Origin of the sequence: Roseburia hominis (genome assembly GCA_040702975.1) — a bacterium.
Lineage (GTDB): Bacteria > Bacillota > Clostridia > Lachnospirales > Lachnospiraceae > Allocoprococcus > Allocoprococcus hominis_A.
In genome coordinates, this window is sequence record CP159990.1 from 1,038,090 (window position 1) to 1,095,760 (window position 57,671).

Below are 57,671 nucleotides of genomic sequence, written 5' to 3' on the forward strand. Positions count from 1 at the left end.
TCCAGAAAACTGCTTCAGATCGCAAGACGTAAAAATCCCGACAGGGACTATGGGGAATTAGCCCAAATACTGGAAAGGAGTGGAAAATAAGATGAAGAACACAGTTGCAACTTTCAAAAAAGCAAAGCAGGAGGGAAAGAAGCTGTCCATGCTGACCGCTTATGATTATTCCACCGCATCTCTGATGGACGAAGCCGGAGTCAATGGAATCCTGGTAGGCGATTCATTGGGAAATGTTATTCTCGGCTATGAGGACACGATTTCTGTGACCATGGAGGATATGATCCATCACGGTGCCGCCGTGGCAAGAGGCGCGAAGAATGCGCTGGTGGTTGTGGATATGCCGTTCATGTCTTATCAGACTTCGGTTTACGATGCAGTGGTAAATGCAGGGCGCCTGATGAAGGAGGGCCGTGCAAATGCAGTAAAATTAGAAGGCGGCAGGGAAGTAGCCGCGCAGATAGGGGCCATCGTCGACGCCGGAATCCCGGTCATGGGACACCTGGGTCTTACTCCGCAGTCTATCAATGCGTTCGGCGGATTCAAGGTACAAGGAAAAGACGAGGCGGCAGCGCAGAAGATTCTGGACGACGCAAGAGCGATCGCTGAGGCAGGCGCATTTGCCATTGTACTGGAATGTGTTCCAGCATCTCTGGCGCAGAAGGTCACGGAGGCGGTAGATGTTCCTACCATCGGAATCGGTGCAGGCGCAGGCTGCGACGGACAGATTCTGGTATATCAGGATATGCTGGGAATGTTCTCTGATTTTACGCCGAAATTTGTGAAGAGATATGCGGATATCGGAGCAGCGATGAAAGAAGCGTTTAAGGCTTACATAGAGGAGGTCGGGGAAGGTACGTTCCCGACGGAGAAACAGAGTTATAGTATTGCAAATGAAGTGATCGAGAAATTGTATTAATTCCAGAAAAGAGACGGAAAACGGGGCATGTATGTCTGGCACCGGGAAAGGGCGGGCATACATGCCTCGTTAGCATTGTCAGGCGTACCTGAACGAAGGCCCGTTGGACATTCATCTCGGCTGCCAGGCAAACTTGAGAGAAGGTCCATTGGGTATTCATCTCGGTTCTGTGCCCCTTATTTGAATTTTATTATGGATCTGAAACATTTGGAAAATACTAAATATCGGGTAATGCGGTTATGGAATAAATTGACATTAAAGAAATAATATATTAAAATTGATTGGAATGATACAAGTCGGGAAACTTTCCGTAATCAGGCGGGCAGGGAGAACGGCAGAAGGAGAAAATATGCCTAAAAAAACTTTTTTTAATCTTTCCGAGTCTAAAAGGAATCACATTATTGATGTTGCCATGGACGAGTTTGCAAAGGCTCCGTACCAGAATATCAGTATTAATCATCTGATTAAATGTATAGGGATTCCGACGGGAAGCTTTTATCAGTATTTTGAAGACAAAAAAGATCTGTATTTTTATATTGTTTCTTTCTATATGGACAATGAGCTGAGAGAGAGGACAGAAAAGAATCAGAAATTCGATCCTATGGAACCGGAGGAAATTGAGAAGGCTGAGAAGGCCGACGCCATAGATTTGGAAAGTACGCAAAGAATGAAATATTATAAGGAAATTATGGTTGACAGTTTTAACATGGCACCAAAAGATATCAAGCGAGATTGGACCTTTGATAGGCTGATAGGCGGAAAATACATGGGGCTTTATGATTCCAGTTTTTTTGAGAACGAGCAATTAGATGAGCGCATCAAAGAAAATAAAGAGCTGATGATCGCGATTACGCTGGCTATGACCAATGTGATACACTGTTTTGGTGATAACGATGTGAATAAAGAATGGGAACTCTATAAACTTTGTATCGGTATTTTCAAACAGGGGTTATTGGACTATAAGAGATAGTACGATTAAAAAGACAGGCAATTCACTGAATTGTCTGTTTTTTTGTTTCATAGGAATGTGCGTGGCATTTTCCTATGAAGTAAAACGCACTTCGTGCGATCGTGCACATTCTATTTTATTTCCATTAGCAACGAGCCAGGCAGCCATGCCTGCAGGGAGGTTTGGCGACTGCCGCGAGGGTATAAGTACTTTGGAGTCGAAATCTGTCGTGTAAAAATCTGGTGTATTTATAATAAAACACCAAAATATTGACGAATATATTCATAACTGTGTCTAAATATATTGACAATTATAGTCTGTCATGATATTTTATAAAGAAGATTATGAACTTATTCATATTTATGCGTGATCCATAGGTTGAAGGGTAAATTTGAATAGAGGAGGAGAAAAATGGCTAAATACATAGTCAAACGTTTGTTGGTTGTCATACCGACATTGTTATTTATTGTTTTTGTTGTCTTTTTTATTTTGAACGTGACGCCTGGCGATCCCGGAAGAATTATGCTTGGACCGACAGCGACGCAGGAGCAGGTCGATATGTTAAATAAGTCTTTGGGCGTTGACCGGCCGCTTTTGGTTCGCTATGTAGATTATGTTTGGGATGCGCTTCACGGCGACTTCGGCACTTCTTATACGTTCAATGTACCGGTCACACAGGTACTGATGCCTAAGTTCCCTACCACATTGAAACTGGCGATCCTGTCTGTTATATTTTCGGCCCTGTTAGGGATACCCTTGGGAATTCTGTCTGCAGTGAAGAAGCATTCGATCGTCGATAATGGCCTGACGGTCCTGGCACTGTTCCTGGCTTCTGTTCCGGGATTCTGGCTTGGACTTATGCTGATGCTGTTCTTATCCTTGCAACTAAAACTGCTTCCGAGCAGTGGAGTCGGCACATGGCAGCATTATATTATGCCGGTTATGACTTTGGCGCTGCCAAGTGCGGCATTTATCAGCCGGCTCACCCGGACGACTATGCTTGACACGATGAATCAGGACTATATCCGGACTGCAAAGGGAAAAGGAGCCAGAGACAGACGCGTTATTTTCCTGCATGCTCTGCGTAACGCATTAATCCCGGTCATCACCCAGCTTGGTATGAACTTTGCCGGACTTCTGGGAGGTGCCATGATAACGGAAATCGTATTTGGACTTCCGGGCTTTGGAAATGCTATCGTAGCTGCGATCAAAGCGAAAGATGTTCCACTTACCATGTTTTCAGTGGTATTCCTGTCTACAACATTTATGGTGATTATGTTGGCTGTGGATTTGATCTATGCTTTCATAGATCCGAGAATAAAATCGCAATTTGAATAGTTGTGGGGTGATAGAATGTTGGGTAAAAAGAAGAAAACAATCACAAATGTAGAGCCGAGTCAGTGGAAGGAAATGTGGAGGCTCTTCTGTAAAAATAAAGTATCCGTAGTAGCGCTTATCTTTTTGATTATTATTATTTTCTTTGCATTATTTGCGGACGTAATTATAGATTATCAATCTGTCATTACAACAAATCCGCAGGAACGGCTTTTAGGACCAAGTATGCAGCACTGGTTTGGAACGGACCACATGGGACGTGATCTGTTCGGCAGGGTCATTCATGGGGCACGCTATTCCCTGATGTTTGGCGTTGTATGTACCTCCCTTAGTCTGTTCGGAGGATGTATTCTGGGAGCAACGGCAGCATATTTTGGCGGAAAGGTCGATACTTGGATCATGAGAGTGATCGACGCGTTGATGTGCATTCCCTACATGCTTCTGGCTCTGAGTCTGGTGGCTGCGATGGGAAGTGGATTAAAGAGTATGACAATCGCGATCGTTGTGGCGAGTGTGCCGAGTTTTACACGAATGATCCGGTCCGTTGTGCTTACGGTTGTAAGACAGGATTATATTGAAGCGGCCAGATCCTGTGGAGTGAAGGACAGAGATATCATTCTTCATCATGTTCTGCCGAATGCAATAGGTCCGATCATTGTAAATGCCATGATGAATGTTGCAGGTCTGATCATGTCTGCAGCGGGCCTGAGTTTTATAGGTATGGGTATTCAGCCGCCCACGCCGGAGTGGGGCAATATGCTTAGTGAGGCCACGAGCTGGATGCGGCAAAGTCCGCACATGATCATATTCCCGGGTCTGGCCATCGTTTTGACAGCGCTTTGCTTCAACCTTCTGGGCGATGGACTGACGGAGGCGTTAGATCCGCGTCAGGCGGAAAGATAAGTTTCTATACAGAATAGTCTGTTTAGAATAAATTTTTATGAAAGGGAAGGAATGTACAATGAAAATGAAAAAACTTGTCTCATTACTTTGTGTAACAGCTATGGTCTTAGGTTTAGCTGCCTGTGGAAGTAAGAGCGAAACCCCCTCGTCTGATGATCAGACAAAAACCGAAAAGAAAGAGAGCACAGGAGACAAAGACACACTGGTATTTATTTCACATATGACCAGTGAGACACTGGACCCGCTTACCACAGCTTCTGCTACCGGCGTGGATAAGAACGTAATGCATCAGATATTTAATTGTCTGCTGCAGTTTGACGACGAAGGAAAACCGATACCTTGTCTGGCTGAGAGCTGGGAAGATACCGACGACGGACACGCTGTTCTGTTCCATTTACGTGATGATGTTAAGTTCCATGATGGAACTCCATTTAACGCAGATGCAGTAGTGTATACATTTGACAAACAGTTTGCCAATCCGTTGACTTCATATGTTACTACTTATTACACGGCTTGTGAGAAGGTAGATGACTATACAGTTAAGATCACGAAAGCTACGCCTCATGTTGCGCTGCTTCCGATGATGGCAGAGAGTCCGTGGATTGTTTCTCCGACTGCTTATGAAAAGGGTGCCGATGAATTTGCTAAGAATCCAGTAGGTACCGGAGCATATAAATTTGAGTCTCAGGGTGCAGATCAGTATGTGCATTTGGTAGCGAATGAAGATTACTTTGAAGGAGCACCATACTTCAAGAAGGTAACAATCCGTACACCGATGGACAGTTCGACCGCTGTTGTGGCACTGCAGAACAATGAGGCAGATATTGCGATTAACGTTACACCGAACCAGCTTGCTCTGGTAGAAGAGGATCCGAATCTTGTAGCAGAAGTAAATACCGGCTGGTCAATCAAATACCTTAACTTCTATGCAGAACCGTTTACCAGCGATGAGAATTTAAGAAAAGCGGTATATTACGCAATCAACCGTGAAAATGCAGCGATGTTCAACAACGAACCGGAGACTATTCCGGCAACCACACTATATCCGCAGCGAGTTATGGGAGATTATGCTGATCTTCAGACCATCGACGGATATGATGTAGACAAAGCAAAAGAGTATTTGGCGCAGTCCAATTACAACGGTGAGACCTTGAAACTGTATATCAGTGCAAATGAGGCTTCCATCGCACAGTCTGTACAGGGCGATCTGCAGGCAATAGGAATTAATGTAGAGATCGTTCAGCTCGACACGAATGCATATTATGCAAAATTTACAGATGGAACCTGCCAGATGAGTATTCTGGACTTTGGTACCGATCAGGTTAGTACAGAAGATATGCTGAACTTCTATGTTTCCAATGGATATTATGGAGAATTCGTAACAAAGACTCCGGAATACGATGAGCTTATGGCAAAGATTGATAGTGAGTACGATGCAGAAGCGCGTAAAGAACTGGTAAAACAAGCTTTGGAGATGCAGTATAGCTTCTACAATATGGTTCCGATGTATGAGAGTTACTTTAACTTTGTTCATAGAGCGGAACTTACAGGCTTTAATCCGGTGAGTGGTGCGAACTACGTATACTACTTAGGAAAAGTGAAACCTGCAGAATAATGATAAAATGAGAAAAACTCTCAAGAGCTAAAGGAGTGTAGTGAATATGTTGTTGATAAAGAATGGGAATCTTCATCTTCCGGGACAGATTGTCCGCAAAGGTGATATTTTGGTGGAAGATGGATTCATTTCAAAAATAGGGAATGAGCTGGCGGTAGAGGGTATTCCTGTTTTGGATGCAGACGGAAAGGAAATTTTTCCAGGATTTATTCTTCCGGTGACCTCAGTGGGTCTGACGGATTATGCCAACCTGCGGCAGGGAGATTCCAATGAAATATCTTCCCCGTGCAATCCGAAGCTGCATGTTCGCTATGCCCTTGACGGCAGAGAGGTACAGCTTCAGCGCTATTGGCTTAGCGGCATCACGAGTATTGGTGCCGCTCCGGCCGATGGGCCCCTGCTGGCAGGGCAAATGGGAGTTTACCATGTGACCGGAATGACATCAGCACAGATGTGCGTATGTGATACGGTCGCTTTAAAGGGCAATTTTACTTCAAATGTGAAGACAACATTTGGTCCGAAGAACATAGCCCCCATGACACGTATGGGAATGGCTTCCTGCTTAAGAGAGACGTTCAGAGCAGCAAAGGAATGGATGGAGAAAGAGGATGCGCCGCTTAACAGTGACTATGAAGTTCTGGCAAAAGTGTTAAAGAGAGAGATACCGCTTCTGATGAACGTGACAACCGTTGCGGATATCAGTGACGTATTGGCTCTGGCGAAAGAATTTCAGATCCGCGTCATACTTAATGGAGCTTACGAGGCTGACCGGGTGACTGAAATGATCGCAAATTCAGGCGCATCAGTGATCATGGGCGACCTGTTTGACGCCGGAGCGAGATTCTGGTATGGTACGGACGTAGATAAGATCCTTTCCTTGCGTGAACAGCTTCCGCTATGTATCGGCTGCTCTTCCGGAGGGGTAGGCCGGGAGAATCTTCTCTGGAATGCCTGCCGTCTGGTGCAGATGGGATATGAGCCGGCAGACGTTTTGGATCTGATGACGGTAAGAACCGCGGAAGTTCTGGGCGTGGATCATTTGATCGGCTCGATTAAAGAAGGACTTTTAGGTGATCTGGTAATTTATAATGGAAATCCGTTAGAGAGCTGGGAGGCCGATGTGGCTGCAACCGTTGTTGCAGGAAATATCGTATACAATAAGAAAGGTGAAGCGGTATGTTAATTCGAAATGCGATGATATTGGATATGACGGGAACCGATCCTTATGTTGGTGACATATTGATAAAAGATGGAAAGATTGCTCAGATAGGGGCGCAGATTCAGGCTCCTGAGGAAAAAGAGGTTATTGAGGCCGATGGTCTGTGGGCCCTGCCGGGGTTCGTGGACGCTCATACACATCAGGGTGGTTTTGATATGATCGATCAAAACGGAATGGATCTGAACGAAATGACAGATCCTGTTACTCCGCAAGTGAGAGCGATAGACGGCTGTAATCCACTTGACAAGAATTTTCAGAGTGTTCCGGCAGCAGGGGTGACAACCTTGTGTATCACTCCGGGCAGCGGAAATGTGGTTTGTGGCCAGGCTTTTGTAGCAAAGAGCTATGGAAACGATATTCATGATATGGCTATAAAAAATCCCTGTGCGGTGAAAGTTGCTTTGGGAATGAACCCGAAGGGAGTCTATGGGCCGAAAGGAAAATCACCCATGACCCGAATGGGAATTGCCGCAGAGTTAGATGGAGCTTTAAAGGCTGCGAGTGATTACCGCAGTAAAAAAGAAAAGGCGGTCAGTGAAGGAAAAGAACCGCCGGCATACAATGAGAAATGGGAAGCGATTCTTCCGGCTCTGGAAGGGAAGATTCCGTTAAAGATTCATTGTGAACAATTTGATATGTTGACAGCTATTGAAATGGCGAAGAAATATGGCTGTCGGCTGACCATTGAACATGCATGGTTAGCAAAAGATTTCTTAGATGAATTAGCTGAAAGTGGTGCTTGCATTAATTACGGACCTGTTGGGGTTCCGACGGGATATGGAGAATTAACAGGCGCCGATTTAAGCGATGTAGCATTATTAGACCGTTTAGGGGTCAATGTTTCGATTATTTCAGATTCTCCGATCCTGTCAGAAGATATTCTGTTAGTGCAGGCGGGGGAAGCAGTGCGATGTGGTGTGACACCAGAACGTGCACTTAGAATGATTACGATTAATCCGGCAAAAGCCTTGGGCGTTGAAGACCGTGTGGGAAGCCTGGAAGTGGGAAAAGATGGAGACGTTGTTCTTTTTAACGCTTTCCCTGCGCGGGATGTTAAAGCCCAGTTAAGATATACGATTATTGAGGGACGGATCGTTTTTTCCTCCCTTGAAAGGAGTTAAGCTGATGGTAGAGCAGGAAAAGAATACTCCGGTATTGTTACATATTGAAAACTTAAAGACGGTTATCAGGAGCAGGAAGGATAAATTAGTTCCGGTAGATGGCGTCGATATCGAGATTCGGCAGAAAGAGACCGTGGGAATCGTTGGCGAATCCGGGTGCGGAAAAAGTATGACGGCAATGTCCGTGATGGGGCTGCTTCCGAGTTCGGCTTACATTGAAGAAGGAAGAATCATGCTTAGGGATATGGACCTTACAAAGTTAAGTCCAAAAGAACTGAGAAAGATTACCGGAGATAAAATTTCCATCATCTTTCAGGAGCCGATGACCAGTTTAAATCCTGTTGTGAAAGTGGGAAAACAGGTGCGTGAAGCCATTTTGCTGCATGAGAAGATCAGTAAAGAGGAAGCTACTAAGCGTGTGATCAATATTTTCCGCCAGGTCGGTATTCCGGAGCCGGAACGCCGCTATCACGCCTATCCGCATCAGCTTTCCGGCGGTCTGAGACAGCGGGTCATGATCGGTATGGCGATGGTATGTAATCCGGACCTGCTGATCGCTGACGAGCCGACTACGGCGCTTGACGTAACAATTGAAGCGCAGATTCTGCATCTGATGCGGCAATTGCAGAAAGACAAAGGGACTTCGATTTTGATGATCACGCATAACCTGGGAGTGGTAGCGGAGTTGTGCGATAAAGTATATGTAATGTATGCAGGGAAAGTGGTCGAGCATGCGGAGGTTTCCGAATTGTTCCGTAATCCTATGCACCCATATAGCCGGGGACTTTTAGGTGCTCTGCCGAAGATGGACAGCAATGAGCGTCTGGATAGTATTGAAGGTATGGTTCCGAGCTTAAAGGATATGCCGACCGGTTGTAGATTTGCTCCCAGATGTCCTATGGCAACTGAGCGCTGCCGAAATGAGGAGCCGCCTCTTAAAGATATGGGAAATGGCCATGAGGTGCGTTGCTTTACGCCCTGCCATAAGGAGGGAAAATAAGCTATGGATAAAGAAATCTTAATGCAGGCGAGAGGGATCGTCAAGGAATTCAAGACAAACGGAGGAATCGTTCATGCAGTCAGCGGTGTCGACCTGGATATCTATAATGGTGAGACCCTTGCCCTGGTAGGTGAATCCGGCTGTGGAAAATCGACTTTGGGAAAGGTGCTGATGCGTCTGCTTCCGGCTACATCGGGAAGCATCACGTTCGACCATGAGGATCTCTCAGGCATGAATTCCAAGCAGCTCCGTGAGGCCCGCAAGAAGATGCAGCTGATTTTCCAGGATCCGTATGCCTCTTTGGACCCGCGAATGAATGTAGGGCAAATTATTTCCGAGCCGCTCCGTGCATACAAAGTATATAAAAATAAGAATGAAGAAGAGGAAAGAGTCAGGGCCTTAATGGATAAGGTAGGAATTCGGTCTGAATTTTACAACCGTTATCCGCATCAGTTCTCCGGCGGCCAGCGTCAGAGAGTGGGCATTGCAAGGGCACTTGCACTGAATCCGAAGTTGATTGTCTGCGATGAGCCTGTTTCTGCTTTGGATGTTTCGATTCAGGCACAGATTTTGAACCTTCTTCACGATCTGCAGAAAGAATTTGGCCTGACGTATTTGTTTATCAGCCATGACCTGAGTGTTGTACGTTACATTTCCAGCAGGGTCTGCGTGATGTTCCTGGGAAAGGTCTGCGAGATCAGGGATACCGATGCGATTTATAGCAAACCGCTTCACCCCTATACCAAATTCCTGTTGGATTCAACACCGCAGCCGAATCCGGAACGGCGCAAGGAAGATAAAGAGCTGCTGACCGGGGAAATCCCAAGCCCGATCAATCCGCCCAGCGGCTGCAGGTTCCACCCGCGTTGTCCATATGCGCAGGATATTTGCAAACAGAAGGAGCCGGAACTGAAACCGTGTGACGGCGGTATGTGTGCCTGCCATTTTCCGCTTAAGTAAATATGGAATTGATGAGAATAAGATCAGGGAAAAAGTTGATTTGAGACGGCTTTTTCCCTGATTTTTTGTTGCCGTGCATAACCGGAATAAGGTCAGGCGGAGTCTCATCCCGGCTGCCGTGCATAACCAGGTGAAGGTCAGGCAGAGCTTCATCCCGGGTGCCATGCATATCTGGAATAAGGTTCAGTGGGGCCTAACGGTGAAAAATATTTCAGCGAACAGGAATTTACTATACCTAAGGGCCATGGTATATTATAGTTAATAAACTGCGAAAAAGGAATTGGATGAAAGATGTATTTGTTTTGTGAAGAAGTCGGAAAGCTGGCACGAATGACCGGCGAAGAAATTGTAGGTATCTTAAAGGAGAGGATTTCCAGTGATGAGAATTTACAGGAAATTTATTACAAGAACAACTGTTACAATGAAAGTGAAGTAAATTCGTGGAAAAATTCAATCCCGGCGTTGCTGAACGTACTGAACCGGAATGGGTTTGGAGCTTTGCGGGCGGTGCTTGAGTATTCGCTTCCGTACATAGATGAACGGATGGATGTTGTGCTTCTTGGGAAAGGGCCGGATGGAAATATGGCGGTTGTCATTGTGGAGCTGAAGCAATGGAAGGAGATACTGACGGAAGGAGTTTGTGAAAAGACCTTTGTCCGTATTCCGGAAGACCCGGAGAACGAAAGGAAACATCCATGTATGCAGCTGAATACCTATGAGACATTGCTGAAGCTATATCATAAAAAGGTCAGAGATAATGGAATTAAAGTGTATAGTCTGGCATATCTTCACAATTTTGTGAATAAAGAACAGTTATTTTGTAATCAGTATGAACTCTTCAAAAAGACGTATGACAGACAGGTATTTGTAAAAGGTGCAGAAGCAGAGCTTATCGCTTATATAGAAAGATTTCTGACGAGGGATGGCATCGGTAATAAGTATCAGGAATTTTTAGAGGGTGAGTTTGAAAATCCAAAGGAGGTTTTTGATAAAATAGGGAAACTTCTGAAGGGAGAAAGATGTATCACTTTATTAAAGGAGCAGCCGGAGATTAGTGCACAGATTACGAAAGAAATAAAACAGGCAGAAATAACCGGTAATAAAGTGATCGCGTTGATTTCAGGCGCTCCGGGAACCGGGAAAAGTGTTCTGGGCTTATTCTTAATGAGCTTTTATTACAGAAATAACGGGAATAACGGAAGTGGAATTCTCTATTCGACTCCGAACAGGACGCTGAAGGAGGTACTGAATTTTAATATTTGGAATAAGGATACGGGAATATCAGGGCCGGGCGGCAATTCGATTCTGAATACTTACAATTTGAAAAATGGGAAAAAGCGGATTAATTTTCTGGTGATAGACGAAGCGCAGCGGCTGCAGAAGTTAGACAGTGAGTTGGAAAAATTGATTGACAAGACTAATATACTGATTATTTTACAGGATGACGACCAGATTGTCCGGATGAGTGAAGAGGGGACCCGGAACCATATTACCTGTTGTATTAACAACTACAAAAAACGTGTGAACTCCCATATTGTTTTCAGGGATGACTTTTATTTGAAAACGAATTTAAGAAATGGAAGCGGTGCGGAATTTGAAAAGATCGTGAATCAGTATCTGTCGAATGAAAAAAGCACATTGGGTCTGTCTGCCGGCGTAAAAGGCTTTGAAGTCAGCGTAAAAGAAAATCTATCCGAAATTGAGGCAGAGCTGTCTGGCAAAAGCCAGAATTTTAGGTGCAAGTGGCTGGCACCGTTTTGCTGGAGCTGGAACAGAAATAATGAAGAAAGTCTGGATATCCATATTCCCGACCAGAATTTTCACCATCCATGGAATCCGCTCAGGAATCAGGCGGAATGGTATGCATACAGGGAGGAAAAGAACTTGAGACAAGTCGGCTGTGTGTATACATGCCAGGGACTGGAATTTGACTATGTAGGGCTGATCGTCTGGGACGATCTGTACTGGGATCATGACAGATGGAGGGTTGATCTCAATAAGATCAAAGACTATACTTTTATAAAAGAAATCGTTGAAAAGTATGGTGGAAAGCTGCAGAATGATTTTTCCGTGGCTTATGGAAACGTCAGGTATCGGGATATTAATGCTTTTTTGGAAGAACGTAATGCAGATTTTGATGAGATCATTACCCTCGTCAAAAATACATACAGGATTCTTTTCACAAGGGCGACAAAGGGGATTTATATCTGGTTCAGGCGGCCGGAAGAAAAAGAGAAATTTTTGGAGCTTTTCCAATCAATATAGTTTTTTGATTGCGAATGAACGGAGGAAATCATGAAAAGTATTGAAGAATTGCAGGAAAAGATAACAGCATTTAGGGATGAGCGCAACTGGAAACAGTTTCACAATCCAAAGGATCTTGCTATCTCTATCTCATTAGAGGCAGCGGAATTGTTGGAAATCTTTCAATGGTCCGGTGCAGATTTAGAAGCAGCGGACAAGAAAGAAAAGATAGAAGAAGAGCTTGCCGATGTCATGATATACTGCGGCCTTATGGCAGATGCAGTCGGCCTTGACATAGACGAAATGATATTGAAAAAACTAAAAAGAAATAATGAAAAATATCCTGTAGATAAGGCATACGGAAGCAATGCCAAATATACAGAACTGGAGATGAAAAAATGATCTTATATCGAAGCAGCGCGGCAGAGTTCTGTGATGAAGTCGAAAGAAATCTTATAGTAGATCAGATCGAGGCAGCCTACGTAAAGGGTATGGGAAGACGTGCCGGAGATGGCGAAAGGCGTGCGTGGAATAACTCTATGAGATTTATGGAAACAATCGTGAGAAAATCAGCTATTCCGGATGACTGTGGAATTCTGATCGAGTACAACATACCATCGACCAGTAAGCGAATAGACTTCGTGATCACAGGACACGACAAAAATAATGCTTCAAATTTTCTGATCATAGAGTTGAAGCAATGGGAAACAGCTGAGGCTACAGAGAAAGAGGCTTTGGTCAGGACTTTTTTGCATAACGGCATAAGGGAAACAACGCATCCGGCATATCAGGCTTATTCATATAAAAAATATCTTTCGGATATGAACTCAGCCGTTTATGAAGGAGATATCAAAGTGATATCGTGTGCATATTTGCATAATTATCAGAAGAAGGAACCGGAACCACTGCTGCAGGCGCAGTACAGGGAAATAGTAGAAGATACGCCGGTATTTTTCTCTTCAGATGTAGAAAAGTTAGAGGAGTTTATAGGCAGATATGTCAATAAAGGCCGGGGAATGGAGATCCTCTATGCAATCGAAAACGGAAAAACAGCACCATCTAAAAAATTTGTAGAATATGTGGCCGAAATCTTTGAGGGGAATCCTGTATATACGCTTCTGGATGAGCAGAAAATAGCATATTCCAATATCGTGGATATCGCGCTCAAAGCACGCACGAAAACGGCCATTATCATTAATGGCGGACCTGGAACAGGAAAATCGGTCGTTGCAATGAATGCTTTTGTAACACTGTTGGAGAAAAGAGTAAATGTGAGATTTGTGGCGCCCAACGCCTCGTTTAGAGAAGGCATGGTAGATACTCTCGGTAAGAAATCTTCAGCAACAAAAAAGAGGCTCAAAGCCCTGTTTTCGGGTTCGGCCGGTTTTGTACACTCATATACAGATGAGTTTGACGTCCTTATCTGTGATGAAGCCCATAGGCTAAAGAAAAAAGGTGCATTTATGTATTCCGGTGAAAGCCAGGTGGAGGATCTTGTAAAGGCCGCAAAGGTGAGTGTTTTCTTTGTTGACGATAATCAGATGATCCGGCCGGATGATGAAGGTTCTGTGGAAAGAATAAAAGAAGTTTGTGAAAAATATCATGCAGATATACAGATGGTGAAACTGAAAGCTCAGTTCAGATGTTCAGGGGCCGAAGGATATCTTAATTGGGTGGACCATACTCTGCAGATTGAGGACACCGCTAATTACGACGGGTGGGATGACGGAGCCTTCGATTTCAGGATTTTTGATGACCCGAATCAGCTTTTACGTGAAATTAACCGGAAAAATGAGGAAGGTTTTAAGGCAAGAATGCTCGCGGGTTTTGCCTGGCCATGGACAGATGCAAAGAGCGGAAACGACAATGCACAGAAGGAGGATGTGACCATCCCGGAGTGTAATTTCAGTATGCCATGGAACAGCCGAAAAGACCAGTATTCCTGGGCAACAGATGAGTCGAAAAGAAATCAGATCGGTTGTATTCATACATCTCAGGGTCTGGAGTTTGACTATGTCGGTGTCATTATAGGAAATGATCTTAAGTTTGACCCTGACCGAAGAGAGCTTTACGCCAGTTTTGAGGATTATCGTGATTCGGCGGGCAAAAAGGGGCTAAAGAACCAGCCGGACAAACTTACTGCATATGTCAAAAACATATACAGAGTACTTATGTCACGGGGGATGAAAGGGTGTTACATATATTGCAGGGATAAAAACCTTGAAGCGTATTTTAGGGAACGTAGGAATGAGGGAGAATAACGGGACTTTGAATATCTGCTGAAATCAATGGCATCCGAGCAAAAAAATGTAAAAATCGTAGCATGCCGACAGAGAAAAAATCTCAGTTTCACAGTGATACAAGGTGTCTATTATTTCGTTTGGATTTGGGTTAAGTAGATACTCCAAAACGGCAAAAATATATTCATAGTAAATGCATAAGATTGAGTTTATTGCCGACAATGTGATATACTATATAATAGATTAGAGTAAATTCTGATATTGAAGGGGAACAAGAAGAAGTTGTTATGAATTGGGGAGGAAATCAGATGCAATACTTTTCAGTTACTGAAATAGCAAAGAAATGGAATATTTCGGAACGCAGTGTGAGGAATTATTGTGCTCAGGGTCGTGTTCCAGGGGCTTCCCTTATCGGCAAGACCTGGAGTATTCCTGAAAATGCAGAAAAACCGGAGCGTTCTAATAAAAAGAAAGGGCGACCAGTCACATTATTGGACATTTTGCGGGAAGAAAAAGCCAGTAAGTATTCTGGCGGTATCTACCATAAGACGCAGATTGAGCTGACCTATAATTCCAATCATATCGAAGGTAGCCGACTAACTCACGATCAGACCAGATATATTTTTGAAACAAATACAATCGGTGTGGAAAATGGAGTCCTCAACGTGGACGATGTGATTGAAACAGCAAATCATTTTCGTTGTATTGACATGATTATTGATAACGCGAAAGCAGCGTTGACCGAAAAATTTATCAAAGAGCTTCATCTGATACTTAAGAATGGAACAAGTGATTCTAGAAAAGAGTGGTTTGCTGTAGGCGATTACAAGAAGATGCCGAATGAAGTCAGCGGTATGGAAACTGCACTTCCGGAAGAAGTTGCCGGCAAGATAAAAGCATTGCTGACAGCGTACAATTCCAAAGAAGAAAAAAACCTGGAGGATCTTATGGAATTCCATGTGAAATTTGAGAAAATTCACCCGTTTCAGGACGGAAATGGCCGTGTCGGTAGATTGATTATGTTTAAGGAGTGTCTGAAATATAACATTGTTCCATTTATCATCGAAGATAACTTAAAGATGTTTTACTATCGTGGATTGAAAGAATGGAATAATGAAAAGGGGTACCTGACGGATACTTGTTTGACAGCACAGGATAGATATAAGGCGTATTTGGATTATTTTAGAATTGCATATTAAGAGGATTCTTATTAGTTCTTAGGAAATTGGAAGGGATAAAGTGAATTTAACAAGTATAAGCAGATTCATGAGCTTAATCCTACGTCATAAGCCGGAAACAATCGATATCTGCATTGATGAACATGGCTGGGCCAAGGTTGATGAGCTTATTGCAGGAATTGCCAAGACTCATGAATTCAATATGGATATCTTGGAAGAAATTGTCCGAACGGATAACAAGCAGAGATATTCTTTTAATGAAGATAAGACTTTGATCCGAGCGAATCAGGGGCATTCTATTCCTGTTGATGTGGAATTGGACGAGGTTGAGCCACCGGCGGAATTGTGGCATGGAACCGGAGAAAAATATGTTGTATCGATTGACAGGCAGGGACTTATTCCTAAGAGTAGGTTGTATGTGCATCTATCAAAGGATGAGGATACGGCGGTTCATGTTGGAAAGCGTCACGGTAAGCCTGTGATTTATATAGTCAAAGCCGGTGAAATGTATAAGGATGGTTACAAATTTTTCTTATCTAAGAATGGAGTATGGCTTACAAAAAAAGTTCCGGTTCAGTATTTGGTAAAGGAGTAAAGGTGTCCATCAGTGTATGGAATTTACTACAGCACTATTGCACCATTTTGAAAGAGATATTTCGGAGTTTTACTTTGATAATTAACATTTTTTGATTATTCAAAGCACATTTCTGTGGTATTATGATTAAAGAATTGTAGATGCTGAAGTTTTGGCTAAAATAAAGTAAAGGGGCGAAGTGTCATGATAGATGAAACAATCAAAAACTCCAGAGAACTGGAATTTGCCGTGTTTTGTATTGAGAATGTTGCAACGAAGCTCGGCGTAGATGCGGAGCTGGTTTATCGTGCGTTCACAGAGAAAAGCGACATTTTAGGCAGTTATATAGTGCCGGAATATGAAGTTCTGCACACGCAGAGCCGGGAATATATTGTAAATGACCTCCTTGATGTGATGGAAGAAAGGGGGGTGAGGGTATGATCCTATATCATGGTTCCTATCTGGAAATCGCAGAGCCGGATCTGACACATTCCCGCCCTAATGTGGATTTTGGGCGTGGTTTTTATGCCACTCCCCTATATGAGCAAGCAGCGAAATGGTGCGGTAAATTCAAACGCAGAGGAAAAGACGGTATTATATCCCGCTACTTTTTTGATGAAAGCCAGGAAGCTGTTTTGAAAACTCTGAAATTTGATTTTTATTCCGAGGAATGGCTGGATTTTATCCTGAACTGCCGCAGTGGGAAAGATACAACAGATTATGACCTTGTAGTTGGCGGTGTAGCTAACGATAAAGTGTTCAATACAGTTGAATTGTTTTTTGAAGGACTGATTGACAAGAAAGAAGCAATTAAACGCCTACGTTATGAAAAGCCGAACCTGCAAATCTGTTTCCGCACAGAGAAAGCACTGGAACTGCTGCATTTTGAAGGGAGTGAAATGGTATGAAAGCTAATCCGATTTTGCTACAGAAAAAATATAGCCGAGTAATTGCGCGCTTTGCTGAATACCAGGGTATCTCATTGGATGCGGCGTTGGACTTTTTTTATCGCTCAGAGGTTTATCAGTTAATCCGAGATGGTGTTTCTGATATGCACTGTATGAGCGATGCGTATCTTGCGGAGGAATTGAAACAGGAATATCAGGCGAAACAATAGCCATATACGATTGTTGGCGGTGTTCCGGCAAGAGCAATAAGGAAACGTTTTCCAGAAGAAACCATTTCTGCATTATTAGAAATTCAGTGGTGGAACTGGACTGAGGAAAAAATTGCAAGAAATATTAGTGCTATACAGAGCGGAAATATTGAACAGTTAAAACAATCCATGGAAATGGAGATGATGAGGCGATAAAAAATTGGCAGCCGCTGTATCGGCTGCCGGTTCTTCTTTCATGAAAACCATGTCTATTTTACATAGTAAGCGATTTCTTTTCCGGCCCGCTGGTATTGTTCCAGAGTAAATGTGACTTTGCCTTTATATGTATCCAGAAGGTGGTCGCCTTTTAATTTGGCGATGGTGCGGTTGATGGTCTTCACAGTCATCCCCAGCTCTTCCCGTATTTCCTCCCGTGTTTTGCGCAAAGTGACGGTCCCTGTTTTTTTGATGTGATGGGCATCGGCATATTTCAGCAGATAATCCAGAAACAGAAAATTAGGTGGATAGAACAATTTTGCACCTCTGTTATAAGAGGAGCGGTAAAGTTTAAAGGCAATTACCTGGGTGATCAGCCGGAGAAAATGCAGATCTCTGGAAATCCACATTTCAAAATCCGCTCTTGAGATCATAAAAACCACACACTCCGTCAGCGTTTCGATGGTGACAGAGGTCTTTTCCATTCCTGCCAGAATGGTTACTTCCCCGATAAAATTGATTGCTTCGTTTTTTTCGATCATAAAGACATTGCCGTTTTCGAATTCATTGATGACACGGTGGTCCCCATGACAGATGATTCCAAAATAATCCAGCGGATAATCCTTCTGATGAATGATATATCCGGGGGGAAAGGTCCGGATCGTATAACGGGATTTCAGTTCTTCGGGCATAAAACGGAAATAAGGTTCTGCATCGGGATATGCCTCCAGAAGTTCTTCCAATATCATAATCTCTATCCTCCATCCATTCATTGCTTTTTAAAATTATATAACATTTTTTGACAAAATAACAGAGAAAAGCCCTTTTGTCCTTTTTTTTTCGAGGACGAATCCGCTAAAATACAAAAAAATAGTTTCTTTTTGAGAGGAAAGAGCAAAAGGAGGATATCTATGAAACAAGAAAAATTTATGTATACCGGTCTTGGAGAACGGTTTCGGATGGAATGGAAAATCTATTTGGCTGCATTCCTGTTTATTGTGGTCGCAGATTCCATTGGACAGATTAAAATCCCCATCGGACCCGGAATGCTGATTTGGTTTCCCATTTTTTATTCAATTTTCATGGGAATTCTGTCAGGGCCTCAGATACTGAAGGTTTTCCAGAAAAAAGAAGTAAGAGCGGCATCAAAGCTGGTAATCGTCTGTATCTGTCCGTTTATTGCCAAGCTTGGCATCAATGCAGGTGCAAGTATAGAAACGGTCATTTCCGCAGGTCCGGCGCTGCTTTTGCAGGAATTCGGAAATCTTGGAACGATTTTTCTTTCTCTTCCTTTAGCTCTTTTGTTTGGGCTGAAAAGAGAAGCAATCGGTGCCTGTCATTCCATTAACAGAGAAACAAACCTTGCACTGATGTAGGATATGTTCGGGCCGGATTCTCCGGAGGCGAGAGGAAGCCTTTCAATTTATATTATCGGCGGCATGGTGGGAACCATTTTCTTTGGATTTATGGCAACGGTGATTGCAGCAACAGGCTGGTTCCATCCTTACGCACTTGGTATGGCTTCCGGAGTTGGAGCGGGAATCATGATGGCTTCCGCAACGGCAAGTCTTTCGGAGATGTTTCCGGCGATGGCGGAGGAAATTTCTGCACTGGCAAGCGCAAGTGAGACAATTTCCGGAATTGACGGGATTTATATGGCAATTTTTGTGGGAATTCCCCTGTGTAACTGGCTGTACCGGGTACTGGAACCAAAACTCGGGCCGATTCATGACAGATTAGCAAAGAAAAAGGAGGCAAAATAGCATGAGATATATAGAGTGGGGGCCATGTTTATTGTGGCAGGGCTTGGTATTGCCCTTGCAAATTTTGTAGGATTCCAGGTAGGATTTTTGGATTCTCTGCCCGGAATTGTGATTCTGCTTCTGATTTCTCTGGCTTCCGTAGCTTTGAGCAAGCTTATTCCGGTAAAGCTTCCGGTGATCGCTTACTGTTCCCTTTTGGGGCTGTTTCTGGCATGTCCGCTTTCGCCGGTGCGTGAATTTGTGATAGAATCTGCCGGAAAGATCAACTTTACTGCACCTCTTACTATGGTAGGCGCTTTTGCAGGAATCTCTATCAGCGACCAGTTGAAAGAGTTTGCACGGCAGGGCTGGAAAATGGTGGTGATCGCATGTCTTGTAATGGTAGGAACCTTTGTATGCTCTGCTGTTATTGCCAATGTGACTTTATCATTGACACATGCAATTTAATTCGGTAGAGTATGTAAGATGTTAATTTAGCGGATTATATGAGGTATTGATTCCGCGGAACATATGAGATGTCAATTTTGTTGAATATATGCGACTTGACTATTCGGAGATGAAAAGAGGTATGAAAAAAGCTTGTGATTGTATGATTATACACGCATCCTGTCTTACAGAACAGATGACAGTGGAGGACCGACAGGCTATTGTGCTTAAGGACGGCATGATTTTGGATATTCTTCCGGTAAAGGAAGCAGAAGAAGCCTATGAAGCCGCCATACAAGTAGATGGAAGCCAAAAGCTGTGGATGCCGGGGCTGATAGATTGCCACATGCATACAGGCCAGCAGCTTTTAAAGGGCAGAATACTGGATGAGCTTCCTATGATCTGGACGAGGATCATGCTTCCCTTTGAAAGTACGCTGACGCCGGAAAAAATGCAGTTCAGCGCAGAGCTTGCCGCACTGGAAATGATTGAAAACGGTACGACTGGATTTGTGGATGCAGGAGGATATTTTATGGAAGAGGCCGGGAGAGTATATGAAGCTTCCGGGCTTCGGGGTGCATTATCCCATTCCACTATGGACCAGGGAAATTTCCCGGACTCCATCCGGCAGACGGCTGCCCAGGCACTGGAAACGACAGATGCACTGTATGAGGAATTTCACGGAAAAGGAAATCTTCGGGTGTTTTATTCGTTGAGGGCCATCATGAACTGTTCACAGGAGCTGATCCGGGGGGCTGCAGAGCGGGCCGGGGAGAAAGGAACCTGTATACAGGCCCACATGAATGAATATGCGGGAGAAGTCAATTATACATTGGAAAAATACAGGATGCGCCCTGTGGAGTATCTGGATTCGCTGGGAATCCTGCAGGAAAATTTTGTGGCGGCCCATGGAATTATGCTTTCTGCCAGGGAACAGGAAATTCTGGCGCAGCGTCATGCCAAGGTGGTACACTGTCCTTTCAGCAACTGTGGAAAAGGGGTTCCGGATACGCCATCTCTTCTTGAGAGGGGAATTTGTGTCGGACTTGGGACAGACGGGGCAGCCCATGGAGGGTTGAGCCTGTGGAATAAGATGAAAATATTCCGTTCCGTCATGAATGCGGTATGGGGAACACGTTATGCGGATCCTGAGATCATGCCGGCGGCTTCCATTTTCGGAATGGTTTTTACAGGAGGAGGCAGAATCCTGGATCAGGAGGGGAAGCTTGGCTGCCTGAAGCCGGGATACCGGGCTGACCTTATTTCAATAGACTGGAATCAGCCGCACCTGTTGCTTACCGGAAATCGTGTCCATACACTTTTGGAATGTGTGAATGGCAGTGATGTGGCAGACAGTATGGTAAACGGAAGATTTTTGATGAAAGACCGGGAAGTCCTCACAATGGACAGAGAAAAAATTCTCTGGAAGGCGAAGAAATACATGGAAACGGAGGAAATACCATCATGAGCGGACTGATGGAAGGTGGGGCGGTTGTTCTTTTGGTGATTGCCGCTGCTAACGGGGTGATTGGTGGATTGATCGGTATCTGCGGAATTGCGGGATTTTTGCTTCCTATGCTGTATACAGGGGTGCTTGGATATTCCGTGGAGCAGTCGCTGGCATTCAGCTTTCTGGCTTTTCTGGTATCCGGCATCCTTGGCTCGGTAAACTATAAGAAGGCAGGAAATCTGGATATCCCCATGTCGGTGCGCATAGGGATGGGGAGCTTTGCAGGGGCTGTGGCAGGAGTGTTTCTGCAGGCCATGATCTCCAAATCCGCAGCAAAGACCATCCTGTATCTGGTCGTGTTGCTCTCCGGGATTTCTATTCTATGCAGGATGTGGAATGAGAAAAGGCAAACGGATGCTGCAGTGGGAGAGAATGGCGCAGCAGGAGAGAATGCTGTGGAAGAATCTAACATGGAGGAACGAGGAGGTCTGATGGAAAAAACCTGGTTTTTGCCGCTCTTGGGCGCTGTGACAGGTGCCATCTGTTCTCTGTCAGGAGCCGGAGGCCCGGTTCTTGTAATGCCTCTTTTGATTACTTTTGGCGTATCCGCAAGGCTGGCAGTGGGCGTGTCCCTGTTTGATTCTGTGTTTATTGCGATCCCTGCCTGTGTGGGGTATTTGTCAAGAATTGATATTGGAAGTGTGTGGGTGATTTTACTGATCGTGCTTGTGGCACATGGTGCCGGCGTCCTGGCAGGAAGCCGGATGGCGGGAAAAGTACCGGTAACAGGTTTAAAAATTTTTGTTGCGGTATTTTCTGTTTTTATTTCTATTTATATGCTTTTGTGAATCAATGGTAGTTAGTTAAGTTCAAGGCTTGGATTCATGGTAGGGGGCTAGCCTGTTTTTTCGATAATTTCAAGAAATGTATTGACATAGACATCAAAATGTGTGGCCGCCCTCGTTACTGATTGGTTTTAAAGGTAACGAGGGCGGCCCTTTAGTCATAATATTGCTTTTGATCAAAGAAGCAGCTCCTTGGCTGCAACCTCTCAAAAGAGGGGGCATTATTTAAAGGATAATAATTATGAATGTAATAAAAAGTGTTTGTTTGCTAAGCGGATATATGCAGATTCTGCATGGATAGTGAGTTCATTATGTATAAAGCATAGAAGTGAGAGTTGACTTTTGTATCGAAATAAAGTATGATATTGATATAAAAGTTAACTGGAGGCGCAATATGGAAGTGAACCCGATTCTTATGAACGCACTGAAAGAAAATCGTAACCAAATTACTACGGCGCAGATTCAGAAACTTGGGTTTTCAAGGACAATGCTCCTTAAATATGTAGAAAATGGATTGTTAGTGCGGGTTGGGCGTGGAGTTTATACATTGCCTGATTCGGTGGTTGATGATATGTATCTTTTACAACGGCGGTCAGATAAAATTATTTTTTCTCATGATACGGCGCTTTTTTTAAATCATTTATCTGACCGGACGCCGTTCATTCATTCTATCACCATTCCAAGTAATGCATCTGTTTCCAGAGAATTAAAGGAAGAATGTATCTGTTATTATATAAAACCAGAGCTTCATTTGTTAGGAGTGGAAGAAAAAGAAACTACTTTTGGGAATTCAGTTCGCTGCTATAATCCAGAACGGACTTTGTGTGATTTCCTACGAAGCCGTAACCGCTGTGACGAGGAGATGGTTTTAAATGCAATAAAAAATTATGCGGCTTATAAGAAAAAAGATTTAAACCGTCTTGCTGAATATGCTGATGCATTTCGAGTCAGCAAAATATTGAGAAAGTATATGGAGGTGCTGCTATGAGCGCAAAGGCCATGAGTTTAAAAGGCGGATTAAAAATTATGCAAAAAGCAATAACGTAGCAGCACAGGAAGTTCTGCAAAATTATATGTTTGAAAGATTTTTATAAGATTTTGGAACAAAAAAACAGGTAGTTTTTGACACTACCTGTAGGTGAATGGAGGAACAGATATGAGACAAAAATTAAACGCACTGCTAATTCCGTTTTTATGTATTGTTTTACTTTTCGGAGCATGTTCTCCAGATGAAAAGGTACGAACGGATGCATCGGAAAAAGCAGCAGGGGACGGTACTCAAATCGAGGAAACCGGGGAGTATACATCGAAAGAAGAGGTTGCGGCGTATTTACATGAATACGGACATCTTCCGGGTAATTTTATAACGAAGGAAGAAGCGAAGAAATTAGGATGGGTAAGCAGTGAAGGGAATCTGGGGGAAGTCGCGCCGGGGAAAAGTATCGGCGGAGATCATTTCGGAAATTACGAAGGACAGCTTCCGGAGGAACAAGGGCGGAAATACTATGAATGTGATGTTGATGGTGATGGAGGATACCGGAGTGGGAAACGGATTGTATATTCCAATGACGGACTGATTTATTATACGGAAGATCACTATGAATCATTTGAGTTGTTATATGGGGAGGAATAGCGCGTGAAGGTAGTATTAGATGCAAAAAAAATGCCGGAGAAGAAAGCAACTCATGCATATTTACAGGAGAAGTTGAAGCTTCCGAGTTATTATGGTGGAAATCTGGATGCATTATATGATTGTCTGACGGAACTGAACGAAACAGAAATTGTTATTATAAATAGAAATGTGGGGGGAGAATATTTCGGAAGAATCTGTAAGGTTTTCCAACATGCATGCGAAGATAATGAGAAACTTCAAGTGTTTTTTGAGGAGCAGGATGCTCTATCATTATGATTATCACAGACGAAATGCAACTCTGCAAATTGCAGTAAATTTGAGCAGAATACAATATTTCAGGAGAAGTTTCATTTGTGATAAAAATATTAATGGTCTGCCACGGCAATATCTTGAAAAATTCAGAAAAAGCCTGTAAAATCAATGATTTCACGACAGGGAAGGCAGTTACTACACCACGACTACACCATTTTTGTAAGAGCCTTAATGTGACAGGAAAAGCAAGTTAAAATATATTTATTATGAGAAATCGAGGTGATATAATGGTGAATCATTTGAAGCCATACCAATCAGTTATTACAGAAATTAAAAGTATTATTTCTTCTGGGCAAGAAACAGCCTATAGTGCCTCCAGCAAGGCAATGCTACTTACCTATTGGAATATCGGGAAACGAATTGTAGAACAGGAACTGGGAGGCAGTGAACGCGCAGAGTACGGCAGAGGTTTGATTTCTGCATTGGCAGAAGATTTGACAAAGGAATTCGGCAAAAATTATTCTAAAAGGAATTTGCACTATTACATCAAATTTTATCAGTGTTTTCCCGATGAGCAGATTGTGAACGCATGCGTTCACAATCTTAACTGGACACATATTAGGAGTCTTCTTCGTGTTCCAGATGAAAATGCACGTTATTGGTATATGAAGGAAGCTGTTGACGAGAATTGGAGTTCAAGAACTTTAGACCGTAATATTAGTACGCAATATTATTATCGCCTTCTTCAGGCACCCACAAAAAATGCTGTAATTGAAGAAATGAAACAGAAAACCGCAGAATTTCAGAAAAATCAATTTGAACTAATTAAAAGTCCAGTGATTGCAGAATTTCTTGGTTTCAGAAATGAGGATACTTACTTAGAGGGAGATTTAGAATCTGCTATTCTTTCACATATTAGAGATTTTTTGATGGAATTGGGTAGGGGATTTGCGTTTGTGGCTCGTCAGCAGCATATTGTAACGGAAACTTCAGATTACTATTTGGATCTCGTTTTTTATAATATCGAACTTAAATGTTATGTACTCATCGATTTAAAGATGGGGAAGATTACACATCAGGATGTAGGTCAGATTGATATGTATGTACGCATGTATGATGATTTAAAGCGAGGGCAAGGAGATAATCCCACTATAGGGATTCTATTGTGTTCAGAAACTGATGAGGATATTGCCAGATACTCGGTGCTGCATGATAATGACAGACTGTTTATGTCAAAATATCTGACTTATTTGCCTACGAAAGAGCAGTTAAAAATAGAGATTGATCGACAGAAAGAAATTTTTTCTATGCAGCATCCAGCCATACATGTAGAAGGTGTTGACGATTGAACTGAAACTTGTATCCCGGATACTTGGAAACTCATCAACACAGACTACCAGGATTTACGCATCCTCGTCGATAGAAATGATGAGGGAGGCTATGGACGCGGCCTCTGGAACCATATCGGATGAAGAACCAGAATGGCCGGATGATAATGAAGCAATGGATCTGGACGCCAAATGCCTGTTCGGTCTTATCGAAAGGAAAAGAACGTAATAACCTGGATGCTCTTGCTAACAAAGAATACAAGTTTGTTGATGACAAGATTGACGCAGATATTTGATAGTAGTAACACACCCCGGTTTCGACTACGTTTTTACTACGATTGATGTCCTGGGCTTGCCTCGTTTTGCCGCATTTTGCTTATTGTGTGACAGATTTAACAATCTCACAGACGAAATGCAACTCGGCAAACTGTGGCAAATCGGGGCAGAATACGGCATTTTAGGAGGATTTTCGTTTATGATAAAAGTACTTTTCGTTTGCCACGGCAGGATTTACCAGGTACGATGAAGGGATTATAAATCAAAGATTTTCTGTGTTTCTTGCTCAATTTTACCAATGATTTACCAATATTTCTAGAGAGTCAGACTTGCAGATATAAAACCAGAATGAGAGACTTTAGTTTACTACACCGTATGCCGATGAATAGGTGCAAATTTGAATAGTATAGAATAAAAGATGTAAAAAGCCGAGCTACCAAGGCATGTTAAAAAAGAATTTAGATATGATAATTTTAGGACCTCATTGGGAATTTGCTCAATGAGGCCTTTTGTATTGGGAACGGAAATGTTGAATAATTATATATAAAAGAAAAAATATGCAAAATTGAATTGCGCTAAGAATATTAAATCATGTTTTTGAATATAATAAGTAAAATAAAGCTAACTTGAAATTTTAAATTCCAGTGCAAAGTTAAATTCCACAAGGCTTTAAAATTTTTAGTTTTTATAATCTTTTTTGAGTAAAAAAACTTGATATCTGTTATAATTAACTCAACTTCTCAAAAAATTCTTCATTTTTGGGCATGGCAAACGGGCCACTGAGATTCAGTGTGCGGGACTGAATTCCACCGGCCACATTTTAAAAATGTGAAAAGTTTACTTCCAGTCCGACAGCAGATTTTTTTGAATAGTTGCTTTAGTGTTTATGGCGGATCAGCTTAGGTGTCAGATTGACCTGGTCAGGGTCAATCGGTCTAAGCTGAAGCGTCTTTAAGGTTTCTTTGCCAAGTGTTTCCAATGCCATACTATACGGCGTCTTTCCGCCAAGGATTTCCCGCGGTGTCGAATTGATATGGTTCACAATCAGGTTTATATCCCATTGTGTGAGAAATTCAAAACTGGTTCCTTTAGGAAGCACCATACGAAGCATGGTGTGAGCCTGTTCAAGGCCTCCTTTTTGACCGCGCTGCATGGGATCGCAGTAATAAATGCTCGAACGTTGTATGCTGTTTATACCAGTTTCTAACGCAGCCGGATTTCCGAACTCAGAGCCTCGGTCGGTGTTATACCTAATTCGTGATAACACCGATTATACCGAAGAAAATACTATACCGAAGATTTTATTGTCAGCCAGCAAATTAAAGTTCCTGTCTCCTGCACAAATACAGCAAATTAAAATCTCAACATTTAATTATTATCTATGTCAGCGTGCAGTAAAAAACAGCACACTTTTATCTTGACCATCCTGCTCTATTCCAGTATAGTTTTTATGGAACAAAAAAGAGAAAGAACAGCCCCTCCTACAGTTCGTTCTTTCTCTCATACACCAGCATACCTGCCATATACGGGATCATGTCCCACTCATGAGGCTTTGGCATCACTGACATTTATTATGATAAGAAATAATTCCCTGTTTTGCAAGTTAATTCGTATAAAATCTTCATCAAAAAAGCTTTTTGACTCCTTCATGGACGGTTTCCGGCCTGAACTACAGACCTGCCCCTGTTGTGGGGCAAAGGGAGCTTGTTCCGTCCATGCCTATTATGAACGTTCCCTGGCTGATTTCGTTGGTGGAAAGCCTGTCTGGCACAGCCTCTGTATCCTGCGCCTTGTCTGTTCCTGCGGCCATACCCATGCCATCCTTCCGGATTTCATCATCCCTTATTCCTCCTACGGCCTTTTCTTTATCCTCCGTGTCCTGGCGGAATATTTCCTTCGGCTTGCTTCCGTAGAAAAAATCTGCGCACGCTTCTGTATTAACCAAAACCAGCTCTACCATTGGCTTTCCCTGTTCAAAAAGCAGAAGGAAGAGTGGCTGGGCCTTCTCTCTTCCAGGGAGTCCTCCGGCCTCTCTTTCCTGAAAGGCCTTTTTCGGATGCCCGCTTATTCCGGCTTTGCATCCGGTTTTGTCCGCCGCTTCTCTGTCTCCTTCCTCCAGTCCCACAGAAATCCGGCGGCTTACTGCCAACAGCAGTTCGGCCCCTGAACCGTTTCCCAGACACCACATAACACAGGGATGGTCTCCAGGCTGTTCTTCCTATATGCTGATAGAAAACAGTAAAGGAGGATTTTTTTATGCATTACAACACCAAAAACTTTTCAGACGCATCTGCTATGGCACAGTTCCGGCTCGCACTCATTGCACCGGTCATCCATGGCCTTTATCCGGATGCGTCCAGAAACGCCTATTACCAGCGGGTAACGGAAAAACCCCTCACCCTGCCTGACGGCTCTGTATTCCAGTACAGCCCCAAGACCCTCAGCAAGTGGGCCTCTCTTTACCAGAATGGCGGCATTGACGCGCTCATGCCCCGGGAACGTTCCGACAAAGGCTCCACACGCGCCTTGCCGGACACGGCCATTGAAGAGATCTACCGGCTGAAAGAGGCTTTCCCACGCTTAAACGCAACCCAGATCCACCGCCATCTTGTGGAGGAAGCTTTTATCCCCGCCTCTGTCAGCGTCTGCGCCGTCCAGCGCTTCGTGAAAAAGCATGACCTGAAGTCGGCGCGCAATCCATCTATGAGGGACAGGAAAGCTTTTGAGGAAGATGCCTTTGGGAAAATGTGGCAGGCGGATACCTGTTACCTCCCTTATATCACGGAAGGCGGGCAGCGCAGGAGGGTTTACTGCATTATGATCATTGATGACCACTCGCGTTTCCTGGTGGGCGGCGGCCTTTTTTATAACGATAACGCCTATAACTTCCAGAAAGTTTTAAAAAACGCAGTTGCCTCCCACGGCATTCCGGCGAAACTCTATGTCGACAATGGCTGCCGACTACTCAAATGAACAGCTCTCCCTGATCTGCGGCTCCATCGGCACGGTCCTCCTTCATACAAAAGTGCGGGACGGCGCCAGCAAGGCCAAGATCGAACGCCAGTTCAGGACATTCAAGGAGACCTGGCTTTATACGCTGGACATGGATTCCATCACGTCCCTGGCACAGTTCAATTCCCTCCTGCGGGACTATATCCGCACCTACAATACTTCCATGCATTCCGGCATCGGCTGTACCCCCATGGAACGTTACCAGAAGACGCGCTGTGCCATACAGATGCCAAAGTCCAGGGAATGGCTGGAGGAATGTTTCTTAAACCGCATCAACAGGAAGGTGAATAAGGATTCCACTGTCTCCATCGACAAGGTCTCCTATGACGTCCCCATGCAGTTCATCTCATCCAAAGTTGAGATCCGCTTCCTTCCCGACGATATGTCCTCTGCCTACATCCTTTATGAGGGGGAGCATTATCCCATCCGGCCGACAGATAAAAATGAAAACTGCAGGACAAAACGTAACAACACCCCTTCTATTGATTATTCAAAGATAGGAGGTGCCTGCTGATGTTCCGCACTTACTATGGGCTGGCCTTCAACCCTTTTGACAAACAGATGGCCTCTGAGAAGGACCGTTTCCTCTCGAAAGACATCTCGGAGATGCTCTCACGGCTGGACTACCTCAAGGATACCAGGGGCATCGGGCTGTTCACCGCACGCCCCGGCATGGGCAAGTCCTTCGCACTGCGCTGTTTTGCCAAAAGCCTGAACCCGAATCTTTACCACATGGAGTATCTCTGCCTCTCTACCGTCAGTGTCATGGAGTTCTACCGCCAGTTCTGTTCTACGCTTGGTATAGAACCCAAAGGCGGCAAACCCGGCATGTTCCGGGCGATCCAGGAGCAGGTCCTCTATCTCTACCGTGAAAAGAAGCAGCCCCTCCTCCTTGCCATCGATGAGGCACAGTATCTCTCTACCGGCATTCTGGAGGATATCAAGATGCTCATGAATTACGGCTATGATTCCCTCAACTGCTTTACTCTCATACTCTGTGGGGAGCCCCATCTGAACAATACGCTCAAAAAGCCCGTCCATGAGGCACTGCGGCAGCGTGTTACCGTCCACTATAACTTCTCCGGGCTCTCCGATTCGGAAGTCGGGCAGTATGTCCTCCACAAGATCGCCTGTGCTGGCGGAGCTTCCTCCATTATTGACCATGCAGCCCTGTGTGCTGTCCACAGCCACTCCCAGGGCAGTCCCAGGCTTGTTGATAACCTGATGACCAACGCGCTGACACTTGGGGCACAGATGGAAAAGAAGGTCATTGATACAGAGGTCATCCTGGCTTCCGTCAGCAGCCAGAACCTCGGCTAAGGAAGGAGGGGTACTGTTTATGGAATACACCTGTATTCTCAGGCACGGTTCACGGAAAGAATGCTGGACTGGAAAACTTACGCTGCTGCGGAAACTTCCCGGCCAGTACGAAGCAGAAATCAGCGGGAGAGGGACTTACTTCCACATCCTTGCCGGGCGGCATAAATATGGGAATTACCTGTGCATCCCCAACCATGATATCGGGTGCGAATTATCTGATTTCTCCGATATCTTCTGGAACGAAGAAAGGCTCCGCAGTCTGATGCGGAAGGTAGACGCAGTAACCGTGGCCACCGCCCTGGTGTATCTGCCTGCCCTGGCTGATAATATTTGAAAGATTACGAATTTTACATGGGCTGTGGATCCCACAATGGATTCCACAGCTCTTTGTATTTCAGAGCAGTCTCCCTGTTGCCAACAGCGTGCCGCGTTTTTGATAGAAGAATGCATTTGCAGGTTGCACTGCGCAGTCAACGGGATAAAAATCAGAAAAATAATTCGCCGTTTATGTCTCCTTCAATTTGCCGTCCAACAATTTTATTAACTGCTTTATATATGAGGATAAATATTTTTTCTTCGGCATAGTATTTTAAGCCTAATCTAATGAATACAGCAGTTTCTTTACATCATCCTTTTTCCAAAGTTTTTCCTCTTTATCCAATGTAGGCGCTGCTTTATTCATGGCATCTGACATCATCTCAAGAGTTGCAAATGCATAAAACCCTGAGGTAGTTGACATACTTTCATGTCCAAGCAGCTGCATTATAAATGGTAACGGAACACCATTCTTATATAAATCCATCGCCTTTGTTTTTCGAAACATATGGCAATGAACCCTTTCAGGAACAGCTTCACACGTTGCTCGGGCTTTATCTGCAGCTGTTTTTAAGACCAAACTTATGCTATCTGTTGATAATCTATGTGGCTTTCCGTCAAGTAAACTATAAAACAGAGGGAACTCATCCATTTCAGGATGATACTCTTTTAAATATTCATTCAGATGTTGAACCGTCTTATTCTGTAGTGGAACATTTCTGCTTTTTCTCCCTTTTCCAATAAGTGTAACAAACGGATTCTTTTCCCTTAAATGTAATGATGAGATATTCATATCCGCAAGCTCCTGAACTCGTGCACCAGTGTCATAAAGCATTATTAACAGCATTCTATTTCTACGATGCTTTGCCGTAGTTGTATCATAAGCAGCCAGTATTGCTGCTGTAGCTTCCGGTTGAAGATAAACTATTGGTTTTTTTTCTTCTTTTACTTTCTTTATAGAACAGACTTCTGTATATACCCCTCGGAGTTCAAAATCCTCTTCACTACTGTATTTGAAAAATGATCTAATTGCTGTAAGCCGAAGATTTATTGTTTTTGCAGAGCAATTCTTCCCAGTAAGCCAGGCTATATATTTCTTGATATTGTCTCTTGTAAAAGAGTCAAAGTTCACTTTTTCATTTGCGATTCCTTTTTCTGATTCAAGGAACTCTAGATATACCTTAAGTGACTGCTTGTATGCTTCAACAGATTTATCAGAAAGATTTCTTGTTACAGGCATGTAATCATGAAGATATCGTCTTGCAAGTAGCCAAAAATCAGCCGTTTTCTTTCGTTTATACTTCATAGATTTCCACCTCCGGTATTAATTCTTCAGTGGAAACAGTTAATTTCGCATACTTCGGAAAGAAGTCAGGAACCAAATGAATATAGTAGTAAGTACTGTCCAAAGTCGTGTGCCCCATATATCTCATTAGATAAGGCAGCATTGCATGGATATCTTTTCCTTCATCTGACCATTTCATGATGTTTGCGCATGCAAAGTGATGTCTAAAATCATAGGCTCTAGGCTTTACTTTGCCATCACGCTTCAATCCTGCTGATAACCATATATTTCTAAAGTTTGCTGATAAAGCAGTCGTTGAGCATATCCCTCCAGCACCTCCTGGGAAAAAGTATTCCCTATCTGGGAAGCACTTACTTATAGCAGCATCATATCTTTTTAAATAATCTATTAACTCATCAGACAAGTACAAACGTCTGTCTCTATGCGCCTTGGATTGAAGGATATCAACATATCCGTCATCAAGATGAACCTCTGAACATTTAAGATTTCTAGCTTCTCTGCATCTTACTCCACAACAATAAAGAAATCTGTATAAGGCTGGAAGAATGTATGGCCTGCCATTTGCTTTATAACGAAGTACAAAACGATCGCATTCTTCAAAAAAAGCTTGATTTCTTCTTCGCTAAGCAGGTAGACTTCGGCATGATATTTTTGAATCTTATATCTATCATCAAGTATGTATGCATCTTCATATCCAATGCTGCACAGATATCTTCCGAATTCCCTTATGGGAGAAATCCAGCTTCGGTCAGTAGTAATACTTTTTTCTGCCTGTTGATTGGCCCATCCTTCCGCGGTTTCTCGAGTAAGAACATCAACATTAGCGTGACACGCATTGTATTTATCCAGTTGTTCCAGGTAAAATCTGCCCGTATCATATTTAAAGCCCAATGCATGCTTAAACTCAAAGAAGTCTTCAATCAGTGGTTTTAGATTGCTTGTAAAATCATTCATGGTACACCTCCTTGGATATACCATCCATAGAGAGAACACACCCCTTAAGCCGTTCTATGTCTGTTGTTATATAAATATCTGTTGTGTCAGGTGTTGCATGACCAAGTATTGCTGCAATCGTTTCAATGGGAACTTCATTTTTGACCATTGTGGAAGCTGCATTATGTCTCAACATATGCATTCCAGACATTCTGTTATCTTTATTAATACCTGCAATTCTAAAAACTTTACTGACAACAGAATGACATGCAGCATGGTCGGCGAATGGCACATATGGAGCAAAGGATCTTAGGAATAAATAATGACTATCTACCCTAGGTCTTTCTTCTGTGATGTATTTAAAAAGCGCATTGCCTACTCGTTCAGTAAGTGGAAGACAAACAACATTTCCTGTTTTACTTTGTTTGAACTGTATTGTTTCATTATTCCAGCCTATATCAGACAACTGCAGCTTTATCAAGTCGCCAGCGCGAATACCGCACGATAGACCAACTATAACGATAGCTGCATCTCTTAATGATATATTTCTTTCAGCAATACAATCATATATTTTCTGCAATTCAGTATCGGAAAGCACTGGAAGTATCTTTTTAATCCGGGGAGCATGTATTCCTGCAATAGCATTGTATAAATCAAGTCTCGCTAAGTATCGAAAAATACCTCTCAGTTCGCATAGCATCTCACGTTGGCGGCTTGTTTTGGTCGCTTTTATGTATTCCATGATTAATACTGGTGACAACTGTTCAATATCGGTTATTCTTTTACTATTTAAAAACTGTAAAAGACAGTACATTCCATACTCATAAAAATGCCTTGTGTTAGCATTATCATAGATCCTCAAAAGATAATCCTGATATTCTATATAAATCTTCTGATGGTTCTCATTGTCTGGAACAATTCGTCCTTTCTTCATAAGTGAAAAATCAAATGTTCCAGTAGAAAAGTATGAATCAATTAAACGATAAAATCTTCCCTGTGTATGGTAGCGGTTGTTACTGAACTTGCCAGTTTTCTTGCTGATTACATCATCTGCATAAGCCTTACCTATTTCACTGCTATACAAGGAAACATCTCGCTCTTCACAGAACTGCTTGAATCGTCGTATCACCCCTTCATAATTAAATATGGTTGATTCGTTGTACCCCTCTACACGTAATGCATTTATACATGCAGAACAAACATCATCAATTGTCATACTTGAAGTACCTCCTTTATTCTTTGTACTTCAAGTATAAACACTATGCCGAAAAATGAATAAACAACCTTTTACATAAAGCAGTTAATAAAATCTTCGGTATAGTATTTTCTTCGGTATAATCGGTCAGGATATATTCAAATGCGGAAGCGAATTCAAAGGTCCCCATGCGTTTTTCCAGACGGTCAAATACAAGGCGGACAGCACCCTCTGTACAACGGTTCATGAGAAAAGCAAGGAATAGCTTTTCTTTTGTGAAAAACATGGTTAACAGGGTTTTCTTTGACTCTCTTGAAGAATGGACGGTATCCATCTCAACATAGGAGGAGAGGTTTAGGTTACAGAAACCACTGTATAACCTGTTGATAAAAATAGTCCGGTTGGTGATCTGCGTTTTGTGGCATTTTCTGGGCTTGAAACGAACTTTCCGTTTTAGGTCCATGTTCCGGGCAGTGAATAGTCCCTTATCCAGATAAGAATACATGGTGCGGACAGACATATCTAATTCAGGGTGATTGACCAAAATATGATAAGGGACTGTCCCTGTTCGATTAATGGAGAGATAATCTTATCCTTTTGATGCAGTTCCTGTTTAGTCATGTTGATTCCAACCCTGGAATCCCGGAGTTTTTCGCGATACTTCCTGTCTGCAAAGCGGGCGTTGTAAAGATATTTGTGTGCAATGGTGCAATGGTTGATTTTTTTCGAACAGCCATTACAAACGTAAGGGGTCTTTTCCAGTCTGCTGCAAAGTTCTTTCTCAAAGTCTTTGCAAGTCTGGTTACAAGTGGGGCAGAAGCACACTTAATGCCGCACAGAACGATCTTTCCACAGGCATTGGTTTTCTTACAGTGATAACGGTGGATACAGAAGTTGTGGGCATTATAAAAGGTTCCTATATGATACCAGTCAGAGAGACGGTGTGCCTTTACTTCTTTTGATATCGTAGTTGGATCTTTGCAAAGGAAGCGGGCAATATCTTTAAAAGAGGTTCCTTTGTTTAATTCATTTTCAATATAGATACGGTTATCAAGAGTAAGGTGTTTTTGGTTTCCAGGTATATATTTACTCATAATAGTGCTCCTTCTACTGCTGTCAGAAGGAAATATAAGGATATCATTTTTATGTGAAAGAGTAAATATCAACTGTGCTGGAGTAAATTCCCCTCTTCATTGGAGGAGTGGAATTTAAAATTTCATTTTTCATCATCGTTAAAAGGTTCCACACACCTTCAAAAAACACCCCGTCTGTGCTAAAATATCAGAGTAGTAAAAGTCCTCGATTTCTACTACGTTTTTACTACTACACAAGGCTTTAACTTGCATTATTTTGGCTCATTTTGCTAAAAATGTAGATTTCTTAACAAACAGGAAGATTGGCGAAAAAGTTGCTAAAACTGGGCAAAATAGGGCAATGTAGAGCAATTCGGAAAGGGAAAATACATGATAAAAATACTCTTTATCTGCCACGGCAGGATTTACGAGACATGAGAAAAGTGTTGAAAATTAAGCACTTCCTGTGTTTCTTGCTTGAGTTTACCAATGATTTACCAATATTTCTGGAGGGTCGGACTTGCTAAGTAATAAAATATTATGTTTTGTAATGACAATAATTCTATGTTTAGCTTTTTGCGGGGAGATAGTTCTGGCAACCGAAAAAAGTGTAGATTATGAAGCAATTAGCGCACAAATTGCGAGGGACGTTGAGAAAATCATATTCTGGGAATGGCTGTATGTGTCGTGGATAAGGATGGAGTTATACTTGAAGAAACATATGGAAATTGTATCAGTGTAGAACAACCATTTATTATTGGTTCTATGAGCAAATTTTTTACTGCAATATCAATTATGCAACTTCAAGAGCAAGGAAGAATTGATTTGGATGCTTCAATTTCTCAATATCGCGTTATGCAAGTCATGTCATTCAAGCATACACGCGAAGAGAGGGGACTATTGGGAAAACTGCCGCGGATAGGAGTGGTGAAATCTCTATACGTAAGGCTTCCAGGGAACGGCGCGGGGGTCACGCGTGCAAAATCGCGAAATGAAAGACGGGGGGGATGGAGTTGTATGTTCACTTCAGATTTCGATTGACAAACAGCCGGTTTGATTGTAATATTTAATTTAAATTCCGCAGAACAATAAAATGCCGAAAATAAATTAAATAAAATGAAATCGAGGTGGAAAAGATGGCAGGTACAGCAGTTCTTCCTGAAGATCAGAAGATCTTTTCCATGCAGGAGCTTAAGAGCAGAGGCTTCTCACAGTATAAGGTCAGTAAGCTGGTCAGCGAAGGAAAGCTTATAAAACTGAATAAGAGCTATTACGAGAACGCAGAGTATCGTGGAGAGGAATCAGACTTTTATTATGCAGAGGCCTATGCGCCGAAAGGCGTAATCTGTCTGCTCAGTGCAGCAGTCTATTATCATCTGACGACATTCATTCCGGATGCAGTTGATGTTGCCATTCCGAGGAAGGCAAAGATATCTACTATGCCGGATTGGCCGCAGATGAATGTCCATCATTATACAGATGACAGACATGAGATGGGAGTCACAACGGTCAAGGAAGGTAAGAATGAGTTCCAGATCTACGATATGGAAAAGACTGTCGTGGATATCGTGTTTTACAGAGAGAAGGTTGGGATAGAAGAAACCAAGGAAATCCTTGTGACCTATCTGCAACGGAAGGATCGGAATCTGAACCGGCTTCTGAAATATGCAGAACGGATGAAATGCGATAAAGTGATGAGACAATATCTGGAGGTGCTCATATGATAAGTGCGATATCAGTAAAAGACAGACTGAAGAATCAGGCTGTTGCAAACGGAAAGACGTTTCAGGAAGCACTGACGGCGTATGGGTTGGAAAGAACCGTATACAGACTGTCGGTGTCAGAATATGTGGAGCGTTTTACTCTGAAGGGCGGTATATTCCTGTATGCTCTTTTTGAAGGTGAATTTGCAAGAGCACAAGAGACATTGATCTTCTGGCAAGAAACATGCCGAATAATGTGGAGGATATGAAGAAAGTATTTGAAAACATATTCTCCATCGAGTGCGATGATGCTTTGCGGTATGACTTGGGCACGCTGAATGTAAAGGATATAACAGAATTCAAGGAATATCACGGCATAAGTGTGTCCATTATGGCATATTTGAACAGGACAAAAGTTCCGGTATCTATTGATATCGGGTTTGGTGACGTCGTTTATCCGGACAGAGTGAAGATGGATTTTCCGGTGCTGCTCGATATGGAAGTGCCCGAGATTTATGCGTATTCGATCTCTTCGGTAATCTCTGAGAAGTTTGAAGCAATCGTTTCCTTGGGAGACGCCAACAGCAGATATAAAGACTTCTATGATATCTACATACTTGCTGATAGGTATGATCTTGATGGAGGAGAACTGAAGGAAGCTGTCAAAGAAACTTTTGAACACAGAGGCACCGGATTCGATGATATATTTGCTTTCACGGATGATTTCATAACAAGCGAGATTCATCAAAGCAGGTGGAAGGCATTTTTGAAAAAGAAAAAGGCACTGGTGAAGGCAGAACTGGTTGATGTGGTAAATATGCTGCGAACATTACTGTTGCCGATTGTTGACAATATAACCGATGATCAGGAATATGCCGCAAAGTGGGAGCATGAATTCTGAAGCTGGAAGTAGAAAACAATAAGTTGATCAATTGTATACGAATTGAGGGAGTGGAACGAAACATAAAGAGGTAGTTTTATAAACAAAGAAGTAATTTTGTCAAAAAGCAGGAAGGAGTTTTGGTTATGATTAGAGTACTTTTTTGCTGTCATGGCAGGATTTACCAGGTGTGATAATAAAGCCAGTAAATTAAGTATTTCCTGTGTTTCTTGCTTGAGTTTACTAATGATTTACCAATATTTCTGGAGAGTCAGACTTGCGATATATGATACCAAAAGCTGTATAGAAAAATATAAGGACGCATGATATAATTAGTATTAACTTGGATAGATATACTATTGGATGTACGACAGACGATGTTATGGATATTATTCCCAAAGAAGGACAGTGTCTCTTATTAGTTCTGATTTACGGAAATTATAATCAGAAAGAATGAGCTTAATGGATGATAAATCTATGATTGTTATAGATACAATTGAACTTAATCAATAAGGAGAGAAACAAAATGGATAAAGCTTATGATGCCGTTTTGCAGAGCGAGGTAGACGCTTCAGTTATCGCAAAATCCTCATATAGTTTTTTGAGGGATAGATTCCGCTACCAATGTCTGTGTTGTGGTGAAGAAGTCTATCTTGCTGCGGTTGATAGTAGTGAACGCTCTCCTCATTTTAGACATCGGAGAGGAAATAACGATACAGAATGTGAACGATATCTTGGGCAACCAGGCGCAGTGGAACACTTTGCGCTCTTGAGAAAGCATAAACAGGAACATATAGAATTTTGTTTTAACAAAGATAGAAGGGTATTCGAGATTTGTGCTTCTTTTGCGGAAGATGAACTTCGGGTGTATGAAGAAGAAAACAGCAGAATGACGGTATCTTCAAAATATTACGTCGAGCCATTCCTGTCTATTCCTCTTAATAAAGGGGTATTCATTCCGGGCGGGAAAAGTTATTTTACTATTACAGAATTTTCAACGGAGTATTTTGTTTCCTTTAACTCCGGGATTAGTCGCTGTATCTATCAGGATGTAATGAGGGCCACAGAGAAAATCAATATATTCAGAGTCAGGATGCAGGATGAACACTGTAGGCATCAGACATCATCACTTCTTTATACAGATACCAAGTATATTGGTATATCTGAGAATGAAGAAGCTCTGCAGGAACTTGCATCTTTAGAATATGTTATTTCAGAAGAAGAGATGTTTTCTTTTACCACAGAAAACAGGATATTCTATGGATTGCAGTTTTATGTAAAAAGGGCAGAATTTTCTGTCCTGTGTTTCTTACAGAAGCACGATTATCAGATTGAAACAGCGGAAGCGTTCAGCATTTTATGGCCACCGGTTTATACCAGAGATTCATATTCTATATGCGCCGGAGATACGGTATATGTACATTCAAGTTTTGAGCTGATTCCTCATGGAAATATGAATGCAGGTGGTATTTTTGTCAGGGAGATCAGCAGAAATGTGCTGGAACTTCACATTGATGATGAAGTCATCATACATGAAAAGAATATTGATATATGTATTCAGAGGGAAAGAAAACTGGGAAATGAAACAGTTCTGGAAGAACCGGTGACCACATATTCTGACAGATATACCGTTCCTGACCAGTACAATTACTTTCTGTTCGACCAGAACGGATGCACACGACTGAGTCCAGGCTCAAACGTATATCTTTCCGAAGCGGATCGGATTGTCGGATATAAAAACGGACATCTAAAAGCATTCGTGTGTGCATGTCCGAAAGAAAAAACAGGTACCAGACAACTTATAGACGATATTCTGAAATATCATCCACAATCGGAACCGTTTGAGCTGGATGATTTCATGGATATCATAACAGACGAAACAGTCTTATCGTACCTGGAAAACTGTTATAGGAGCGGGCGGATCAATACAGTCATTAAACGGTACATCAAGGAGGAACTGATTTGAATTACTTGATAGAACTTACAAAAGAAGAAATTAAGTATGTATGTACTGTTATTCCGTTTAAGGAGGCATCTGCGTACTTCAAAAGGTATCCGAAAGAGTTCAACAAATTAAGACCGGGATTCCGTGTAAAGTCGTTGGACGAGGATACCATCGTCCGGATACTTTATGACTTCCGAAACAGGGATTTTATCGCTTCTTTTCTGAACAAGCATATTGACCGATGGATTAAAGAAATTGATAAAGAAATAGCAAAAGCGTGTGAGAATGGGCTTGATCAAGAGGCGGTCTATATTGATGTGTTGTCACGTTCTTTTTTTTCGAAAAACGTTGCGCTGTTCTTCAAAATCAAAGGGGAAGAAAAGACGGAAGATTATCTGAAGGTCATGGGCTCATCTGTTTTCTATCAGTCTGCTCATCAAAAAACAGATGAAGAAGAATTGGATTTATTAAAGAAAAGGCAACTGGAGCTTACTGGTATTCAGGAAGAGTTAAAGAACCGAATTTCTAATGAAAAGAAGGAAGTAGAAAGACTGAGAAAAAAGGAAACAGAGCTGAAAATCGAACTAAAGGAAAAAATAAAACAGCTCGAGCTAGAGCAGGAAAAGAGCTCTTGTCTTTCCGAAAAAGCGGATAAACTGGAAGCAGAGCTTAAAAAAAATCAGGATGATGAGGTATGGAAGATTGCGGAGATGCAACAGAAGATTGACACCCTTACCTCCAGACTTAAGGATCAGACCCAAAAGGCAGCAGGATACGAGTCCAGCCTCTCAGAATATGTATCTAGACTTTCTTCCGCCAAGGAGGACATCGCGACATGGAAAAATATGGTAAGAAGTCGTGAGAAACAGCTTTTTACATATAAAGCGGAAAGAGCATCGTTTTTAACAGAGCAAGAATCTAACCGGAAGCAGATTAGAGAACTTAAGGAAGCACTTGATAAAGCACTTGGTGTTGAAAAAGTATATAAAGAATGTCTTTCTGCGCTTAGTACAGAAAAAGAATCCTATCTGCAGAAGAACAGGGAGCTGGAAGATACATTGGAAGTGCAGAAAAATATTGAGACTGCAGCAGAAGCTGTTTCAAAAAGATATGCAAATTCTGACCGGAAGATGCCGTTATGTCCAGAAGATATAAATGATTTTGATGAATATTTCAGACATAACCTTGAAAATATTGGATTCGACGAGAACGAAGATGGTTCATCAGATTTTGTAGATTATCTTGAAAAGAGTTTTTTTCATGGTATTCCGGTGCTGATTAAAAGAGGAGCGGGAATCAATTTGGCCAACTGTTTGGCAAACACGATTTATGGTGTGCCGTTTGCAGCTAATCTGCTGTATTCGGAAGGTGCAGGCGTACAAAAGATAAAAGAGTTTCTTGCAGATACTCCTGATAGGGTCGTCTGCATTGACGGCTTTATTGGGAATTGTAATGAAATGGAATTAATCCCGGTGCTTGAACAGTATCGTAACAAGATTATTATTCTTACTTACATGTATGACCAGACACTGAGATTTGTTCCGTACGAAATTCTTTCTTCAGTTCATTTTATCAGTGCAGATATATTTAGTTCGATATTAAGAATCAGGGATATTACGGAGAACCCTTCCGAAGTAAAAGAAATCACGTCTGCATACAGAAGCAATGCAGGAGCTGACAGTCGGTCACAGAAGATATTCTATGAGATCGCATGCGAATGTGGATTAGGAAAGGATACAGCATGTGCGATGGTTGACATGATCGAAGATGAACACCATTTGAACGAAATGCTGATGTTCACGCTTCTTCCATATGTGTCCAAAGTTCTCGGGAAGAATCCTTACAACTGCTCCAAACGTCTTCAGCGGTATGCTGGGGAGACAGGGCGTTGTTCGAAGAAAGATATTTTGATGAGGTGGTTTGGATAGTGAATGAATTGATCAATATCATGGCAGATGACATGAATATACGCCCTTATACAAACGAACCGGCTGAATCCTTTGGGTACAGAGTCATTTATTCAGCACTCGGTCTGTGGTGCCTTAAATCAGCACTCAGTGAAAAGGAAAACAAGAAGGGAATTAGTAAGAGCGCACAGAGCATCTTGCTGCATGACTTGTCTAAAAAATATATTGAGCTGTGTCCGATGGCAAAAGATTTTGTGTTTGCACCAAGAAATACTGATATCGCTGTGTTTATCCGGAATATCTATGAACAGACAGGATATCTGCTGACTCTTGATAATAATTACAATGTTCTGAATAATAGTGGGGAAACAGTAAGAATCTCTGATACAGATTATTTATACTTTGGACTGCCAGCAACATGCTATATTGTAAACGGGCTTGGAATCCACTGCAGAAGCGGCAAACATGAAGTAAAACTAAATGATTTTCTCATACGTGACAGTTTGACACCGGAAGAATACTTAAAAGTAAAATATGACGAGTGTGATTTTGATGAGCGGGATATCGATGTGAAGGAGCTGGAGTTTTTCAACCCGTTTTATTATGGAAATATATCTAGCTCGTGGCATGGACACATGAAATCCAATATGACGATGGCACGGAAAAGTACGATGGGACCATATTATAGAGTTATTAGAAAAGAGAACGGCACGCTTCTTTACGCTGATGATAACAGCATGGATGAGCTTGACGCCCTAACGGGAGCAGAATTCCGACGGTTATATGTTGCTCTTAAGCAGCACTACGACAATCCGATGCAGCTTCTCATATGTCCGATAGATGAGAAATATTCCTATATTCGCATCCTTGGACAACTGCCGAATAGAGAATACTTTTATCTGCTTATGAATGCATGGCCAAGATATGCTTTTTCCGATCGGAACAATTTTATCATACGAAACGAATTGACGGAACAGACTGCAGAAGTCCTTGGAGCGATAGGATTTACTGCAAGAAATGGTGAATTTTATGGATAGAAACATGAACGGAGTACAGCAGTACTACCAGGTAATAAGGAACCGCTTGGTAAACTATATCAAGTCAGATTATCTTGCCAACAGTGAAACATTGCTTCTATATGCAGATGAGATTCTCGGAGAGATGTGTCCGGAAGATATTAACATTGCAAGGGAACCGTACATCGAGACATCCTCTTCCTACCGTAAGGTAAATGATGGTATCCGTACAGCTGATATTGAGGATAATGTTAAGGAAGTTCTTTTAAAGCTTGTTGATGCAAAGCTCGGCATTTATTCCACTCCCTTTGCCCATCAGGTAAAGGCTCTTACAAGTGCATTGAAGGGGAAAGACCTGTTTGTATCTACCGGTACAGGCTCCGGTAAGACAGAGTGTTTTCTTTGGCCGATCATTGCGCGTGCTATCGAGGAATCTCTAAATAGACCGGAAGATTTTAAAAAGCCGGCTGTAAGAACTCTTATCATTTATCCTATGAATGCACTAGTATCTGACCAGCTTGCCAGGTTCCGTAAGATTATGGGTTCAGAAGAGTTTATGGATATCTTTATATCTTCCTCGGGTGCAGGACGTATCCCACATTTTGGTATGTATACTGGAAGAACCCCGTATTCAGGAGAATCAAAGAAACAGAGTAATATCAAACTCGCAGAGACATATCGTGAACAGTATCTTGTGGATGAGTGCGCAACGGAAAACGAACGGAAAGAACAGTTAAGAAAGATAAACGGACTTAAGATCATCAATAAATATCCTGCGAGATACGGCGGAGATGAAGGGTTGAAGGATTTTGTCGACAATCTTGAGAACAGCATTCATAAGCCAGGTCCTTATGATGCAGAATATATCACTAGATTTGAGATTCAGGCAAATACCCCGGATATCCTGATTACTAACTATTCCATGCTTGAGTACATGCTCATGCGTCAGATGGAGGCAGGTATATGGGATGATACGAAAGAATGGCTGAATAAATCAGAGGGAAACAGACTCCTCATCGTCCTTGATGAGGCTCATATGTACAGAGGTTCCGCAGGCGGAGAAATTGCGCTCCTTCTTGACAGGCTCTTTTCACGTCTTGATATTTCTCTTAAGAAAGTACAGTTTATTCTTACGACCGCAAGTATGCCAACGGAAGACGAAGAGGCTATTTCTGACTTCTTTAATGGGCTTACTGGAAAGAAATATTCCGAATGTGTTCCTCTTTTTGGTGACAAGGAAAATGTCCGTACTGACTTTAAGGTAATGACGGATGCTGCGGCTCTTGCTGCAATCGGAACGAGCCAGGTAACGGAGGCAGAGATTAGCGCAAGAGTCTGCGTTTTTGCACAAAATGTGTTCCAGATTAAGCTGCCTTTTGATATTTCCGTATCAGATGCACAGGAATGGCTGTTTGAAAATCTTCCAGATTATCAGGCATTCATGAAGCTTCATGAATTGTGCAGGGACGGTGCAAAATCCTATACAGAATTAAAAGAGAAGATATTTGGAAACAGTGAGTATGCAGCAGATGCCCTTGACGCATTGCTCGTTATTGTATCCCTCGCAAAAAAGAATGGTGAGATTCTTTTTCCTGTTAGACTACATATGTTTGTCCGCGGGATCCAGGGATTATATGCCTGTTCCAATCCAAAGTGTACCTGTGGGGCGAAATATTCTGATGAGGAAAAGCTTCCTCTTGGTAAGGTGATTTCCATTCCGCGTGAAAAGTGCGGATGTGGTGGCAGGATATATGAGCTTGTAAACCATATCAAATGTGGAGCGCTGTATTTTAAGGTATATGTCCAAAAGATATCTGGGACAGGATACTGGTATGTGTTTCCGAATAAAGGGCTAAGTGGTGGAGCGAATGACCTGACGGAGATGCTTCTTTACATTTGTCCGGATGGATATGAGCTGAAAAGTAAAGATAAAGCGGGATATCTCGACCCTGTAACAGGAAAACTTTATCTTGACTACCAAAATGACGATGGACTACTTAAAGTTCTCTATCCGGAATATGATGAAAAACATAATCGTTTTATGTTTGGTACATGCCCGAAATGCAAAAAGATTATGCCATTAAAGAAGCCTACGGATCTGGCAACAAAAGGTAACATCCCTTTCTATAACCTGACCAAAGCACAGTTTGAGCTTCAACCGGCAAGGTCGGAACTCATTAACGAAGGCAAGAAGGTGCTTCTGTTCTCAGATTCCAGACAAAATGCGGCAAAGCTTGCACTTGACCTGTCCAAATCATCCGATGCGGATGGGTTCCGTCAGGCTGTCATGTTGGCTGCAAAGAAACTTTTGACAGACGGAAGAGAACATTCACTAAAAGAACTCTATAACGCGTTCCTTGCGGTCTGCGTGGAGCAGAGACTGGAATTCTTCTCAGGCGGAAGCGCGGATATCTTTCATGATCATCTTGAGAAGACTCGTAAAAAACTTAGAAAACGTAAGGATATTTCAAAGGAAAATTTTGAACCGCTGCCATATGACTATTACGAACAGCTGTTAAACTTCTTTACAGAGAGTCCACGTTCGTTCAAGGATATCGGTCTCGGTTTCCTCGGGCCTATGGACGGAGCTCTAGAAGACTGTGCTTATGAGCTTGAGGATGATTATGACATTGTAATCGATGAAGAAATGCTTCGTTCCATCTTAGTCTTGCTTTTCTGGGATGTCATGGACGGAAGTGCGGCTCTTGGTAATGCTATTGAGGATGATGTCAGAAGAAACCTTCCGGGACGAAGTAAGATTCAGTCCTTTGGTCTTGGCGGAGATTTCGTTGCTTCTGTTGATAAAAAGTTCATTCGGATTGTAAAAGATATGACTGGGCTTAATGATAGAAAGATGGGAGAACTTCTGAACTGCATAAAGAGCAATTTCTTTGGACCGGGGACAAATCAGCGGTATTACCTTAAACTTGATGCGGTAAAGATTGTCATTACGGATAAGAATTTCGACTGGTATCGATGTGAGAGATGCGGAAAAATTTCTCCTTACAAGCTTGGTGATTACTGCGGTTCCTGTTTTGAATCCAGAAATCTCCATGTCATCACCAATGTGGACTTTTCCAGATTTGATTTTTGGAGAAAACCTATACTTGCAGCCATTGATGGCGAAGAAAAAATTCACACCATTGATACTGAGGAACATACCGCGCAACTCTCCCATAAGGAAACAACGAGCGACATCTTAAGCAGAACCGAGGACTATGAGATTCGCTTCCAGGATATTGATGTCGGCGAGTTTGGTGAGAATTCCATCGACGTATTAAGCTGTACTACTACAATGGAGGTTGGTATTGATATTGGTTCTCTGACAGCAGTAGGATTGCGAAACATTCCTCCTATGCGTGAGAACTACCAGCAGAGAGCAGGCCGTGCTGGTCGAAAGAATTCTGGCATTTCCACCATCGTTGCCTATGCTTTCGGAGGTGTCCATGACAGCCACTACTTTAAGCATCCAGATGAGATGATCTCCGGAGAACCTAGAAAACCATGGATCGATAGGGGCAATCCGAAGATTGAACAGCGTCATTACAATATGAAAGCGTTAAACAGCTTTATGTCGACAGAACCTATGCGCAGCAAGTTTGACAGTATTGTCGATGTTGGCATTGTAACATTCTGTGAGAAATATGCAGATGCTTTTATCGAACATGTACAGTCACTTGATTTTCCGACAGACAGCACGGTTGAGATGTTCTGCAAGATAAGGGACATGGTGCTTTCAGAAGGCAAGAGAAATGAGTATTTCAACGGGGACAAAGAAACGTCATCATTTGATGTATTCTATTCCGAAGGATATATTCCTTCCTATTCCTTCCCAAAGAATGTTGTAAGATTCTGCGTGGAAAAGGATTCCGAATATGGAAGGAGAGTTCCTAAGGACGTTAAATATGCTCCTGAAAGAGACATTGCTGTTGCCATCAGTGAATATGCCCCAGGGCGTTTCATTACCATTGACAAGAAGATATACAAGAGTGGTGGACTATATTCAAATCCGAGACCAAAGGGATATGAGCATAATCAGGCGGAATACTATTTTACGAGTAAGGATTACAAGAAAGACATTATTGTCTGTACGGAATGCAACTGGTTCGGTGATGGGCAGGGAGAATATACGGAATGCCCTTATTGCCATGCACCGGTAGAGAGGCATTCAATGATTAAGCCGTGGGGATTTGCTCCGGTTAAGGGCGATCCGGTTAAGTATGAAGATGAAGAAGAAGAGAAGACATATGCGGAAGCTCCATATTATTCCTATGTTCCGAAAGATACGGAGATGCAGAATTATAAGCACAGTCACATCCGCTTCGCAAATCTTCAGAACCGCAAAGTACTGACCGTCAATATGGGAAAGAGAAAAAAAGGATTTAATATCTGTACTAAATGCGGTGGAGCAGAGGTAGCGGAACCGTTTCAGACAAGTGATTTCCGATTCTCTCAGCCTTACCATGACCGTAATCTCTGCAGACATGAAGGTACAGTTGCAACAAATATTTATCTCGGATACGAATTCCTGACGGATATGTTTATGTTAGATATTAGATATGACAATCAGAAGTTAGTATCAAATTATGACAGTGAGGAAAAGAATATTCTCCGTTCTGCTGCAACGACCTTACATGAGGCAATCAAAAGGGCGGTGTCTCTTTCGCTGGATATTGATTACAATGAAATTAACGGTGGATGGAGAACACGTTTTGAGGAAAATGGTGAGGTACATATCGAGATGTTCTTCTATGACAATTTGGCTAGTGGTGCCGGCTATTCTTCCCTTATCGGAGAGGACGGAGTGCTGGATGATGTCCTTTCAAGAGCAAAAGAAATTTTGACTGGATGCACCTGTTCGAGGTCATGCAGAAACTGCCTTGATAATTTTTATAACCAGAGAAACCATGACATCTTTGACAGAACGCTGGGTGCACAGCTCCTCGAATATGCTCTGGATAGAAAATATCCGGAAGATTATTCAGAAGAAGAGCAGGAAATTTATCTGGCGCCTCTGAAGAAACTGATCAGAGAGTCAAAAGGTATGTCTGCAAAAGATAATATTGCATTTGAAGTTATTCCCTCATTAAGAAAGCGGGAAAGAAATGAAAAAGGTAAGCTGTATCTGAACTTATACAATTTATCAGACTGGCTTCCAAATACCTTCATGGAGTATCTGGGAAAAATCAATGAATAAGCAAAGGAGGTGAGATATATGTTCTATTCCCCATTGAGATATCCTGGTGGAAAAGGTAAATTGGCTGAATTTATGAAGTACATGATTGAGCATCTTGGACATAATGGAGGAACATATATCGAGCCTTTTGCTGGCGGGGCAGGCATTGCAATTGAACTCCTCCTTCGAGGTGTTGTCAGTAGGATAGTCATCAACGACTATGATAAAGGAATCTGGTCTTTTTGGAAAGCTGTCCTTACTGAGACTGATCGGTTTATAGCGGAACTTGCAGTTGTTCCCATTACTGTGGAAGAATGGAACCGACAGCGCGATATCTGTCTCATGCGAAACGATAAATACAGCTTTGAACTTGGCTTTGCAACATTTTATATGAATCGCACAAACCGTTCTGGTATTATCAAGGGCGGTGTGATTGGTGGGATGGATCAGTCTGGATCATGGAAGATGGATGCGCGTTTCAATAGAGAAGAGTTAATCCGAAGGATAGAGAGTATCGCTGAGAGAAAATCAGATATAAAGCTTTACAACAAGGATATTAATAGTTTTATTACACGATACATCCCTCTATATGAGGAAAATACACTTGTATATTTTGATCCTCCGTATTTTAAGAAGGGGAAACAACTTTATATGAATTACTTCCAATTAGAAGATCATGTTCGTATTGAGAGAGCGATAAGAGACCATGTAAAATGTGACTGGATTATTACCTATGATGATGCGCCGGAAATAGAAGAGATCTACAGGGATTATTCGATGTGTTTGTATGATTTGAATTATAGCGTGTCTTCCAAGTGCAAAGCAAGTGAACTTATGATATTCAAAGAAGGGATAGAAGTTCCATATGATGAGGAACTTCAGAAGCAAAGGATAAAGATTAACATCCGACTATACAAGACATAATATTGGGTAATTCATATAGCGGCACTACTCCTTAGCCTACCTTTTTTAAGTAAAGTGTACACTTTATATTGATTTTTTATAGAAGCCATTTGCAGTTGCCTGCGGTTCACAGGTATTGATCTGTGTTCTACTGCATAAAGTAACCAGACTGAGAAACTCAGCCTGGTTATTTTTAGTTTGCGCGCCATGGGCGCGCTCTAACGGGTGCAAGTCCCGAACATGCCCAGGTAGTGGGAAATGTATAGCTGAACAGCAAGGGTGTTCATCGTGAGGTGGAATCTGAAGGAAGCTGTAAGCAAACCTCTGGTCCGACGGACAGAAATCACATATAAGGCTAGGTTACGAGAGATGAGTTGGCTAAATACGACGAAGTCTAATAACTACCACTTTTGTAGTAACAGAGTAAATGTGGCGGATATATGGAGGGAAAGAGCGTGCACCTTAAGCGTGGAGGTCTCACAGAGGTTTCATTAGCCTAGTAACAACGAACTGTGAGAAGTCAGCCGAACCCATAGTAGTGAAGAAGTCTCTGTAATGGAGATGGAGCAAAGGGGTGAACAATCAATAAGTTTGAGTAGGTCTCGTATTGCAGAAATGACAACATCTGCCGTAACCAGTCGGGTAAAAGGTGGTCAAATCAAGCGAGACGGAAAGGAAAGAACGCATGGACACAAGTAGTCTAATGGAGCAGATTTTATCTAATGATAACCTCAATAGAGCATATCTGCAAGTCGTACGAAACAAAGGTGCAGAGGGAGTGGACGGAATGAAGTACACAGAACTCAAAGAACATCTTGTAAAGAACGGCAAAACCATCAAAGAACAGTTGAGGACAAGAAAATATAAACCTCAACCAGTACGAAGAGTGGAGATACCAAAACCTGATGGCGGTGTCAGAAAACTAGGAGTACCAACAGTAACAGACAGATTTGTACAACAAGCTATTGCACAGGTATTAGCACCAATCTATGAGGGACAGTTCCATGAGCATAGTTATGGTTTTAGACCTAATAGGTGTGCACAGCAAGCAATTCTAACAGCACTTGACATGATGAATGATGGTAACGATTGGATTGTAGACATAGACTTGGAAAAGTTCTTTGACACAGTAAATCATGACAAGCTAATGACTTTAATTGGGAGAACAATAAAGGACGGAGACGTCATCTCTATTGTAAGAAAGTACCTTGTTAGTGGAATTATGATAGATGATGAATACGAGGATTCTGTTGTGGGAACACCACAAGGCGGAAATCTATCTCCATTGTTAGCAAACATCATGCTGAATGAACTTGACAAGGAAATGGAGAAACGAGGGCTAAAATTTGTACGATACGCAGATGACTGCATCATTATGGTCGGAAGTAAGATGTCTGCAAACCGAGTAATGAGAAATATAACTCGATTTATTGAGGAGAAACTAGGACTTAAGGTCAACATGACCAAGAGCAAAGTAGATAGACCAAGAGGGCTTAAGTACCTTGGTTTCGGATTCTACTTCGACTCAAGAGCACATCAGTTCAAGGCAAAACCGCATGCAAAATCAGTCGCGAAATTCAAGAAACGGATGAAAGAACTCACGTGCCGTAGTTGGGGCGTTAGTAATAGTTACAAAGTAGAGAAACTTAACCAACTCATCAGAGGATGGGTAAACTACTTCAAGATAGGTAGTATGAAAAGCCTTTGCGCAAAACTTGACGCAAACATTCGCTACAGACTACGCATGTGTATATGGAAACATTGGAAAACACCACAAAATCGTGCAAAGAATTTGATGAAACTTGGAATTGACAGAGTTACAGCATATAAAGTTGGCTATTGTTCAAGAGCCTACGCACATGTATGTAGTTGTGGTGCTGTAAATATAGCAATAACAAACAAGAGGCTAACCTCATTTGGATTAGTCTCAATGCTAGATTACTACACCGAAAGGTGTGTTACTTGTTAAGTTGATTGAACCGCCGTGTACCGAACGGTACGCACGGTGGTGTGAGAGGTCGGAATTTCTCATTTAGAGAAATTCCTCCTACTCGATCGGTTCATTTTATTGTAATTGATTGGTTTCGATCCTGCCCCGCTCTTTTTCCACCTGTTCCAGATGTTGGATCAGTACATATTCGATATAGTTCGTCATGGAACGGTGTTCGTTTGTAGCCAAAATACCGATCTTGTCAAATACTTCGTCTGACAGACGCAGAGTAAATACACGTTTGTTGGTCGCCATCTTCCTGCCCTCCATTCCGGGTATGAATTTGTGGTAAACCAATTTGCTCTGAAAATATACGTCCACTAAACTGTCAAGTGATAGCACTTTGCATATAAAAGCAAAATGAAAGATGTAATTGACTGCTTTATTCTTCTGCTTTTATCTCTCCACGCTTTTTTTCCACTTCCTCTAAATGACGGATCAGAATGTATTTAATGTAATTCGTCAGAGAGCGGTGTTCGCTTGTAGCCAGAATGCCTATTTTATCGAATACTTCGTCCGACAGACGCAAGGTAAATACTCTTTTATTGGTTGCCATATCCCTGTCCTCCGATTTGAGTCTAGGTAAATGGTAATCGAAATCCGTAAAATAATATACAGTTACTTGACAGTCTAGTGACATCATTTTATGATCTAAGAGTAGCCTGAAACAGTATTTTTGATAATATTTGCATCTGAAACAGAAAGGAGTGGGATATGAAGAAGTTATGGAGCGCAATAAAAAGGAAATGGCGGCATTTCTGGCGGGATGATGAACTGGATGGTTCTGTATATCATTTAAGTCAGTCTGATAAGAGAAACCTGAGGTATGGGGCTTTTATGGCCTGCATGGTTACAGTTGGCCTATCCAGTTTTGTGATTGCAATCAGCAATATCCGGGTGAGTCGTGAGAATAGCGAGGACATGGAAGCAGTCATGGAAATGATAGCGACTTACCTCGGTTCTGCAACGCAGGACGAATATGACGAAATCGCCAAAACCATACGGAATGATCTTGTATTTTCTGAATATGGGCAGGAGATAGAAAACTGTATCCAGTATATTCCAAACACAGCGGAAACATGCCGTACCTGCACGGTGGATTTCACTTCGCAGGTTTATCTTGTGTGTACGAATACCGAGCAGCCCTACGAGCTGGATCTGTTTGAAAAGGGGGAGAACCCGAATGGGGGCGAATACGATGGCACGAGCGTGAACTTTGGTTATGACGAGATCAGCGGATCAAGCTTGCATATCACGAAAACGCCGGGAAATAGTAGGGGAAGCGTGACAGTACAGAGGGAACGGGGGATAGTCAGTGTCCAGAGGATGAAATCATTGTTTTGTGATGACTGTATCCGCAAAATGCTGGAGGCGGTGAAGAACCAGCTAGTAGAAGAATTTGTAATCTTTGACGCAGGGCAAAAGAAATTTTAACCGGTGGATGATGGAGAAATGAGGATTGGAGATTATACTTTACAGATTGGGTTTGATGACGGAGACTATGAAATAGAAATCGAATATGCGGGAGAAAAAAGTAAGGGACAGGAGTAATCTGCCCATAAAAAAGTCGCCGCTGCGGGAATGCTTTTTCTCACAGCGGCGGCATTTTATTTCCTGCGCCGCATATTCAGAGGATTATTTTTGATTACCGGCGATTTTGCCAGTATTTTTTTCAGGAGCTTCTGTTCTTCTGCGGACAGCTTATCAAAATCAATGCCAAACTGGCTGAAAATCGCCTTCCAGATTTTTGCAAGGTGGTCGCCGGGGAACCGGAGGGCATTCTGGATTTCTTTTGCCATCTTTTTTGTAAGGGAAAAATCCGGCGTGCTGTCAATGTCATGTTCGTGGGCTTTGCGGATGTCATGAAGGATTGCGTCCCATGTTTTGTGCGTGATGTGGCAGAAAAAATCTTCTTCCTCTATCTGACCTGCCCGCAATGTCTCCGAGTACAGATCACCGTCCACAAGCTGATGTTCCCCCATTAAGGCAAGCCGTTGTTCTTCCAGTGTTTCGTTCATATCCCGGAAACGGGCGGTTGCATGGCCGTCTATGTAGATTTCTGTGTCAATCATCAGCTTTTTAAATTTATCGTGGGTGGCAATCTCACAGAGCAGCCGGTTGTTGATCCGCCCGCTTTTCAATAAATCCAGCATGTCATCACTCAAATGCAGCTCCGTAAGTTCTGTGTTTGGGTGGTTTCTATTTTCCGTCAAGCAAAGGATATAATCTGTTGACACGCCGCAAAAGCCATTATAGCATACCGTTCCGCAATCGTGGAATTTTTCTCTTTTGGGGCGGTATTCCTACTTTGCGGACATACGGCACAGGGCACGAAAATGTTCCATAATAGGCTTAGTTCATCGATGGATTATTCCAATCGAATGACCGGCCTGTGTGGGATATGCTTCCCCGGGGATGTAGCGCCATGACTTGCGGCAGGGAGATGGAGGAACCCTGGACGCAATGAGCGTACCAAAGGGAGCGATACACCGCTGTGAGATTCAGGGGAGGAACGACACCAGGATAAAACGGCAAAATGGACACCAAAATGATACCGAAACGCAACAGACGGGATGGGGCATAGTCTGCCCTGTCCGTATTATTCCAAAGGATTTCCGGGCGTCTCTATGGCCGGATTTTGCCCCAAAACCGCCCCGAAACATGACACTAAAAATACTGTCCGCCCATTTCCGCTGTTCTGGCTGACATGGGCGGCTTTTTTGTAAGGAGGCACTATGCCGAGAATGTCAAAGAAGCAGAAGCAGGAACTTGCTTTCTTTCTGAAGGGCCGGGGACGAAAAACCTACAATGACCTGTGCCGGAAATGCCAGCGTGACTGCAGGCAGAGCAGCCGGGCTGTGATTGTGGAGTGCCCCCGTTATTTATCTAAGCGCTCAAAGCATAGAAAGGAGGACACCGACTAAATGGAATTTGAATTTATGACAGCGGATACAGACCTGCCACCAAGTATGCCGCTTCCCAAAGCCACGCTGCGGCTCCCGGTGAGCAGCACCGCAAAAATCATGTATGCCTGTATGCTGGACGCTGCTCTGGCAAACGGATTGGAGGATATGAACGGGATACTATTTATCCATTTCCCGATTATGAAATTGTCGGTGGCACTCTCCCGCAGCCATATGACCGTCAAGCGCTCCCTGAATGAGTTGGAGGAAGCCGGGCTGATTATGCGGGTGCGGCAGGGCGTTGGGGAAGCGAACAGGATTTATGTATTGATTCCGGGGAAGGAGGAAATCCGCCATGAATGAAGAAATTGAAAAGATTACCAAGAGAATTGAAAAAGTCGAAGCGAAGCTCCGCAAAGCACAGCAGCAAAAAAAGATACTGGAACATCAGGCGAAGGAACTGACACGGAAAGAACGGACGTATCGGCTCTGCACCAGAGGGGCAATGCTGGAAAGTTATTTTCCCCAGCCGGAAGCGGTGACGGATGAACAGGTGGAAACGTTTTTAAAACTGCTCTTCCACCAGAGTGATACCCATGAGCTTATGCAGAGGATATTCAGCAACACGCAGAAGGAGGAAATGGAATAATATGGATTTTACAAAGAATGAGCTGGATATGGTTTATCAATATGCCGCCAGCACGAAAGAAGAACCCCTTGCCGGGCTGAAAGAGATCGTACCTGTGATCCATGACAGGCAGACAAAGGAGATCGTGGAGAATACCATCCGCAAGCTGGAAGCAATCCCGGAGCCGGAGTGCCGCCGCTTTATTGCTGCCACAAAACAGCACTTTATTGAGAAGAGGGACAATTCCATCCGGCGCAGGCTTGCCGAAACAAAGGCGCAGAGCAAGGCGAAGAAAACAGCGAAAAGACAAAAGCAGTCAGGCCGGGAACGGCCATAATTGCTTCCAGAGCGGCAAGCCGGGGCTTCCCCCTCTGAAAGAGGGCGCAACTATACACCACTTGAAAAGTGGTGCGTTGCGCTCTGCCGAGAGCCCCTTGCAGGGGGCGGATGATTTCGGCTTCACTCAATCATCACAGGGAACGTTACACTTCCCCTGCGCTGACAGCCGCCAGCTCCCCTTTTGTGGACTTACCGCCCGGAAGCACCTTGCGCTGCAAGCTGTTTCCGCCCGACAAGTTTTATGAAATCAAACTATACTTTTCAGGTAGGATTAAGTATAATGGAGCCAGTGACAATCGTAATTGTAGGGGGAAATATAGAATGAAAAAGCCAACCATTAGTCAATATTTATTGTCAACTTGTTTATTTACCATTGATGAATTAAATGAACAGTATGGAGGGTTGTCTAAGGAAGAACTCAAACAGATAGCTGATGACAAATATAATGAAATGGATATTACGGTTAGACTGGGATATCCTTTTAAACAAACGGTTCATTACACAGTAGGCGATGGAAAGAAAAATGGAAGCAAGGTAAATCATGACCTATATGTTGAATCTAAAGATTTTAAAATTGAAATTAAATATTTAAAGAACTGGAAAAGCAATTCAGGAACTAATTCTGCCAGTAAAACATGGGCTGAATATCAGAAAGATTTTGACTGGCTAATTGAAGAAATTGAAAAAGGTTATAAGCATAAACGTGCTTTTGTAATCGGATGGTTTAATTGCGTGGATTCAATTACACAGTATTTACAGTTGGGGAGTGGTGCTGGGAGCAAACCATTGGTTAACGAGGAAAGATTAGCATATTTTCCATTTTTAAGAAAAACTAAGGTTCCAACATATACTTCAGATATAGTTTACAACTATGATAGAGCATACGGAGAGCTTTCATTGGACTTAATAGGTGAAACTAATCCCAATTGTAACTGCTTATTTTTAGGAAATGAGGATGATGTATTTCACTTTGCTGTATTTTACTAATTCCATTTGTCAGATTAGAAAATTCACGTTTTCTGAACTGATAGCTCATCAAAAATAGAATAACCAGCCATTCACCGGCGACACCACCAGGCAGGAAATCTGAAAAGGTCTCCTGCTTTTTCTTTGTTCGGAAACCAGGAGAAAGGAGGCCACGCCATGCTGTGTCCGCACTATGATATTGTCATCATCAAACGGAGCGAAGACCGCTCCGCTGTTGCTTCTGCCGCCTACCAGAGCGGCGAAAGGCTGTTTTCTGAGTACGATCAGGAACAAAAGTATTACGGCCATAAGAGAGAAGTCGTCCACAAGGAGATCATGCTGCCGCCCCATACGCCGCCGGAGTATGCAGACCGCAACACCTTGTGGAACTCTGCGGAATCTGTGGAAAGGCGATGGGACTCCCAGCTTACCCGCAGGATCATCCTTGCCATTCCGAGGGAGCTGCCCCCGGAACGGTACGCTGATCTGCTGCGTGACTACTGCCAGGAGTTTTTTGTTTCCAAAGGCATGATTGCAGATGTTGCCATCCATGACAAAGGGGACGGGAACCCACACGCCCATATCCTACTTACTCTGCGGGCGATGGATGAAAAAGGAAAATGGCGTCCCAAGAGCCGCAAGGTCTATGACCTTGACGAAAACGGGGAGAGAATCCGGCTTGCGTCCGGCAGATGGAAAAGCCACAAGGAGGACACCGTGGACTGGAACGACCAGAAATACGCAGAGATCTGGAGGCAGGGCTGGGCTGATACCGCAAACCGTTATCTGGAAGCTGCCGGACGTACCGAGCGCCTTGACCTGCGATCCTATGAGAGACAGGGTATTGACAAAATCCCCACTGTCCACATGGGAGCCGCCGCCAGCCATATGGAGAGGAAAGGTATCCAGACCAATATCGGGAACCTGAACCGGGATATAAAAGCGGCAAACAGCCTTATGCAGTCCATTCGGCAGATGGTGCGCCACTTGAAAGGCTGGCTTTCTGACCTGCAGGAGAAGAAAGCGGCGCTCATGGAAGCACTGGAACAGGAAAAGGAGCCGACACTGCAGGAGCTGCTTTTTCGGTATATCAATCTGCGGCAGGAAGAACGCACCGGTTGGGCGGCAAAAGGATAGCTCAAAGGCAGTGTTGCCGATTTTAACAAGGTGACGGAAGCAATCCGTTTCCTGCAGGAGAAGGAGATTACCACCGTGGAGAGCCTTGACGTCCATCTGGATGCGGTTAGCCGGAAAGCTGCTTCTGTCCGTGCTGATATGAAGAAGAAAGAAAAGCGGACAGGGGCTATTGATACCATCCTCTCCCATATCGCAAACCATGAAGCAAACAAAGTCGTTTATAAGGAATATGCCGCCATCGGCTGGAAAAGGAAGAAAGAGGAATTTGCGGAAGCGCACCGGGAGGAACTGGGCGCTTTTTTTGCGGCAAGGCGGTTTTTTAAAGCCCATGAATCTGAGCTTCCGTATAACCGGGATGAGCTTCGCTCAGAGCAGCGGCAGCTTGCGCAAGAAAGGGACGCCGGACAGGAGGAATTGGCAGCGATCCAGTCGGAGGTGAAGGTACTGCGGAATGTACGGAACTGGATCAACGCAGTATTGCCGCCAGACCAACGCAGGGAAGCCCCGGAACCGGGGAAGAAAGCTTCCGTCACGCAGAAGCTGAACTGGAAGATCGAGGGCATAAAGCAGAGGGAGGAACTGAGGCAGGAGCAGCCCCGGCAACAGAAAAAACAGGATATGGAACACTAAGCAATCAGGCGTCTGCCATTTTCACCGAGGGAATGACAGGCGCTTTTTTTAATTCTAATTATTTTCAGGAGGAGAACGATTGAATGTATTTGAAGCCGTAAAGCAGTCTGTTACCATCCGGCAGGCTGCGGAACAATACGGAATCCGGGTGAGCAGGAACGGGATGTGCGTCTGCCCGTTCCACAAGGATAAAAACCCCAGCATGAAAGTAGATCGCCGCTTCCACTGCTTCGGCTGCCAGGCGGACGGGGATGTGATTGATTTTGTGGCACGGCTTTACGGTTTGCCTGTTAAGGAAGCCGCCCTGCGGCTGGCGCAGGATTTTTCCATCCCCTATGAGGACAGGGAACTGCCGGTCAGGCGCCGGGCAAAGCCGCCGCCCCGGAAGGAAACGCCGGAACAGCAGTTTAAGCGCATGGAGCGGTACTGCTTCCGGGTGCTGTCCGATTATTACCATCTCCTGAGCCGCTGGGAAAAGGAGTTTGCCCCGCAGGCGCCGGGGGAAGAACGGAACCCCTTGTTTACGGAAGCCCTGCAGCGCAAGAGCCATGTGGGATACCTGCTGGATGTGCTGCTGTCTGCTGATCTGGGGGAACGTGCTTCCCTGATTATCGAATACGGAAAGGAAGTGAGGAACCTTGAGCGAAGAATGGCAGAGCTTGCCGCCGGAGGTACGGCAGGCCGTGACCGACACCATAAACGAAGCGTCGCCGTCCAAGAGCGTTGAAGAAGTGAAATTCATGCTAGAGGGCACCGAGAAAGGCGGTGTCCGTAACAGTATCCAGAACTGCCTTACTGTTTTCCGGTATGACCCGGTGCTGTCCGGCGCAATCGCAAAGAACCTTCTGACAG

General features: G+C 43.1%; 57 protein-coding genes and 4 pseudogenes (2 of these 61 cut by a window edge). 51 read left to right on the forward strand and 10 right to left on the reverse strand.

Translation table 11 applies throughout. From position 1 onward, the window contains the following. The 18 genes from ABXS75_04810 to ABXS75_04895 all read left to right on the forward strand — a co-directional run. Positions 1–90: the 3' portion of a Rossmann-like and DUF2520 domain-containing protein gene (locus ABXS75_04810; protein XCP86134.1), read on the forward strand. The gene continues 762 nt to the left of window position 1, outside the view; 90 of the gene's 852 nt are visible here — the last part of the coding sequence; its start codon lies off the left edge, out of view; its stop codon occupies positions 88–90. Between the two features lies 1 nt (position 91). Continuing rightward, positions 92–919 carry a 3-methyl-2-oxobutanoate hydroxymethyltransferase gene (gene panB, locus ABXS75_04815; GenBank protein ID XCP86135.1) on the forward strand — a complete coding sequence of 276 codons (828 nt, stop codon included), beginning with the start codon at positions 92–94 and terminating at the stop codon, positions 917–919. 349 nt (positions 920–1,268) lie between these two features. Beyond that, entirely contained in the window at positions 1,269–1,889 is a 621-nt protein-coding gene (locus ABXS75_04820; protein ID XCP86136.1) for a TetR/AcrR family transcriptional regulator, read from the forward strand. A 390-nt stretch (positions 1,890–2,279) separates the two neighbouring features. After that, positions 2,280–3,206 carry an ABC transporter permease gene (locus ABXS75_04825; GenBank protein XCP86137.1) on the forward strand — a complete coding sequence of 309 codons (927 nt, stop codon included), beginning with the start codon at positions 2,280–2,282 and terminating at the stop codon, positions 3,204–3,206. A 15-nt stretch (positions 3,207–3,221) separates the two neighbouring features. After that, positions 3,222–4,106, forward strand: coding sequence for an ABC transporter permease (locus tag ABXS75_04830; GenBank protein XCP86138.1), 885 nt, complete (start codon positions 3,222–3,224; stop codon positions 4,104–4,106). 58 nt (positions 4,107–4,164) lie between these two features. Continuing rightward, positions 4,165–5,721, forward strand: coding sequence for an ABC transporter substrate-binding protein (locus tag ABXS75_04835; protein XCP86139.1), 1,557 nt, complete (start codon positions 4,165–4,167; stop codon positions 5,719–5,721). Positions 5,722–5,767: 46 nt separating this feature from the next. Beyond that, positions 5,768–6,904 (forward strand): amidohydrolase family protein, encoded by a 1,137-nt coding sequence (locus ABXS75_04840; GenBank protein ID XCP86140.1) that lies wholly within the window; start codon positions 5,768–5,770, stop codon positions 6,902–6,904. Beyond that, entirely contained in the window at positions 6,898–8,061 is a 1,164-nt protein-coding gene (locus ABXS75_04845; protein XCP86141.1) for an amidohydrolase family protein, read from the forward strand. The genes ABXS75_04840 and ABXS75_04845 overlap by 7 nt, the downstream gene beginning before the upstream one ends. Positions 8,062–8,065: 4 nt before the next feature. Further along, entirely contained in the window at positions 8,066–9,061 is a 996-nt protein-coding gene (locus ABXS75_04850; protein ID XCP86142.1) for an ABC transporter ATP-binding protein, read from the forward strand. A 3-nt stretch (positions 9,062–9,064) separates the two neighbouring features. After that, on the forward strand, positions 9,065–10,021 hold the full coding sequence (locus ABXS75_04855) for an oligopeptide/dipeptide ABC transporter ATP-binding protein (protein ID XCP86143.1): 957 nt from the start codon (positions 9,065–9,067) through the stop codon (positions 10,019–10,021). A gap of 291 nt (positions 10,022–10,312) precedes the next feature. Next, positions 10,313–12,286 (forward strand): DNA/RNA helicase domain-containing protein, encoded by a 1,974-nt coding sequence (locus ABXS75_04860; GenBank protein XCP86144.1) that lies wholly within the window; start codon positions 10,313–10,315, stop codon positions 12,284–12,286. Between the two features lie 30 nt (positions 12,287–12,316). After that, positions 12,317–12,667, forward strand: coding sequence for a nucleotide pyrophosphohydrolase (locus tag ABXS75_04865; protein XCP86145.1), 351 nt, complete (start codon positions 12,317–12,319; stop codon positions 12,665–12,667). After that, the gene (locus ABXS75_04870) at positions 12,664–14,526 is read left to right on the forward strand and encodes a DUF2075 domain-containing protein (protein XCP86146.1); all 1,863 of its coding nucleotides are present in this window, start codon (positions 12,664–12,666) and stop codon (positions 14,524–14,526) included. Before ABXS75_04865 ends, ABXS75_04870 begins: the two co-directional genes overlap by 4 nt. A 287-nt stretch (positions 14,527–14,813) precedes the next feature. After that, complete coding sequence (locus tag ABXS75_04875; protein ID XCP86147.1) at positions 14,814–15,704, forward strand: Fic family protein; 891 nt, start codon at positions 14,814–14,816, stop codon at positions 15,702–15,704. Between the two features lie 40 nt (positions 15,705–15,744). Next, positions 15,745–16,278 carry an RNA 2'-phosphotransferase gene (locus ABXS75_04880; GenBank protein XCP86148.1) on the forward strand — a complete coding sequence of 178 codons (534 nt, stop codon included), beginning with the start codon at positions 15,745–15,747 and terminating at the stop codon, positions 16,276–16,278. A 183-nt stretch (positions 16,279–16,461) separates the two neighbouring features. Then, entirely contained in the window at positions 16,462–16,698 is a 237-nt protein-coding gene (locus tag ABXS75_04885; protein ID XCP86149.1) for a DUF3791 domain-containing protein, read from the forward strand. Then, entirely contained in the window at positions 16,695–17,165 is a 471-nt protein-coding gene (locus ABXS75_04890; GenBank protein ID XCP86150.1) for a DUF3990 domain-containing protein, read from the forward strand. Before ABXS75_04885 ends, ABXS75_04890 begins: the two co-directional genes overlap by 4 nt. Then, entirely contained in the window at positions 17,162–17,374 is a 213-nt protein-coding gene (locus tag ABXS75_04895; protein ID XCP86151.1) for a DUF3791 domain-containing protein, read from the forward strand. Before ABXS75_04890 ends, ABXS75_04895 begins: the two co-directional genes overlap by 4 nt. A gap of 248 nt (positions 17,375–17,622) precedes the next feature. Here the strand turns inward: ABXS75_04895 and ABXS75_04900 are convergent, their stop codons facing one another. After that, complete coding sequence (locus tag ABXS75_04900) at positions 17,623–18,318, reverse strand: Crp/Fnr family transcriptional regulator (GenBank protein XCP86152.1); 696 nt, start codon at positions 18,316–18,318, stop codon at positions 17,623–17,625. A 162-nt stretch (positions 18,319–18,480) separates the two neighbouring features. On the opposite strand from ABXS75_04900, the pseudogene ABXS75_04905 reads away from it, so the two are divergent. The 9 genes and pseudogenes from ABXS75_04905 to ABXS75_04945 all read left to right on the forward strand — a co-directional run bounded on the left by ABXS75_04905 (position 18,481) and on the right by ABXS75_04945 (position 25,495). Then, positions 18,481–19,332: pseudogene (locus ABXS75_04905) on the forward strand (DUF3100 domain-containing protein). 24 nt (positions 19,333–19,356) lie between these two features. Further along, entirely contained in the window at positions 19,357–19,779 is a 423-nt protein-coding gene (locus tag ABXS75_04910) for a hypothetical protein (protein ID XCP86153.1), read from the forward strand. Between the two features lie 121 nt (positions 19,780–19,900). After that, the gene (locus ABXS75_04915; GenBank protein ID XCP86154.1) at positions 19,901–21,226 is read left to right on the forward strand and encodes an amidohydrolase family protein; all 1,326 of its coding nucleotides are present in this window, start codon (positions 19,901–19,903) and stop codon (positions 21,224–21,226) included. Next, entirely contained in the window at positions 21,223–22,056 is an 834-nt protein-coding gene (locus ABXS75_04920; protein ID XCP86155.1) for a sulfite exporter TauE/SafE family protein, read from the forward strand. Before ABXS75_04915 ends, ABXS75_04920 begins: the two co-directional genes overlap by 4 nt. A gap of 391 nt (positions 22,057–22,447) precedes the next feature. Next, positions 22,448–23,041, forward strand: a complete 594-nt coding sequence (locus ABXS75_04925) for a type IV toxin-antitoxin system AbiEi family antitoxin domain-containing protein (GenBank protein ID XCP86156.1) — start codon at positions 22,448–22,450, stop codon at positions 23,039–23,041. A gap of 168 nt (positions 23,042–23,209) precedes the next feature. Beyond that, positions 23,210–23,686 (forward strand): ribonuclease domain-containing protein, encoded by a 477-nt coding sequence (locus ABXS75_04930; GenBank protein XCP86157.1) that lies wholly within the window; start codon positions 23,210–23,212, stop codon positions 23,684–23,686. A gap of 3 nt (positions 23,687–23,689) precedes the next feature. Then, the gene (locus ABXS75_04935) at positions 23,690–23,962 is read left to right on the forward strand and encodes a barstar family protein (GenBank protein ID XCP86158.1); all 273 of its coding nucleotides are present in this window, start codon (positions 23,690–23,692) and stop codon (positions 23,960–23,962) included. A gap of 263 nt (positions 23,963–24,225) precedes the next feature. Beyond that, positions 24,226–25,287, forward strand: a complete 1,062-nt coding sequence (locus ABXS75_04940; GenBank protein ID XCP86159.1) for a PDDEXK nuclease domain-containing protein — start codon at positions 24,226–24,228, stop codon at positions 25,285–25,287. Next, positions 25,277–25,495 (forward strand): hypothetical protein, encoded by a 219-nt coding sequence (locus ABXS75_04945; GenBank protein ID XCP86160.1) that lies wholly within the window; start codon positions 25,277–25,279, stop codon positions 25,493–25,495. Before ABXS75_04940 ends, ABXS75_04945 begins: the two co-directional genes overlap by 11 nt. Before the next feature lie 924 nt (positions 25,496–26,419). On the opposite strand, the gene ABXS75_04950 is transcribed toward ABXS75_04945, so the two are convergent. After that, positions 26,420–26,653, reverse strand: a complete 234-nt coding sequence (locus ABXS75_04950) for a hypothetical protein (GenBank protein ID XCP86161.1) — start codon at positions 26,651–26,653, stop codon at positions 26,420–26,422. Between the two features lie 537 nt (positions 26,654–27,190). Between ABXS75_04950 and ABXS75_04955 the strand changes: the two genes are divergently transcribed. From ABXS75_04955 to ABXS75_04975, 5 genes are all read left to right on the forward strand, one after another. Further along, the gene (locus ABXS75_04955) at positions 27,191–27,709 is read left to right on the forward strand and encodes a DUF6431 domain-containing protein (GenBank protein ID XCP86162.1); all 519 of its coding nucleotides are present in this window, start codon (positions 27,191–27,193) and stop codon (positions 27,707–27,709) included. A gap of 89 nt (positions 27,710–27,798) precedes the next feature. Further along, complete coding sequence (locus ABXS75_04960; protein XCP86163.1) at positions 27,799–28,515, forward strand: DDE-type integrase/transposase/recombinase; 717 nt, start codon at positions 27,799–27,801, stop codon at positions 28,513–28,515. Beyond that, positions 28,484–29,068, forward strand: a complete 585-nt coding sequence (locus tag ABXS75_04965; GenBank protein ID XCP86164.1) for a Mu transposase C-terminal domain-containing protein — start codon at positions 28,484–28,486, stop codon at positions 29,066–29,068. The genes ABXS75_04960 and ABXS75_04965 overlap by 32 nt, the downstream gene beginning before the upstream one ends. Continuing rightward, positions 29,068–29,874, forward strand: a complete 807-nt coding sequence (locus ABXS75_04970) for an AAA family ATPase (GenBank protein ID XCP86165.1) — start codon at positions 29,068–29,070, stop codon at positions 29,872–29,874. The genes ABXS75_04965 and ABXS75_04970 overlap by 1 nt, the downstream gene beginning before the upstream one ends. Positions 29,875–29,893: 19 nt before the next feature. Further along, the gene (locus ABXS75_04975) at positions 29,894–30,208 is read left to right on the forward strand and encodes a DUF6618 family protein (GenBank protein XCP86166.1); all 315 of its coding nucleotides are present in this window, start codon (positions 29,894–29,896) and stop codon (positions 30,206–30,208) included. A 261-nt stretch (positions 30,209–30,469) separates the two neighbouring features. Here ABXS75_04975 and ABXS75_04980 read toward each other — a convergent pair whose 3' ends face one another. From ABXS75_04980 to ABXS75_05000, 5 genes are all read right to left on the reverse strand, one after another. Beyond that, positions 30,470–31,495, reverse strand: a complete 1,026-nt coding sequence (locus ABXS75_04980; GenBank protein ID XCP86167.1) for a tyrosine-type recombinase/integrase — start codon at positions 31,493–31,495, stop codon at positions 30,470–30,472. Then, entirely contained in the window at positions 31,485–32,042 is a 558-nt protein-coding gene (locus ABXS75_04985) for a tyrosine-type recombinase/integrase (protein ID XCP87085.1), read from the reverse strand. Before ABXS75_04985 ends, ABXS75_04980 begins: the two co-directional genes overlap by 11 nt. Then, positions 32,000–32,449, reverse strand: a complete 450-nt coding sequence (locus ABXS75_04990) for a hypothetical protein (GenBank protein ID XCP86168.1) — start codon at positions 32,447–32,449, stop codon at positions 32,000–32,002. Before ABXS75_04990 ends, ABXS75_04985 begins: the two co-directional genes overlap by 43 nt. Continuing rightward, positions 32,442–33,644 (reverse strand): tyrosine-type recombinase/integrase, encoded by a 1,203-nt coding sequence (locus tag ABXS75_04995; protein ID XCP86169.1) that lies wholly within the window; start codon positions 33,642–33,644, stop codon positions 32,442–32,444. Before ABXS75_04995 ends, ABXS75_04990 begins: the two co-directional genes overlap by 8 nt. A 596-nt stretch (positions 33,645–34,240) precedes the next feature. Next, complete coding sequence (locus ABXS75_05000) at positions 34,241–34,717, reverse strand: helix-turn-helix domain-containing protein (GenBank protein ID XCP86170.1); 477 nt, start codon at positions 34,715–34,717, stop codon at positions 34,241–34,243. 645 nt (positions 34,718–35,362) lie between these two features. On the opposite strand from ABXS75_05000, the gene ABXS75_05005 reads away from it, so the two are divergent. The 10 genes from ABXS75_05005 to ltrA all read left to right on the forward strand — a co-directional run bounded on the left by ABXS75_05005 (position 35,363) and on the right by ltrA (position 50,195). Next, on the forward strand, positions 35,363–35,737 hold the full coding sequence (locus ABXS75_05005) for a serine hydrolase domain-containing protein (GenBank protein ID XCP87086.1): 375 nt from the start codon (positions 35,363–35,365) through the stop codon (positions 35,735–35,737). Positions 35,738–35,832: 95 nt separating this feature from the next. Further along, the gene (locus tag ABXS75_05010) at positions 35,833–36,420 is read left to right on the forward strand and encodes a type IV toxin-antitoxin system AbiEi family antitoxin domain-containing protein (protein ID XCP86171.1); all 588 of its coding nucleotides are present in this window, start codon (positions 35,833–35,835) and stop codon (positions 36,418–36,420) included. Next, positions 36,417–36,668 (forward strand): hypothetical protein, encoded by a 252-nt coding sequence (locus ABXS75_05015; protein XCP86172.1) that lies wholly within the window; start codon positions 36,417–36,419, stop codon positions 36,666–36,668. The genes ABXS75_05010 and ABXS75_05015 overlap by 4 nt, the downstream gene beginning before the upstream one ends. Further along, a complete protein-coding gene (locus tag ABXS75_05020) occupies positions 36,665–37,300 on the forward strand; it encodes a nucleotidyl transferase AbiEii/AbiGii toxin family protein (GenBank protein ID XCP86173.1) in 636 nt (211 codons plus the stop codon). Before ABXS75_05015 ends, ABXS75_05020 begins: the two co-directional genes overlap by 4 nt. A 505-nt stretch (positions 37,301–37,805) precedes the next feature. Beyond that, on the forward strand, positions 37,806–39,245 hold the full coding sequence (locus tag ABXS75_05025) for a hypothetical protein (GenBank protein ID XCP86174.1): 1,440 nt from the start codon (positions 37,806–37,808) through the stop codon (positions 39,243–39,245). Then, entirely contained in the window at positions 39,242–41,152 is a 1,911-nt protein-coding gene (locus ABXS75_05030; protein ID XCP86175.1) for a hypothetical protein, read from the forward strand. The genes ABXS75_05025 and ABXS75_05030 overlap by 4 nt, the downstream gene beginning before the upstream one ends. Continuing rightward, positions 41,113–42,168, forward strand: coding sequence for a hypothetical protein (locus ABXS75_05035; protein ID XCP86176.1), 1,056 nt, complete (start codon positions 41,113–41,115; stop codon positions 42,166–42,168). The genes ABXS75_05030 and ABXS75_05035 overlap by 40 nt, the downstream gene beginning before the upstream one ends. Then, positions 42,161–47,344, forward strand: coding sequence for a DEAD/DEAH box helicase (locus tag ABXS75_05040; protein XCP86177.1), 5,184 nt, complete (start codon positions 42,161–42,163; stop codon positions 47,342–47,344). The genes ABXS75_05035 and ABXS75_05040 overlap by 8 nt, the downstream gene beginning before the upstream one ends. An 18-nt stretch (positions 47,345–47,362) precedes the next feature. Continuing rightward, on the forward strand, positions 47,363–48,247 hold the full coding sequence (locus ABXS75_05045; GenBank protein ID XCP86178.1) for a DNA adenine methylase: 885 nt from the start codon (positions 47,363–47,365) through the stop codon (positions 48,245–48,247). A 664-nt stretch (positions 48,248–48,911) separates the two neighbouring features. After that, complete coding sequence (gene ltrA, locus ABXS75_05050; protein XCP86179.1) at positions 48,912–50,195, forward strand: group II intron reverse transcriptase/maturase; 1,284 nt, start codon at positions 48,912–48,914, stop codon at positions 50,193–50,195. A gap of 96 nt (positions 50,196–50,291) precedes the next feature. Here the strand turns inward: ltrA and ABXS75_05055 are convergent, their stop codons facing one another. Next, on the reverse strand, positions 50,292–50,471 hold the full coding sequence (locus ABXS75_05055; protein XCP86180.1) for a hypothetical protein: 180 nt from the start codon (positions 50,469–50,471) through the stop codon (positions 50,292–50,294). Between the two features lie 127 nt (positions 50,472–50,598). Beyond that, the gene (locus ABXS75_05060) at positions 50,599–50,772 is read right to left on the reverse strand and encodes a hypothetical protein (protein XCP86181.1); all 174 of its coding nucleotides are present in this window, start codon (positions 50,770–50,772) and stop codon (positions 50,599–50,601) included. A 158-nt stretch (positions 50,773–50,930) separates the two neighbouring features. Between ABXS75_05060 and ABXS75_05065 the strand changes: the two genes are divergently transcribed. Further along, positions 50,931–51,650: a hypothetical protein gene (locus tag ABXS75_05065; GenBank protein ID XCP86182.1), complete on the forward strand. Its 720-nt coding sequence runs from the start codon at positions 50,931–50,933 to the stop codon at positions 51,648–51,650. 173 nt (positions 51,651–51,823) lie between these two features. On the opposite strand, the gene ABXS75_05070 is transcribed toward ABXS75_05065, so the two are convergent. Beyond that, entirely contained in the window at positions 51,824–52,381 is a 558-nt protein-coding gene (locus tag ABXS75_05070; GenBank protein ID XCP86183.1) for a transcriptional regulator, read from the reverse strand. A gap of 570 nt (positions 52,382–52,951) precedes the next feature. Here ABXS75_05070 and ABXS75_05075 point away from each other — a divergent pair. From ABXS75_05075 to ABXS75_05110, 8 genes and pseudogenes are all read left to right on the forward strand, one after another. Further along, a complete protein-coding gene (locus ABXS75_05075; protein ID XCP86184.1) occupies positions 52,952–53,140 on the forward strand; it encodes a hypothetical protein in 189 nt (62 codons plus the stop codon). Next, positions 53,141–53,482 carry a DeoR family transcriptional regulator gene (locus ABXS75_05080; protein ID XCP86185.1) on the forward strand — a complete coding sequence of 114 codons (342 nt, stop codon included), beginning with the start codon at positions 53,141–53,143 and terminating at the stop codon, positions 53,480–53,482. After that, entirely contained in the window at positions 53,475–53,768 is a 294-nt protein-coding gene (locus tag ABXS75_05085) for a DUF3847 domain-containing protein (GenBank protein XCP86186.1), read from the forward strand. Before ABXS75_05080 ends, ABXS75_05085 begins: the two co-directional genes overlap by 8 nt. Before the next feature lies 1 nt (position 53,769). Continuing rightward, positions 53,770–54,027 (forward strand): annotated as a pseudogene (locus ABXS75_05090) (transposon-transfer assisting family protein). Between the two features lie 380 nt (positions 54,028–54,407). Further along, the gene (locus ABXS75_05095) at positions 54,408–55,073 is read left to right on the forward strand and encodes a hypothetical protein (GenBank protein ID XCP86187.1); all 666 of its coding nucleotides are present in this window, start codon (positions 54,408–54,410) and stop codon (positions 55,071–55,073) included. 156 nt (positions 55,074–55,229) lie between these two features. Further along, positions 55,230–56,819 (forward strand): annotated as a pseudogene (gene mobQ / locus ABXS75_05100) (MobQ family relaxase). A gap of 79 nt (positions 56,820–56,898) precedes the next feature. Continuing rightward, a complete protein-coding gene (locus ABXS75_05105; protein XCP86188.1) occupies positions 56,899–57,546 on the forward strand; it encodes a CHC2 zinc finger domain-containing protein in 648 nt (215 codons plus the stop codon). Between the two features lie 13 nt (positions 57,547–57,559). After that, positions 57,560–57,671 (forward strand): annotated as a pseudogene (locus ABXS75_05110) (virulence-associated E family protein); it runs 1,085 nt beyond the window's last position.

Excerpts from the sequence above, each read along its gene's own strand:
- panB (XCP86135.1), top strand. The coding sequence starts at position 92 with ATGAAGAACACAGTTGCAACTTTCAAAAAAGCAAAGCAGGAGGGAAAG.
- ABXS75_04820 (XCP86136.1), top strand. The coding sequence starts at position 1,269 with ATGCCTAAAAAAACTTTTTTTAATCTTTCCGAGTCTAAAAGGAATCAC.
- ABXS75_04825 (XCP86137.1), top strand. The coding sequence starts at position 2,280 with ATGGCTAAATACATAGTCAAACGTTTGTTGGTTGTCATACCGACATTG.
- ABXS75_04830 (XCP86138.1), top strand. The coding sequence starts at position 3,222 with ATGTTGGGTAAAAAGAAGAAAACAATCACAAATGTAGAGCCGAGTCAG.
- ABXS75_04835 (XCP86139.1), top strand. The coding sequence starts at position 4,165 with ATGAAAATGAAAAAACTTGTCTCATTACTTTGTGTAACAGCTATGGTC.
- ABXS75_04840 (XCP86140.1), top strand. The coding sequence starts at position 5,768 with ATGTTGTTGATAAAGAATGGGAATCTTCATCTTCCGGGACAGATTGTC.
- ABXS75_04845 (XCP86141.1), top strand. The coding sequence starts at position 6,898 with ATGTTAATTCGAAATGCGATGATATTGGATATGACGGGAACCGATCCT.
- ABXS75_04850 (XCP86142.1), top strand. The coding sequence starts at position 8,066 with ATGGTAGAGCAGGAAAAGAATACTCCGGTATTGTTACATATTGAAAAC.
- ABXS75_04855 (XCP86143.1), top strand. The coding sequence starts at position 9,065 with ATGGATAAAGAAATCTTAATGCAGGCGAGAGGGATCGTCAAGGAATTC.
- ABXS75_04860 (XCP86144.1), top strand. The coding sequence starts at position 10,313 with ATGTATTTGTTTTGTGAAGAAGTCGGAAAGCTGGCACGAATGACCGGC.
- ABXS75_04865 (XCP86145.1), top strand. The coding sequence starts at position 12,317 with ATGAAAAGTATTGAAGAATTGCAGGAAAAGATAACAGCATTTAGGGAT.
- ABXS75_04870 (XCP86146.1), top strand. The coding sequence starts at position 12,664 with ATGATCTTATATCGAAGCAGCGCGGCAGAGTTCTGTGATGAAGTCGAA.
- ABXS75_04875 (XCP86147.1), top strand. The coding sequence starts at position 14,814 with ATGCAATACTTTTCAGTTACTGAAATAGCAAAGAAATGGAATATTTCG.
- ABXS75_04885 (XCP86149.1), top strand. The coding sequence starts at position 16,462 with ATGATAGATGAAACAATCAAAAACTCCAGAGAACTGGAATTTGCCGTG.
- ABXS75_04890 (XCP86150.1), top strand. The coding sequence starts at position 16,695 with ATGATCCTATATCATGGTTCCTATCTGGAAATCGCAGAGCCGGATCTG.
- ABXS75_04895 (XCP86151.1), top strand. The coding sequence starts at position 17,162 with ATGAAAGCTAATCCGATTTTGCTACAGAAAAAATATAGCCGAGTAATT.
- ABXS75_04900 (XCP86152.1), bottom strand. The coding sequence starts at position 18,318 with ATGATATTGGAAGAACTTCTGGAGGCATATCCCGATGCAGAACCTTAT.
- ABXS75_04910 (XCP86153.1), top strand. The coding sequence starts at position 19,357 with ATGTTTATTGTGGCAGGGCTTGGTATTGCCCTTGCAAATTTTGTAGGA.
- ABXS75_04915 (XCP86154.1), top strand. The coding sequence starts at position 19,901 with ATGAAAAAAGCTTGTGATTGTATGATTATACACGCATCCTGTCTTACA.
- ABXS75_04920 (XCP86155.1), top strand. The coding sequence starts at position 21,223 with ATGAGCGGACTGATGGAAGGTGGGGCGGTTGTTCTTTTGGTGATTGCC.
- ABXS75_04925 (XCP86156.1), top strand. The coding sequence starts at position 22,448 with ATGGAAGTGAACCCGATTCTTATGAACGCACTGAAAGAAAATCGTAAC.
- ABXS75_04930 (XCP86157.1), top strand. The coding sequence starts at position 23,210 with ATGAGACAAAAATTAAACGCACTGCTAATTCCGTTTTTATGTATTGTT.
- ABXS75_04940 (XCP86159.1), top strand. The coding sequence starts at position 24,226 with ATGGTGAATCATTTGAAGCCATACCAATCAGTTATTACAGAAATTAAA.
- ABXS75_04950 (XCP86161.1), bottom strand. The coding sequence starts at position 26,653 with ATGCTTCGTATGGTGCTTCCTAAAGGAACCAGTTTTGAATTTCTCACA.
- ABXS75_04955 (XCP86162.1), top strand. The coding sequence starts at position 27,191 with ATGGACGGTTTCCGGCCTGAACTACAGACCTGCCCCTGTTGTGGGGCA.
- ABXS75_04960 (XCP86163.1), top strand. The coding sequence starts at position 27,799 with ATGCATTACAACACCAAAAACTTTTCAGACGCATCTGCTATGGCACAG.
- ABXS75_04965 (XCP86164.1), top strand. The coding sequence starts at position 28,484 with ATGTCGACAATGGCTGCCGACTACTCAAATGAACAGCTCTCCCTGATC.
- ABXS75_04970 (XCP86165.1), top strand. The coding sequence starts at position 29,068 with ATGTTCCGCACTTACTATGGGCTGGCCTTCAACCCTTTTGACAAACAG.
- ABXS75_04975 (XCP86166.1), top strand. The coding sequence starts at position 29,894 with ATGGAATACACCTGTATTCTCAGGCACGGTTCACGGAAAGAATGCTGG.
- ABXS75_04980 (XCP86167.1), bottom strand. The coding sequence starts at position 31,495 with ATGAAGTATAAACGAAAGAAAACGGCTGATTTTTGGCTACTTGCAAGA.
- ABXS75_04990 (XCP86168.1), bottom strand. The coding sequence starts at position 32,449 with ATGAATGATTTTACAAGCAATCTAAAACCACTGATTGAAGACTTCTTT.
- ABXS75_04995 (XCP86169.1), bottom strand. The coding sequence starts at position 33,644 with ATGACAATTGATGATGTTTGTTCTGCATGTATAAATGCATTACGTGTA.
- ABXS75_05000 (XCP86170.1), bottom strand. The coding sequence starts at position 34,717 with ATGAGTAAATATATACCTGGAAACCAAAAACACCTTACTCTTGATAAC.
- ABXS75_05010 (XCP86171.1), top strand. The coding sequence starts at position 35,833 with ATGGCAGGTACAGCAGTTCTTCCTGAAGATCAGAAGATCTTTTCCATG.
- ABXS75_05015 (XCP86172.1), top strand. The coding sequence starts at position 36,417 with ATGATAAGTGCGATATCAGTAAAAGACAGACTGAAGAATCAGGCTGTT.
- ABXS75_05020 (XCP86173.1), top strand. The coding sequence starts at position 36,665 with ATGAAGAAAGTATTTGAAAACATATTCTCCATCGAGTGCGATGATGCT.
- ABXS75_05025 (XCP86174.1), top strand. The coding sequence starts at position 37,806 with ATGGATAAAGCTTATGATGCCGTTTTGCAGAGCGAGGTAGACGCTTCA.
- ABXS75_05040 (XCP86177.1), top strand. The coding sequence starts at position 42,161 with ATGGATAGAAACATGAACGGAGTACAGCAGTACTACCAGGTAATAAGG.
- ABXS75_05045 (XCP86178.1), top strand. The coding sequence starts at position 47,363 with ATGTTCTATTCCCCATTGAGATATCCTGGTGGAAAAGGTAAATTGGCT.
- ltrA (XCP86179.1), top strand. The coding sequence starts at position 48,912 with ATGGACACAAGTAGTCTAATGGAGCAGATTTTATCTAATGATAACCTC.
- ABXS75_05055 (XCP86180.1), bottom strand. The coding sequence starts at position 50,471 with ATGGCGACCAACAAACGTGTATTTACTCTGCGTCTGTCAGACGAAGTA.
- ABXS75_05060 (XCP86181.1), bottom strand. The coding sequence starts at position 50,772 with ATGGCAACCAATAAAAGAGTATTTACCTTGCGTCTGTCGGACGAAGTA.
- ABXS75_05065 (XCP86182.1), top strand. The coding sequence starts at position 50,931 with ATGAAGAAGTTATGGAGCGCAATAAAAAGGAAATGGCGGCATTTCTGG.
- ABXS75_05075 (XCP86184.1), top strand. The coding sequence starts at position 52,952 with ATGCCGAGAATGTCAAAGAAGCAGAAGCAGGAACTTGCTTTCTTTCTG.
- ABXS75_05080 (XCP86185.1), top strand. The coding sequence starts at position 53,141 with ATGGAATTTGAATTTATGACAGCGGATACAGACCTGCCACCAAGTATG.
- ABXS75_05085 (XCP86186.1), top strand. The coding sequence starts at position 53,475 with ATGAATGAAGAAATTGAAAAGATTACCAAGAGAATTGAAAAAGTCGAA.
- ABXS75_05095 (XCP86187.1), top strand. The coding sequence starts at position 54,408 with ATGAAAAAGCCAACCATTAGTCAATATTTATTGTCAACTTGTTTATTT.